Source organism: Mesorhizobium sp. M0119, assembly GCF_040322615.1.
Classification (GTDB): domain Bacteria; phylum Pseudomonadota; class Alphaproteobacteria; order Rhizobiales; family Rhizobiaceae; genus Mesorhizobium.
Window position 1 is genome coordinate 57,265 of record NZ_JAMYTU010000020.1, and the last position, 55,714, is coordinate 112,978.

The window sequence follows — 55,714 nt, forward strand, 5'->3', positions numbered from 1 at the left end:
TCTTCCGGTCGATAGAGCCGCGCCTCGGCCGTCTGGCGAGTTGCCAAGGCGGGCACCGGGATTTCCCGCCTCCAGGTGTCGCCCGGGGCGACGGCGATCGATCGGAAAACGGCGAACGGTTGCCCATCAAGGGTGATTTCCACGTCAAATCGCTGAGGTTGGATCTCGGCACTCCTGATGCCGATGGTGATCCGGCCGGACTCGCCACTGGCCGATGGCAACAACCAGAACGCGGTGTATTTGAATTCCCGGTAGGCCGCTTCGTCCCGAACGGCCAGCTCATAGGCTCCGGTCGCCACAAGCACCGCTAGCATGAGCGCGGCCCCCTGCCAGAGCCGGACCGGCGCCGGAGCCGGCCAGGCTGGCAGATCGGGAGTGTCGCGGCGGCCGGCGGCCACCAGTGCCGCGGCGGCTGTCACGGCCCAGAACCATATCGCCCAGCCGATCGGCGTTAGGAAGCCTGCGGCGTTCAGGGCAAAGCCCCCGGCGATGCCGGCGGCGAGGCTTGCTCCGACCGCGTAGACGAGGTGTTGCAAGGCGGAGTTGGTCCTGATGCCGATGGCCCGCAGCACCGTGTGACCCGAGACGAAGAACACCATAGGCGCGCCCAAGATGGCGCGAAGGAGCAAGCTGTCGCCGACCGCCACAGCAACCACCGTGGCGGTCGCCCACAGCCAGGCGGCCGGAAGGTCCCGGTTGCTAGGAATTCCCATGTAATCCCCTCACGTCGTAGATGATGATCCAACCATTGTCGTAGATGCGGGTGACGCCCTTGACCTCATTGAATTTGAGCAACTCGGCGCCCGAGAACGGCTTTGCCTGCTGCGCTTCCCATTGCTCGAAGTAGAAGCCGAGCACCGGCGGGGCTGTGGACAGGCGCAGGTCCACCAGCAGGAAATCGATATCGCTTCTCACCAAGGCCCAAAACTCGTCAGGCCCCAATGTCTCGTTCTCGAACACCCGTGAGGCAGGCACGCCTTCGACGATCTTTACCCTCACGTCCTGCCGCCCGTAGCTTGCGAGCAGCAGGCGATTGATGCGGTCGGATGTGAAGCGGTTGCCGGCCCCGAGCCATGCTTTGGTCCACAGCGCCGTTTCGATGCCCATGGGCTCGACAGATTGCGGGTCGGCCGCCACCCTGTAGGGTCCACGTATCGGTGCGAGCGACGCGGCCGTGATGCCGGCGGAGACGATAACCGCCAGAGCAAGGGCCGGTGCGATAAGCCGCCACCCGCGTGGTGCATGGCCCTGCCAGAAGTGGACGATGCTCACCGCCACGACCAGCCCGACGGCAATGAACACGAACGTTCCCATGCGGTTACCGATTTCCCATCCGCCGATGGTCAGCCGGAAAGCCACCGAGATCGGGAAGCCGAAGGCCAGCAGGGTGAGAAACACGATGCGGCTGTCGCGCCAGCGCCTCCCGAGAACATCCTGGATCGGACGCCAACCCGTCCGCGCGCCGCTCGGCGCCGCCATGGCCAGCGACCGAAAGAATCCTGTCGCCAGCCCAAGTGCCAACAGCAGGATTGCGAGCAGCGTGGTCAGCCGCATGGCGAGGGGCTGCGGTGGCGCGCCGAGCTGGTCCGGCTTTGGGGCGCCCGTGATCTTTCCGAGCAATGTCTTGAAGCCGGTTTCGACGACGGGGCCGAGATAACCCGCGAGATGGTTGCCCCGCGCCTCCATCCACAGGAGTGGCAGGGCGACGGCCAGCATCCCTGTGAAGCCCACTGCGATCCTCGCTTCGCTCCGCATGGAGGCGTCCCGGCGCAAAGCCTCGAGGAATGCCACCGCTCCGAGGTAGATGGCGGCGTAGAAGGCCGAGAGGTGGTGCGTGACCGCGAGGCTCGCCAACAGCAAGGCAATCAGCCCGAGCGCCTTCAGCCGCTCTCGCCCGACGAGGTCCTTGGATGCTGCCTCGACGGCGAAGATCAGCACACACAGCACGATGCCCAGGCTCTCGTAGGAAAACATCGCGTCGAACAGGACGAAGGTTGAGCAGCCCATATAGGTCAGACAGGCGATGGCCGAGATGCGCGGCGATCCGGTGATGCTTTCGAAGAACAGAAACAGGGCACCGATGAACGTGCCCCTGAGGACGGCCAACAATAGAGTCCCCGCCACAAACAATGGCAATCCCGTCAGATTGACGATCGCCGTCGTCAGGATTTCCAGGGCCGGATACGCTCGCCCGACCGGCAGAAGCGGGCTGGACAGAAATAGCCGGCGGCCCGTCAAGAGATCGTCGGCCGCGACCCAGTGCAAGAACTCGTCGTGATTGACGAAGCTCGTCGGGGAATAGACGACCTTGTAATAGAACATGGCTTCGGCAAGCAAGAACAGGAGGAAGAGGCGCTCACCTCGGGCGACCATCGGCCACGCGATGCGAAGGCTGGTCGGCACGACAAGCAAAACGACACCAGACCAGAACAATAGCGGCGCTACCGTATCGCCCCGGCGCCCGGCCCCGTGCCCGGCCACGACCAGGAGCAGAGCCGTGGCGACTGTCAGGCACAGAACCGCGATCCATCCGGAGTTGGCCCCTTGCGGCGGGGTCTCGGCGCTGCCGCCGCGAAGATCGGGACCGATAACGGCCGAGACGAACCTTATCCCGGCCCGGAGCGGGTTGATCCTAGCTCCCGCGGCGAAATGAGCTGGCATCATCAGGCTCATACCTCCGTCGCAGGAGGCCAAGACATCACGCCGGGGGGCAAGCGGACCCTGGATCGGCTGCTCAGGACATCACAATAAACGTCGCTCAGCGCTTGAGCACAGGCATCCCAGTCCGGTAGCGCCAAATCCGGGACCTCCCGATGGGCCTTCAGTTCCTCGGCCATGGCGGCGGCCAGCTCTTTCGGACCGGCGTTGGGCGGAATCGCCCTGCACAGGCCCTTGGCGGCCAGCTCCCGTAGCCCGGACGTGTCGCTGACAAGGACAGGGCGGCGCAGCGAAAGGGCTTCCACTACGGCGACCGGATGGGCTTCGTAGTCGCTGAACAGCACGAACAGCGCAGCCCTCGCCAGAAGGTCTGCCATTTTCTGCCGCTCGGATCCGGGGATGGCTTCGATAGTGACCCGCCTCTCGAGGCCGAGTGTCGCTACGAGGCGCCGCAATTCTCCCTCATACGGGCCTGTTCCGACGACGTGCAGTCGCGCGTCTGGCACCCGGCGGATCAGTTCGGGCAAGGCCGCAATCGCCCGGTGATGGCCCTTATAGCGCTCCAGCCTGCCGCCCGAGACGATCAGGTGCGGATCGACCTTGGTACCGGGGCTCGCGGCCGGCATCGCGGCGCCGTTCGGGATAACGACAAACCGTTCCCGTGGCACGCCCATCCTCCCGCTGAAGAAGCTGGCTTCGAATTCGGAGACGCCGATCAGCCGCGCGGCCTGGGCCACCAGCGGCCGGAGCAGCGCGTGCTGCGTGCCGCGCACGGCGTTGCGCAGCCGGGAGGAATGCCCGCCGCTATGGAAGGTCAGGATGAACGGCAGGTCCCCGCGGACGGCCGCGAGGAGCCCGATCGGCGCCACGAAGGTGTTGTAACCTTGGAAATGGATGAGATCCCAAGTCCCGCGCCGGATTGCGGTATAAATGCCGGGCGCAAAATAGAGGTCCAGCTCCCTCGGCCAGGCCGGCACGCGCCGCACGCGCATGCCGCGCACCTCCTCCTCAACCGGCAACTCCCCCGAGGGATCGGTGGTGAGCACGTCGACGGCGTGGCCACGCGTTACCAAGCGGGGGCCGACTTCCTGGATGTGAGTTTCGATGCCGCCTATGAGGGGGTAGCAGCGAGCGGCAACCATCAGGATTCGCATCAGGTCTGTCCACCGACAACATAGGCTGTCGCGCTCCGCCCGCGCTGTTGGTGTATCCTCTCGCGCAGGATGGTTTTCAGGACGCGCCAGCCGTCCGGCATGGCGCGCAGATGGCTCACACCGCTGATGCGCGGAGCCTCGAAACTCGCCACCTCGACGATATTGAGGTGGTTCTTCAAGGCCCGCACGTTGATGAGGGTCTCGATCTCGAACCCATCGCAATCGCAGTCAAGCGTGGCGACGTGCTTGGTCCAGAAGGCTATGTATCCGTAGCATAGATCGGAGAACCAACCGCCATAGAGCAGCCGCACGAACAGGGTCAGCCCCTTATTGCCGCACATCCGGAACAGCGACATGTCGTCGGTGCCGGCGCCCTGGATAAAGCGTGAACCCTTGACGAGATCCGCGCCGGCCATCAGCGCACTGACAAAGACGATCGCCTCCTCCGGCACCATGGAGCCGTCGGCGTCCAGCATGACGATGATTTCGCCTGTGGCGGCCAGGAATCCCGCTTGCAGTGCAGCACCCTTGCCCCGCCGCGGCTCCATGACAATCTTCACGTCCTCGCGCAGGCGGCGCGCGACCGCGACCGTGTCGTCGGTCGAACGACCATCCACGATAATGATCTCATGCGCCCAGTTGGGGATGCGCGGCAGAAGCCAAGGGAGGTTCTCGGCTTCATTGAGCGTCGGGACGACGAAGCTGACCCGGGGCAGAGTCAGCGATCGCCGCTGCGCGAAATTAATCGGGTCAGGCGGCGATACGGCACCGACAGGGGTGGGAATGCTGGCGAGACGGGCGTTCATGACAGCGCTTTGAGGTCGTACGATGGGACCCAGGAGGCGGACTGGAAGCGCGCAAGAACTGCCGCTAGGTGTCGGGCGAGATGATGGGCCGGGTGATAGGTCCCGTATACGAATCGACACACCGGGCCGAAGCTGTTCGCGGCGGCGGGACCGATGAAATGCAGGCCAGGCACCGAGGTCTCGTAATGGGCCGATAGCTGCGGCGCGCCCTCAACCAAGCGGATCTGGCGCAACAGCGTTGGGTCCAGGAAACCTAATCGCCCCACATCGATCTTGTACCCGGTCGCGAAGATGACGTGGTCGGCCCGCATAGAACACCGCGCGCCACTGGCGTCCATCACATCGAGTAGCACCTTGCCGTCGCTTGTCTCGATGCTCTGAAGGGTGCGACCGAGCCACACCGGCACTTTCCCGATAACCCGGTCTTTCATGAAAGCGCCGCCAAGGGGCCCCAGCGCCCTGATATTGGCAAGCCGGACTCGCAAATCCTTCGACAGAAGTCGGATCAATTGCGGATATTTGGCGCAGGTCGCCAAAGTCCAGCCGTGGCCGATGCCGCTCATCGGGGCGACAGTGCGCTCGAACAGGGTTCGGGGCCGAGGCTGGCCGGCGAAATCCAGCTGCCGCCGGCGCACAACGAGCGAAACCGAGACGCCGCGTTCGTAGAGTAGCGCCGCCAGATCGGACGCAGATGATCCGGATCCGACCACGATGATTTCCTTACCGTCCAGGGGCTCCAGAGAGCCGTACTCAGCGCTATGCGAGCATAGATCAGCAGGCAGATACGCCGCCTGGTGCGGCAGGCGTTTGAACGGATGTAGGCCGACCGCTACCACTACGCGGCGCGCATGGACTATCTCGCCGTCATCGAAGGTGGCACGAAAACAGCCAGCGCTGGGCTCCAGCGCCACCAGGGTCTTGCGCTCAACTGCGGGGACGTAACGCCGCTGAAAGGTTTCGCCGTACTCAATAAACCGGCTGAGCGAAAGCGGAACGAGTTCGTCATGATAGGCCAGAACCCGCTCGGCGCAGAACGTCTTCACTGTGAATTCGGACCACGGATCCGACAGACTCGACGCCCAGGGATAGGATTTGAGCAGCATGCCGAGGGGCATGTTGTGCTTCCATGACCCCATGAGCTCCCCGAAAATCCGGTGCTCCACGCCGCACGCACGCAAATGCGCGGCCAGCGACAAGCCGTAGGGGCCAGCTCCAATGATCGCCACATCCACGGATATGCTTGATCCAACCATATGCGGACTCCCGGCCATAAATAAAATTAAGCTTAGAGCAAATAAGACTGGTACGTCTGTGGCGATATAATCTTTGGTACGGGAGCATTGCCGATGCATATCTGAAATGGAAGAACGATAGATGGTTATAAAAAAACAATAGGTGAGTAACTCTTTTGAGGTATCCCTTTAGGTTATTTCGAGCCATACCAACCACCGCGGAAAGTACGGCAGCGGCACCGATCATCTTCAGCAGCTGTGTTGGCAGCGTTGCCAAACCCGTTTAGATCTCTGGGGCTACCTTCAACGCCAGCAAGGACATTCCCCGCGGCCGCCGCTAGAGCATCGGACTTTCACGCGAGTCCGTACTCTGCTGTGGCGCAGCAATTCGTGTATTCGGTTGGCGAGAAGAAGTTGCTGACATCGCCGATAGCTTGCCAGAGCGCACTGATGGTTCGGACGGCGAGCTTACGCGGTGGGCTCGCTCCTTTCACTCGGCCGTGATTTCGAGAGCTTATTCTGTCCCCGAGAAGGGTCGAGCGCACTCGGCCCTTCGCAGCCGGTGTACGTGCGCTTCACCAGTTGGCTGCAGGTAGCTAACCTGGACGCGAGACCGGCCAAGAGAGGGGCTGCCCACGCGGTCCTGACACCGGCGCCTCTGGTACAAGCAATCGATACGAGGTTGTAACCTCTCGCAACCCCCGAACATGTCCGAACAAGTCGATCACCTCCAGGCCGGACCGCCGGTTGTAGGTGTGGCACCCGAATCCTCCGGACCGAATGCGACCGAGGGGGGTCTGGACAAATTCCGACTCGCCGAGCGCATCGATCCGGCAGAACGTCACCGCGCCGCCATAGCCGAGGGCGCTGTCTTGGACCGGGCGTAGCGTCTGTCCGCCATGTCGGATGACGGCGCCTGCGGGGCGGCTGAGCGTGGCATCAATCAGGACGGGATTTGCCGCATGAGGCGTCCAAGAGCCAGTCAAGCTCTCGGCACGGTAGAGGCTGAGGAGATCCCAGGACGTGGACCTCCACACCCTGAGGCTGACGAAAAACCAGAAGCCTCCTTCATGGCGCAGCGGCGTGGTGTCATAGCCCTCGATGCCGTCGATCAGGCAGGCCTCCCGCGTCCACCGGTACGGGAATTCGACTGCCCTGTAGAGGCTGACATTCCTGGCCGCCCCCGATTCGGGGATCATCCAGACCTGCCCGTCCTGCTCGAATACAAACGGGTACGAGAGGTGGTGCGGCTCCTCCAGGACGATCTGGGGTGCGCCGGCGGTCCCGCTGCGGTCGGCTGTCACGACCGCAATGCACCCCCGGTTCTTTGAGTAGAGGTACTGTTCGACAAAAATGAAATCCTGCCCCTGATGCCGGAACGGGAACGGGTCGGCAAGATAGCTGCCGGCGTCCCCGGTGAGGACCTTGAAGGCTGCTCCGCCTTTGTCGAGCAGGCTCGCCGCCTGGTCGAAGCGCCAGCCAATCCCCCACGCCTTACCGCCTCTCGCCAAGATGTCTAAGAACTTGATTACCTTCGATGCGACCGTGCTAGTCTCCCATGCAATGGCCGAAAGCGCGCTTAACGAAGGCACGGTCGTCCGTGGGCCGGGGACACCGGACGCAGCTGACCTGGTTTCCTCGCGCATGGCTTTTAGGATCAGCGCCACAGCGCAGGAGAGCACGCTATCGAGACTCACTGCGACCACTGCACGGTCTGCACTGGCCGGCCGCGCCATCCACGGCTGCGACGGACGCGCCGTGTCGTGCAGTTCGACGAGAAGCTCCTGGTCGTTCGCCAAGGCCGCCATGACTCCAATCTCGCCCGGCACGCCGTTGAAGAGCGGCGTCAGCACGCGCCTTCCCGACGGGAGCGACTCCTCTCCGCTCAAATCGATCACCACGTCGACTTGCTCGGCCGGAGACGGCGGCAGGGACCGCAGCGCCGCCTCGACGGAGTCGGTCGCGCCCTGGACACTAAAGCCGTAGAGTAGTCGTTCGAGTTCGAGCAGCAGACGGAAGATTAACGGCAGCGGGTGGCAGCCGGCCGCGAAAGCGCAGGAGACATCGTTGCCGGGCACTTTAGCAAGCGCCTCTGCCAGCCACAGGTGCCAGCGTAGCGGCCGCGACGGATCGAGACTCAAGCAAATGCGCATGTTGTTCTCACGGGGGATTCCAAAAAGACCCCAGCTTTGACGAGAACCTCGAGCGATGCGCCTTGCCAGCTGTCCGCCGTGGGCCCGCGAGCCAGGGAGGCAGATAAAAAGCCACGGCGCGCGCCACATCACAGGGGTAATACACCAGGGCCGGCAGCGGATCGTCCCGGCGCCAGTAGCCATCCACCACGACCGAGCGAGGCGGGATCGGCTTCGCGCCAAAGCGGATCCGCTCGATCCATGACCCCTGCCAGACCACGCGGCCGTCAAGCGAGCCGGTCGGCAATGGCTGCAGGTCGAGTTCGTGCCGATAGGCTATCAGCGGGATATTGACCCCGACGAGCGTCGCCAACTCCTCCTGCCAGTCAGTGCGCCCGACCGTCGGCTCTATTATCAGAAAACGTCCGCTCCTGATATCCCGTTTGTACTCGACGCCGCCGAAACCGAAGTAGTTGACCTGATCGAGGAAGTTTTTCGTGATGCGTTCCAACTCCTCGTTTGCTGCGGCCGTACAGAACGCCGTGCTCCCGGTGCCCGGCGGCGTGCTAGCGAGTTTTTGCCCGGTGAACATGCCGAGCGTCTCGCCGTTGCGTCCCCGGTAGAACAGGCAGAAATAGACGTTGTCGTCCGGTCCCTCGACCGTCTCCTGTACCAGGATCTCGCCGGTCTGAGCCAGCAGCCTCTCGGCCGCCGAGACGGCGTCAGCGTAGCTCTCCGCGGTGATCAGGCGGGGAGCATGCCCCTCGTGGAAGTGGCGCTTGTCGGCGGGTTTCAGGATCATCGGCAGGCGGAGCGACGTGATCTCGCGAACCCCCGCAAGGTCCCGCACGACCACACCGTTGGGCACTGGCCAGCCATGCTCCCGGGCACTCTCATGAAACCTGGCTTTGTCGTGCAGCATACTAACGGTATCGTGAGTTGGGAGGCGGAAGTGGTAAAGCCCCTCCAGCTCTTTGCGGTACTCCGAGATTGTAAGAAGTGCCAGCTCATCGGTGATGATCAGGAAGGGCCGCTCTCCGATTCGCCTCCGAAGATCGCGGAGGAAGACCACGAAGCTATGGCCATGCAGAGCGTCTGCCAGGACGGGGTGCGCGTAGCGCGACCACAGCGCGGGGTTCGATCGCTTGCGGTCGACCACCCAAATGGGCATTCCGCCCAGGGCGAGGCTGCGGCACACCCCGAGTCCATTCAGCTCCCCGCCTATTACAACCGCGGGGACTCGCCAATGCGAAGAGCAAAACTCTTGGTTGGGAGCGATGTCTGACAGCACGGGTCCATACTCGAGCGACCGTAATCGGCCAAACACCACTATGCCCGATTGACGCTCGGCTGTGCGAGGCCAGAGGGGGTAATCCCTAGGGGACCATTGCTCTCGCTGCCCCGCGAGAGCCACATGGAAGTATGACAACAGTTAGGTGGCAACGGTCGAAATACAGGCTGCGCAATGCCGCATGGCGTGTGCTGGTCTTGGCACTGTTATGTGTTCCGGCAGCCGTGAGCGCCTCGGACAGCTTGGCGCCAGCGCCCTTCATCAAGACTTCTGGCACGGAGTTTACAGTCGACGGAAGGCCATTCTTTTTGACCGGCGTGAACAGCTTCTCTGTGACTTTCGGGTCGAAGGACGAGGTCATCCGCCTTTTTGATGACGCGGTGACCTTGGGGGCCAATGTGGTTCGCATTATCCTCCAGCCAGTGATCGGGTCACTCGACGGAAGCACTGCTACGATCTGGAACTGGCGGCTTGAGGCTGATGCGAGCGATCTCGCTGTGAGAGGAATGTACCTGCTCTCGTGGGACCCTCGTGAGAACAGGATGGCGATCAATGACGGCGCGAACGGCATGCAGAAGATTGATTTCCTCATCGCCGAAGCCGGCAAGCGACACCTCCGGCTCATCATAGCCTTCCTGGATTTCTGGGCCTACACGGGCGGCGTCCAGCAGATGCGGGCCTGGTATGGGAGCCTCGACGAGTCCACGTTTTTCTTCAGTGACCCACGCACGAAGCGGGACTACATGACTTGGGTCCGCCACGTCGTGCAGCGCGTCAACCCGCTCACCGGACTTGCCTACCGGGACGACCCGACCATCATGGCCTGGGAGCTGATGAACGAAGGCAATGCGCGCCCAGAGGCTTTGCGGCTGGCCTGGACTGCCGAAATGTCGGCCTACGTGAAGTCGCTCGATTCCAATCACCTTGTCAGCTCAGGGCACGCCAACGTTTCCGAGAAGCTGTCCGATTTGATGATCCCAACTCTCGATTTCGGGACCTGGCACGGCTACCCGCTCTACTACAATCTCTCGGTCCAGGAATTTAACGACCTGATCACCGAGTTCTGCCAATTGGCAGCCGGCGCCAATAAGCCGGCCCTTCTGGAGGAATTCGGTTATGCCCGCTCCAATCGGGACTTCGCCGATGCTTACGCCACATGGCTCGATACGCTTACCCGCGATCCCAAGTGCGCTGGCTGGATCGTGTGGCGGCTGGCCTCGCGCCAGGACAGCGGACGCTATCCCGTCGATGAATACGACCAGTTCGATATCCGCAACGACGGAAGCGCGATTTGGAACATCCTCAAAGCCGCGACGGCCCGGGCGGCGCAGACCCGCGAAGCCAGCCGGGCCTCAGAAACCATCCGGGAAGTGCCATGACCGAAGTCTCCGTCGTGACCTGCGCGAGCACGCTCGACCGCTGGGAAGAGTTGAAGCGTGCGGTCGGGTCCGGCCGCACCCAAACGCGGCGCCCGCGCGATATCGTCGTAATAGCCGTAACTCAACAGGCCCGCGATAGGAACCAGCAGCCATGATCGATGCGTCGGTTGTCATCTGCGCCTACACACTCGATCGCTGGGACGATTTGAACGCGGCCATCGCGTCGGTGCGCAACCAGACCAGGCCCGCTCGCGAGATCATTCTCGTCGTCGACAACAATGAGGCTCTTTTGAAGCGAGCCCGGCGCGAGATCGAGGGTGTCGTCGTCACACCTAACAATAACGTGCGTGGACTGTGCGGCGGTCGCGTCACGGGTGCCGGATTGGCGACCGCACCGGTCGTAGCATTTCTCGACGACGATGCGATGGCCGATGAGCGCTGGCTGGAAGAGTTGCTGGTGCCCTACACCGATCCGCGCGTGCTTGGCGTCGGCGGGCGTATTGAGCCTCTATGGCGCAAACCTCGGCCCTGGTGGTTCCCGCCTGAATTCGACTGGATCATCGGCTGCACCTATCGCGGAATGCGGGTAGGAAATGGTGGCGAAGTGCGCAATGTGATAGGCGCGAACATGTCAGTGCGCGCCGACGTGCTGCATGGCTGCGGCGGGTTTGCCGGTCAAATGGGACGCATCGGCGGCGGTAGGGGCTCAGCCAATACATGCGACGACACCGAGTTTTGCATCCGTGCCACAAAAAAAATTGGCGGCGTATGGATATACAAACCCGAGGCCAGCGTTCGCCATGTGGTTACAGCGGAACGCACGACCTGGAAGTATTTCCTGCATCGGTGCCGCATGGAGGGGACCTCCAAAGCGGTACTCGCAGGCTTAGCGGGGACTAAGGACGGGCTGGATTCCGAGCGGCTTTACGCTCTTACTCTGGGGCGCTCCGTGCTCGAATACGCAGCGACTGGCAAGATCGGTCAGGCGCTCGCCATCTTTGTCGGATTGGCGACTACTTCAATTGCTTACACGCACGCACGGGCACGGGCCGCCATCTCGCAGGGTCCAAAGATAACCTCGGAACAGAAGGGCATTACGTCCAGGACGTGACTAGCGCTGCTACTGGCACAGTGCAGCGTCAGTCTCATTTCGCGAGGAGGAGATTCACATGCCACGCATTTATGAGAGTCGCAAACGCGTTTTGGTCACCGGGGGAGCCGGCTTTCTCGGCTCCCACCTAGTAGATCGGCTGCTCTCCGATGGTCATGAGGTTCTCTGCGTGGATAATCTGTTCACGGGAACCAAGCACAACATTGAACATCTACATGCAAACCCGCGCTTTGAATTCCTGCGACATGATATCACGTTTCCGTTATACGTGGAAGTCGACGAAATTTACAACTTGGCCTGCCCCGCATCGCCAATCCAATACCAGCACGATCCGGTGCAGACGACAAAAACGTCGGTACAAGGCGCAATCAATATGCTGGGGCTCGCCAAGCGGCTCAAATGTCGAATCTTGCAAGCTTCGACAAGTGAGGTCTATGGCGACCCCACGATTCATCCTCAAACCGAGGACTATTGGGGCAATGTGAATCCCATAGGTCTTCGGTCCTGCTATGATGAGGGAAAGCGTTGCGCCGAAACGTTGTTCTTCGATTACCACCGACAGTGCGGCCTTGAAATCAAGGTTGCGCGGATCTTCAACACATACGGCCCGCGGATGCATCGGGCTGACGGCCGAGTTGTTTCCAATTTCATTATTCAGGCACTCAGCGGCGAGCCCATTACGCTTTACGGTGACGGCAACCAGACTCGTTCATTCTGCTACGTTTATGACTTGATAGATGGTCTTGTGCGCCTCATGGACAGTCGAGCTTCATTCACGGGACCAGTCAATTTGGGAAATGATGGAGAATTCACCATTCGAGAGCTTGCGGAACTGGTGCTCGCTGAAACCGGCTCGTCGTCAAAACTCGTCAATATGCCGCTACCCCGCGACGATCCAAGACAACGCCGACCCGATGTTTCCCTCGCCAAAGCCGAATTGGGCTGGCAACCGACGGTGGGACTGAAGGACGGGCTGAAGCCAACCGTTGCATTTTTTCGCCGCGACCAGGCAGGCCGATCTCGCTCGCAGGAGGCGCCACAGCTGATCGCTTTCGAAGAGCGGAAACAACGGTTCCATTCCATTGCTGGCGACTTCCTCCCAGCTGGATCGTAAGCTTCGGTCATTCCGACTATCGACGGAATCTCCGGCGCCCCGAAGCTGCTTGCGACAGTTATGCCTCTAAGTTTTGAACCGCTGAACCCGGTGAACTGTGCGCTCTCATTTCGCCCAATGATAGACAGCCATGAGCGCCGAACGGCCAAGGATGAGCTTCGTTTCGCGCCGTGTTGAGCGTGAGGTGATATAGATCGTGACGAAGATTCTGGTAACGGGCGGCGCTGGTTATATTGGCAGCCACACTTGCAAAGTATTGGCGCGCCGCGGCTTCGAGCCGGTTGTCTACGACAATCTTTCGCGTGGCAACCGTTGGGCCGCGAGATTCGGCCCGTTCGAATTGGGCGACGTCGGTGATCCCGCTCGGGTACGTTCGGTACTCGAAAAACACCGTCCGTCAGCTCTGATACATTTTGCCGCTTATGCTTACGTCGGGGAATCGGTCGTAAACCCTCTGCTTTATTATCGCAACAATATCGGCGAAACCATCTCCCTGCTTGAAACCTTGATCAGCTTCAGGCAAATGCCGGTGGTGTTCTCGTCAAGCTGCGCGACCTATGGCGTGCCTGATCGGCTTCCGATTTCGGAGGATCATCCACAACGACCGATCAATCCTTACGGCTACTCGAAGCTTGTTGTTGAGCAGATGCTTAAGGATCTCGACGCGGCTCATAATCTTCGTTCGGTTTCGCTCCGTTACTTCAATGCGGCGGGCGCTGACCCCGAAGCAGAAATCGGCGAAGCTCACGAGCCAGAAACCCATTTAATCCCGCTTGTCCTCGCCGCCGCCCGTGACGCCACAGCGATCAAGGTGTTCGGGAACGATTACGACACGGCCGACGGGACTTGTATCCGCGATTACGTCCATGTGCTTGATATCGCTGACGCGCATGTGGGGGCACTCATGTATCTTATCGACGGCGGAGCCACCTGCGCGGTCAATTTGGCAAATGACCGGGGTTACTCGGTATTGGAAGTAGTGGCCACGGCTGAGCGCGTTACGGGCAAATCAATCCGAATCGAGCTGGCGCCGAGACGGCTTGGCGATCCCGCAGTTTTGATTGGTGCTCTCCAACGAGCGCGAACCCTACTCGGCTGGAGACCGGAGCGATCTGAGTTGGAAATTCAGATCCGCGACGCATGGGAATGGATGACGCGACAATCGTGAGCGCTTGATTCTATGGCAGCGAATCGATTGCAGCACCAATTAGCCTGGACGAAGGTGAAGATGCTTGGAGCAGGCGGCCCGCCTCGAGCCGTTGTGGCAGGCGCCGCCGCCCTCCTGGTTTGCCGGCGAGTTCCACTGGGTCGTGGGCTGCACGCCGGCATGCACGTGCGGGACACGCATCCGCAACCTGATTGGGGCCAACATGTCGGTACGCGCCGACCCGCTGCGACGCGCCGGTGGCTTCGAGCCGGATCTCGGGCGCCGCAAGCTTGGATTCTCCGTCAGCGGCTGAGCACGGATCGGCGGCAAGGCTGAGAGCTGCAAGGAAACGGAATTCTCCATCTGGGCGCCGGCCTATTGCGATATGGAAAGTCTCCGGGATGGCCTTGTTTGACCGGCGGCTCCAGCTCCACGGGCTCGTCCGCCACGCAGCTCGGAAGACATCCCGGCCGTCTTTCTCGACGACCTCAAAATGCGAACGACCCGCTCGAACACGGGCGCCAAAACCAGCGCAACATTTGAGCCGACGAACACGGTTTTCGTAGGACGTCCGGAAGGCTGTTTCGGTGCGGTTGTTCGACGCACCCGACTATATTAGAATGTGTTAATAAGTTCTCGCCCAGCCTCATTCTCGCCGCAAACGGCAGTAACGTCGCTTGGCTTGCGTACATCGTTCACGAATGATCCAATTCACGTGGGTACAATGCGGTGTACGGATAAGTCAGGAAGCAGAAATGTCTGCGTTTTACTTGTGGCGTAGATGGAATGACAACAAAAAGCGCAAGGGAATAAGGATTTACCGTTGCTTTTACTAATGGCAAGCTCGGCGGTGCGCCCGCCGGAAGAGCTGCGCTCGACCTCAATCCGGCTGCGGCTCGAGCCGTTGAACACCTTGCGGGCGTCGGCGGCTAGACCGTCTATGGTTTCAAGGGGAGTGCCTGATGAGCATTCACGTCGACAAAACTCGATGGCGAGTTCCACGTTAGCTCGCTCGCCAGTAACATCTGGGGCGAGGACTTCTAAATCTCCGCTACCTTGAAATCCGTTCGCAGTGCCTGGCTGCGATCTCGCGATATGTCGCGCGCCTTGGCGATGCGCGGCAGTGGAATTCCCTGTTTTCAACGCCAAAGAAGGATCACGCAATGGCTCTTTCCGCACCCGCAGGCTTTGCCTCTGGCGACCTCGTCTTCGAGGAAAACTTCTCCGGTACGGCGCTCGACAGCGACTGGCACAACTACCTCACCAGCAATGCCGCCAACGGCTGGCCATGGAACAGCAATGGATCGGGCGGAAGTGGGATGGGCAACCAGTTTAATGCCGAATACGATATGCCGAGCCAAGATACGGTGAGCAACGGGCTGTTGAATCTCACGGCAATCAAACAGCCCGTCGACGGCGTGGCTCAGGGGTCGGCACAGACATTCCCTGTCACGTCCGGCGCCGTCAGCAGCTATGGCAACTTCGAATTCAATGGCGGCTATCTTCAGATCAGCATGAAGGCGCCGAGCGGCGACGGCGCATGGCCAGCCCTCTGGCTGATGCCCGGCAAAGGCGCAGGCAGCAGCGGCGATAATTTTGAGATCGATATGCACGAGGGTGGATTCACCGGTTCGGGACCGGCAAACCAGGCGTTCTCCTACCACCTCCACGGGCCGTCGGGGGTGGCCGGTGGCGTCGTCGACAGCGGCGTCGACCTCACGGCCGGCTTCCACACATACGGCATCAACTGGGTGCCCGGTCAATCGATCACCTGGTATCTCGACGGGAAACAGATGGCGCAAGTGACCAGCGCACAGGCCCCGATCCCGAATGAACCGATGGAATTGATCATGAGCAATCAGGTCGCGAATTCCAACGCGGCCGGATGGCATACGGCTCTCGATAGCTCGACCCCTTCGTCGATGCAGATGCAGGTCGATGGGGTTCAGCTCTATCAGAAGGCGGGCAGCGGCGACACCGTCACGGGTGCGAACGTCACTCCCCCAACCACTGGCTCGACCGGGACCGATACTGCGTCTGGGACCGGGACTGTCCCTGCTTCCGGCGGCACCAGCGATGGCACCTTGTACGGCACCAGCGGCGCCGATGTATTCCACGGAACCAGCGGCCACACGATGATCGGCTATGGCGGCAACGACACCTACTATGTCGATAATGCCAACGAGAAGGTGGTTGAGGCAGTGGGCGGCGGCAACGACAGTGTGATCGCCTCGGTGAGCTATGCGCTTTCGGCCGGCTCGGAGATCGAGCATCTCGCCACCAACAACCCGTCCGGCACGAATGCGATGAGCTTCACCGGCAACGAGTTCGCCCAGACCATCGAGGGCAATGCCGGCAACAATGTCATCAACGGCGGGCTCGGCGCCGACGTCTTGACCGGTTACGGAGGCCACGATGCCTTCTCGTTCAATACTGCTCTTGGAGCCGGCAATGTCGATAAGATCACCGACTTCAAGCGGTCCCAGGACACGTTCCATCTCAGCGATACCGTTTTTGCCGGGCTTCAGCCGGGAGGGCTTCCATCCAAAGCTTTCTTTGTTGGTGCAGCCGCGCATGACAGTTCCGATCATATCATCTACGACAGCGCAACCGGGGCGCTCTCTTTTGACAGTGACGGGGCCGGCGGCGCATCTCAAATACAGTTCGCCACCCTTTCCCCACATCTCTCGCTCGGCGCAGCCTCATTCTATGTGACCTGAAGGAACGCGGGGCTGCCGTAGCCAAACAAGGACTGGATAAACAGTACCTCAAAGCCATGATCCCGAACCGAAGTCAGCGTAGCAAAGGCGGGAGCCCGGTTTTCGGAAAAGATCTGCTCAAAAAAGAGACGGGGTTCCATCCCGATGCCATCGGGATGGGACAGGCTCTAGTTGTGAGCTTTCTGTAGGTTACCAAGCTTCGGCTCCGAATGAACATCCCAGACTGGCACACGCAGCATCATCAGCTACTTTCTCTCGCAACACTGCGAGAGCGGTAAGAAGCCGGTTTGCAGCCGACGAAAGTTCACCCTCCGGTTCCAACTCGAGAGCGCCGCAATCTTGTCGAGGCGATACGTCAAGACGGGAGGCGGTCGGCTCGAAGCTGGATGACCATAGCCGGTTGTGAAAGGTCGAACTGCAACAACTCGCTCGCGAGACAGGCCTCGCGCTCCACATTGCATCCCGACGGGCGCATCGACGTGGAGCAACATCGAACACCCCTGTTTTGCCGCATCACGCAAACCTGGCGCGGACGGCGCCCTCCTTGATCGCGTGGCGCTGATCGAGTTGATCGCAGTCACGACAACCAAGCGGGCCTGAAGTCGGGCGCGCGATCGATTCCGCGACCGACGAAAAAAGGGATCAAGTGAACGATGTCGAGATGGAGGCGCTCGCCATCTAAGGCCACGCATTCATCCGGAATGGAACTACACAATCCGCCCGAGATCAGTGGCAAATCGGAGCAGTTGACGGGTTCTAGCCCGAGCTCCCTTCCCTGTGCAATAAAGACCAATGCTTGCAGGTGACGCCGATTTGGGAAACTATTGACCCCACGAGGCCTCTCACGCGGTTGATGTGGTTCTGGCTGCCGCAGCTGAATTCGAGGCGATCTCTAAAACCGACCTAGTTCTGCTGGGAAATACAAGTGCTGACGTCGCGGCGCTCATTCCTGAAGCTCTTTGGCGCCGTGTCGCTCGCGGCATTCGGTCTGGCGAGTTATGCCATCGCGATTGAGCCTCGGTTTCGACTGAGTGTCACGCACTACAAGCTCCTTCCGCCGCGCTGGCCGACCACTGCCAAGCCCCTGCGCATCGTCGTGGTCGCTGACATCCACGCCTGCGAGCCTTGGATGCCGGTTTCCAGGATCGACGAGATCGTCGGTGTTTCGAATAGCCTGCAGCCCGATATCATCCTTCTCCTTGGCGACTACGTGATGGGCGTGCTGCCGCGCTACGCCACCGGAATCGTGCCCGACACTGTTTGGGGCAATTCTCTTTCGAAACTTTCCGCGCCACTCGGCTGCCACGCCATTCTCGGCAACCACGACTGGTGGCACGGTGTCGATAGCGTCCGCGCAGCCCTCGTCGACAATGGCATCCCGGTCCTCGAGAACACCGCCACGCTTATCCGTCAGCAGGATGGCCCAGCATTCTGGCTCGCGGGTCTTGGCGACCAGTGGGCCATGCAGTTTTCTCGCGGCGTGTACAAGGGCGTCGACGATCTGCCTGGAACAATGGCCGGAATACCCGACGACGGCAATCCGATATTGCTCCTTGCGCATGAACCGGACATCTTCATTACTGTCCCTGACCGTGTCAGCCTGACGTTATGCGGCCATACACATGGCGGACAGGTGCGCTTGCCATTCATTGGCCCCCCCATCATCAATTCAGCCTACGGACAGCGCTTCGCTTATGGGCACGTCGTCGAGGGTGGGAGGCACATGATCGTATCCGGGGGTTTGGGCGTATCGTGGCTGCCGGTGCGCTTCGGCGTGTCGCCGGAGATCATGGTCCTCGATATCGGCCCCCAAACGTCCTCTCGTCCTGTAGACGAACGACATCTGCTGTCCCAGAGGCCTGCCGTCCGCGGTTGACCGTTCGCGTGAGGGTATTGATGGTCGTGGGTCGGGATTTCGCCGTGTTCCCATCGCCTCCCAAGACGAATGCGGCACAGTCTATCATCCTTTCTCCGGAAGGGCGGAGTTCGGCGGATAGCTCTCGATTTCCACTAGAAATGTCTTCAAGAAGTCAAGAAGCTGAGCCAGGCGTCCCGAAACACCTTTCTTCGACATTCTCGGGGAAGGGAAAAACTGAATGCGATACGGCATCTTGCAGCCCATCCTTGTCCTTGGCGCCCGAGTAGAACGCATCTTGGAGCATGCAAATGGCCCTGGTTGCACGAGACCTCCTTTCGGCCATCGGCGGGCATACTCCTATTGGATGAGGCGGCGCGAACCAGCGTTTTAGGACTACTCGAAATCCTGAAGGGGCCTGCGCCCGGCAGCGTGCTAGGACTGTTGCGCGCAATAGCGGATCAAAACCGTGACCTTGGACATAGTCGGCCAAACCACGCCGAACACATTCCTCTTTGAAACCCAGCAGTCCGCGTGGGCTGTCATTCAGCCGAGCCGAGCCGCAAATGGCCGATGGCGTGTAGGCAAGCGAAGAACATACGGCAGGTCAATATCCCTGCATGGCATCGACCTCGATATAGAGAGGCGCTGCAATTCAGCCCCTGCTATAGACCGTTGCGGCCCGGATCAGACGGCCTCGCGGTTGAGATGAACCGCAATCGAATTGCGCTCCACCAAGCGGGCCGCCAGGACACGGTGCTCGAAAGGTAACGTGGCCTCCGCCAGCCTCTTCAACAGAAGCTCCGCTGCCGCCGCTCCGATCAGATGCGCCGGCTGCGCGATGGCTGTAATACCCTGGGCCACGAACTGCATCCAGTCGAGATCGTCGAAGCAGAGCAGCGAAACGTCTCCCGGAATCGCAAGCTTCAATGCGGAAATCGCCTCCAGAACCCCTGTCGACATCACACCATCGGCGGTAAACAGAGCGGACGGTGCATTGCGCATTGTCAGTAGATCGAGCGCCTCCTTGCGGGCTGCCTCGCTGGAATAGACCGCCACGCGGCGGATCAACTGCGGATCCGGCGAAATGCCCGCGGCGCGATGGGCTTCGAGATAACCCAACAACCGTTGCCAGCTTGGATGATGGTAGCGAACGTCGGAGCTGGAGAGATCAGCGTTTGCCACAAAGGAGCCAACATCGTCGCGTTGGTCCGGCCCGAGTTCCGCCAATATTCCGATGCGGCTGTGGCCGGCGGCGATGATCGCCGCGATGCTGTTACGCGTTACAGAAACGTTGTCGACCACGACCGAATCGGTTTGCATGCCCGCCACGATGCGGTCGAACTGCACGACGGGACAGCGGGCCGCGACTGCTTCACGAAGATGATCCGGCTCGTCCAAGAAGGTCGATGAGACGACTAAACCATCGACCTGCTTTTCCAGCAGCAGCTGCACCGCCTCTCGCTCGAGTTCGGCATTTTCGTCACTATTCGTAACGATAACCCCGAAGCCGCCACGGCGCGCGACGTCCCCTATTCCGCGCAGCACGCTGGAGTAGAATGGGCTTTCGATGTCGCCAACCACAACGCCGATAGTCTGCGTTTTGCCGGTGATCAGACCTTTGGCAAGGCGATTGGGGCGGTAGCCCAGCTCGGCTGCTGCGGCGCGCACCTTCTCCTGAACCTCGGGGCTGCTGTAGCCGTAGTCACCAAGAACACGCCCGGCCGTGGCGGAACTTACCCCGGCCCGGCGAGCGACCTCTATGATAGTTGCGTTTTTGGGTAATCTTTGAGTCACTCGGCAAACCTACCGCCCATGCGCGTTGTGCCGGCGACCTAGCGGCAGTTGAGCCCGCCCCGCAAGGCCGAACACCGCAACAGCCGCCGTTGCGCACACCATTGCAATCACAGCACCTCGGACAAAAAGCGCCCAAGACGCGGGCTTTGCGGATTATCGAATAGGTCCTCTGGTCGGCCTGCCTCGACAATCCGCCCCTCGTCCATGAATACGACCTGGTTCGCGACCTTGCGAGCGAAATTCATCTCGTGTGTTACGACCACCATCGTCATCCCGCCCCGACCGAGATCGGCCATCAAGTTCAGGACGCCTTTGACCAATTCCGGATCGAGGGCACTGGTGACTTCGTCGAACAGCATAATCTCGGGTTCGAGGGCCAGGGCGCGCGCGATGGCCACCCGCTGCTGTTGCCCGCCCGAGAGATTGGCCGGCCGATGGTCCTTACGCTCCAGCAGTCCGACTTCATTCAGCCTCGCCAAGGCCGCGCCCTCAGCCTCCTCGCGCGACATGCGTTTAACTTTGCGAAGCGCCAAGGTGATGTTGGCGAGCGCGCTGCGGTCGGGGAACAGATTGAACTGCTGGAAAACCATGCCGACGCGCCGCCGGAGTTGGTCAGGGGTCTGTTTGTAGATGCTTTCGCCATCGAGCAGAATGTCACCGGCTCGACACTCTACGAGGCGGTTGAGGCAACGCAGCAAGGTCGACTTGCCCGAGCCGGACGGACCGATGAGGCAGGTGACGGTCCCCGGCTCCACTTTCAGACTGACGTCATGGAGGACCTGGACGGCGCCATAGGCCATGTCGATATTCTTGACCTCAATACCGCCACCCTTGAAGCGTGTGGGCGCTGCTGCAGGCAACGTCGCTGTGCCCGGCACGACCGCTTCGGCAAGCTCGGCGACTTCCTTGAGGCCACTTTGCACAGCGGTGATACGTTTGCCGACGCGCATGCGCGTGTCGATGTAATTGACGAGATGGGTCAGCGGCACCGTGATCACGAGATAGAACACGCCGGCCAGCAACAGCGGTGACAAGTTGCCGGTCAGCACGGCCTGGTCCTGGCCGACGCGGAACAATTCGCGTTCCGAGGCGAGCAGACCAAGAAAATAGACCAGGCTGGAGTCTTTGACGTTGCCGATGAACTGGTTGACCAGTGCAGGCAGGACGCGGCGGATGCCTTGCGGGATCACCACCAGGCGCATGCCTTGGCCATATGTCATGCCGAGAGTGCGCGTGGCGTCGATCTGACCACGCTCGACGCTCTGAATGCCGGCGCGGAAAATCTCCCCGATATAGGCGCCGGCGATCAGGCTGAGCGCCAGAATGCCCAGCGGATAAGGCGATGGACCGAACAGATCTCGGCCCAGCCGCGCGAAGCCTTGGCCAATGATCAGGATTGTGACAATGGCAGGAAGCCCGCGGAAGATATCGGTGTAGACTCGGGCAAGGAGTTTCAGCGGCTGGTTCTCGGAAATCCCCATGACGGCGAGAACGATACCGATCAGCGTCCCGAAAAACGTCGAGGCAAGGGCCAGGATCAGGGTGTTCTTGAGGCCGACCATCACCATGTTTGGCAGAACTTCTGCCATCGCCTGGAAATCAAGAAAGCTGCGGGCGAAAGTGTCGAACCAGCTCATATCAAGTCCATCTATAACTCGGCCGGGCACCGTTGCTCACGGGCCCGGCCGGAAACGATAACGAATACGCGCAAATTTATTTCTTTGGCAGATATTGATCCGGCATAGGGGTACCCGGGAACCATTTCTCGTGAAGCCGTTTCCAGGTGCCATCGTCCATGGCCTCGCGCAGTGCCGTGTTGAGCGCTTCGCGGAAGGCGTGGTTGCCCTTCTTGACCACGAAGCCGGCTGGCGCATCGAAGGACGGCACGTTCATTGTTATCTTCAGGTTCTTATAGCGCTCCACGTACTGCTTGGCCGACTCATAGTCGGTGAAATGGCCGTCGATCGTCCCGTTGTTCAGCGCCGCCACGGCAGTGTTGTTGTCGGGGAATTTGACGATGTCGCCCTTCAGATTCTTCTCGGCATAGATTTCCTGCAACGTCCCCTGGATCACGCCGATGCGCTTTCCGGCGGTGCTCTCATTGCTCGTCAGAGCCGGATCAGCCGAAATGATCGACAGGTAGCCAGCGAGATAGCCGTCGCCAAAATCCACGGTCTTCTTGCGCTCCGCGGTCGTGCCAATGGCGGCGACAGCGACGTCGAAGCGGCCGTTGGCGACAGACGGCAGCAGCGCCGAGAATTCTTGGCCGGTGAAAACGACCTGCTCCTCCTTGAACCCGAGCCGGCGCGCCACGTCGCGGAAGAGTTCAGCGTCGAAGCCGGTGAAGTTGCCGTTGGCGTCGGTGAAGACATAGGGTTTCGCATCGCCCATGGTTCCGACGCTGATCATCGTCGGGTCGATGAGGCTGTAGGGGTTGTCGGCCGCTTTTGCCTGCGTTGAAGCGGCCAACGTGCCAAGTCCTGTCACCAGCGCGATCGTCAGCGCCAGACCGGATTTCACAAATTGGCGCCTTCTCGAATTCGTTTGCATGTCTTCTCCTCTTACGATTTGGCCGAAGTCGGCCTGCGGTCCCACTCGACGACTCATCCATCAAAACGCTCTTGAGCGGCGTTCAGTTAGATAAATGATAACGTTATCACTTCGTCTAGCATTGTCCGTTTCTCGCGTCAATTGGTCGGGAGAATTTCGCAGCTAGACTGGTTTCCTGTGCAGCTCCGCGGAGGATCTCCGCCGTAATCTTTCCAATATCGATTGCTGCCGCATGGCCGATCGCGCCGTGGTACTGACAGGTAGCAGCCGCCGCCTCTGCGGCATCGCGGAGAATATTCTGAGGCGCCTCTTCCTTAAGCAGGCCGAATAGCGTTCTGGCGATGAAGGTGTCGCCCGCGCCCAGGGTATCGACGGGTTCGACCAGCTGCGCCGGGGTGCGGTAGGAGACGGTGTCGCTGTGAAGCACGGCGCCGGCTCGACCACGAGTCACCAAAACCCACCTTGAACCACATGCAAGAAGTTCGGATGCGATTGCAGCCAATTCATTGTCGTCGAGACCGTCACCCGAGACGGAGGCCAGATAGCAATGAGGCCCAATCTCGAGTCGATGTCCCGGGTCCCGCCGCGTTGAAAAATCGTAAGATAACAGTGCTTTACTCGATAGCGCAGCAACCCATGGGTCTAACCCGCTGGATTGGCCAATGTGAACGGCCTCAAAGGCCGAGAGAAAAAGCAGATCTTCTTGCGTCGGCGTGAACATCGAGACGCCGAGGTCGAAGTCCAGGAAGATCCGATCGGCGTTTCGGTGACCTATGAGGCAATAGGCGGTCGGCCCTTCAAGGCGCCGCAATCGGGTGACATCCACGCGCTCGGACTTGAGTGCGGCGTGGATCAAGTCCCCTGCCCGGTCTTTGCCGATCGCCCCAACATACGCCGACTGCCCGCCGAAGCGGCTGACATAGACCGAGACATTGAGGCAATTTCCGCCAGGATACATCTCGCCGCGAGCGAGATAACAATCGACCACGTTGTCGCCCATCGCGGCAATCTTGACCATCGCAGGACTTTCAGTTTAAAGGACATGAGAACGTTCGCACAATGGCCTGCCATTTGTCAATTGTGCGCCGGCCCAAGCTCTGTCACCGAGAAGAGAAACCTCATGATTTCCGCCCTTCCCGCCGACGTAGAACGCACCCTGACCGCTACGGCGGGCAAGCAGTTTTCGCACCTGTTTCTCGTGGCGTGCGGCGGCTCGCTCTCGATCATGATGGCAGGCAAATACTTCGTCGACCGTCGCAGCGGCACATTCGCCTGCGACATCTACAACGCGGATGAGTTCGTCTGCCGAGACCCGCGACGGTTGGGACCTGACACGCTCGTTGTCCTTTGCTCGCAGACCGGAACCACCAAGGAGACCGTCCGAGCGGCCAATCACGCAAGAAATCGAGGCGCAACGACAATCGGCATGACCCTTGACCAGGTATCGCCCCTCGCGCGCGCCGTCGACCACCCTGTGGCATACCAGGCCTCCTACACGACAGGCAAACCGATCGATGCAGCCCGCAGCAATTACGGCGTGCTCTACACGTTGCTGGCCGGCCTGATCGATGCTCGGGAGAATGCTGGGCTGACCACCGATCTGCTGATGAGCCTGAACCATCTTCAGCCAGCGATCGAACGTGCGCACCGGACCTATGCCGACCGGTTTCGGGCCTTCGCACCCCGTTTCGCGCCGCGCAAAGCGATCTACACACTGGCCGGCGGTGCCAGCTATGGTGCGGCCTATTCGTACGCCATCTGCGTGTTGATGGAGATGCAGTGGTTCGACTCGCAAGCCATACACGCCAACGAATTCTTTCACGGCCCATTTGAGGTGGTGGACCGGGACGCTTGCTTCGTGGTCTTGGTGGGTTTGGACGAAACGCGGAGCCTTTCTGAACGCGCCCGCGATTTCCTTTTCAAGTACGGCAGCCGGGAAAACATCCTGGTGCTCGATGGAGCGGAACTCGACCTCAGCGGTATGTCCGAACACATCAAACCCTATCTCGTGCCCTTGGTTTTCTTCGACAGTCTATGGTGTTTTGCCTACGAGCTGGCCAGTCTGCGCGGCCGGCCAATGCTTGAGGGCCGGCGCTACATGAAGAAGCTCACCGACTACTAGTTCCGCCGCGCTCTGCAGCCATCCAACAACTCCCAGCCCGGCTTCTGCGTAGAAGGATTTTCCTATGACTGCATCCCCAAAACCGCGCCAAGTCGTCGTCATCGGCGCTGGCATCTTCGGCATCTCTTCCGCGCTGCACCTCGCTCGTCTTGGCGTTGATGTAACCATTGTCAACGACGGCGCGCCGGCCAACGGTGCATCCGGCCGTTCACTTTCCTGGCTGAACTCAGCGCGACGTGCTGACACCGCTTACCACCGCTTGAGGCTTGCAGGCATCGACCGTTATCGGACCCTGGCCGCCACAAGGCCGGAGACGGCGTCGTGGCTTCGCTTTGACGGCGGCCTCACCTGGGATCGGGATGATGAGGCGAACCAGATCGCGTCCATCTGCCAGCTGGAGCAGGATATTGGCTATGACGCGCTTCTGCTCGGCCCTGCCGAAGTCGGTGCAGCGACGCCCGGCGTCAACGCCAGCGCAATCACCCCGCAGGGTGCCATCTTCAATCCTGGCGAAGGATGGGTTGACCTGCCCTGCCTTATCGATCTGCTGCTCAATGAATTCCGCTCTCACGGCGGCAAGCTTGTTCGGGACGCTGGGCGCGTGCGGATAAATGCAACAGGTGGTCGCGCGCGTGGCGTCGTCACTGCCGATGGTGTGCCGGTGAAGGCGGATGCAGTGATCCTTGCCGTTGGGCCAGCGACGCCGGTTATGCTTGCTGAGATCGGAGTCCATATCCCCGACGCCACGCCGATCTCACTCCTCTTGAAGACCAAGCCGATCAAGACCGAGCTCCGTGCCGTGCTGAATACGCCGCGCGTGGCGGTGCGTCCGACGCCGGATGGCGCACTTGTTTTGGATTCGGCGTGGTCGGAGGAAGAAGTCGTGGTCAACTCTGACGGAACCTACACCGTCCACGACAAAACCGTCGAAGGACTGCTCGACGAGGCTAGTGCGGTGCTCGAGGGCAATCCGCGGCTCCAACTCGCGACCTATGCAGTTGGCCCGAAGCCCATCCCCGGCGACGGCGAGCCAGTGCTTGGCTCCGTCGAAACCGTCGCCGGGCTTCACGTCGCCTTTAGCCACAGCGGCGCAACGCTCGGATTGATCGTCGGCGAATTGCTTGCCAAAGAAATCGCCTCCGGCAATCAGCATCCCATGCTTGCAACTTTCCGCCCTAGTCGTTTCAGCTGAAAGGGCAATTGGGGCAAGGCCGAACCGTCCAGATGGGCCGCGGGCCTGGGGAATCTTGCCCTTACCGAGAGAGGGGTGACAGGATCGGGTGATCAGGTTGTTGTCTTACGGCAACAGAGACGGCGAGGAATGTCGGCGCTGCGCGCCCAAGCGCGAACGCCCAAAGATGAATGCCCCCGCAAACTATGGTCAGATAGCCACTCGCGATCCCTGGAGTGCGCTGACCGCGACAAGTTGCGCAAGCCCCCGCATCTGCGAAAACCAGATACTGCGCACGATCGGAAACCCCGTTCCACCAGAACGAAACAATTTCACCTTGTTGAGAGACGGCCCGCCTTGACCAAGCTTTGACCAAGAGTCAGCATTGCGCCTATTGTCGCGCAGAACAGCGATTGTCGCCACACTCAGCTCAACGGCAATGAACACGGCTCGCCACGATTGCCCCGACACGTACAAGGACAGGAAATGACCATCACGGTAAAAGTTGGCGAGGCCAAGACGCATCTCTCGGAACTGCTTTCAAGGGTCGAAGCAGGCGAGGAGGTGATTATTTCGCGCGGCAACGATCCCATCGCTAAACTGTCGCGGATTCAACGGCGCAACGATGTCGAGGCCGTCATCGAAGAGATCAGCGCCGCCCGCGCCCGTGCCAAGCCCGTGACGCAGGACGAAATTCGGGCCTGGCGCGATGAAGGACGCCGCGCTTGATGGCGATCATCGTCTGATGCCTTTCGTCGTTGAGCTTTCCATGGCGGCTGCCTGGATTCTTCCTGATGGAGACAGCGAGGCGGCGGCCGCCCTGATGCGACGATTGCCGGGAACAACGGCGCCTGTACCATCCCTGTTCTGGCACGAGGCGCGGAACGTCGTACTGATGGCCGAGCGGCATGGCCGCATCGCGGCGGGCGAAGCTGCCACCACCACGGCACGGCTGCGCCGATTGCCGCTGGAGGACGCCGGCAGCGGATCGGACGGCGCGGTGCTGACGCTAGCGGCTTCGCACGGGCTAAGCGCCTATGACGCCGCCTATCTTGCGCTGGCAATCGAAACCGAGTTGCCGCTGGCCACCCTCGATCGCAAGCTCGCACTTGCCGCGCGCCGACAGGGAGTCCGAATTCTCGGGCCGCTCGCGAATGGCAACTGACCTCTTCGCTCGACCCACCTGCCTATGTCGTTCGACGTGCCGAAGCCTTCGACCCTCTCAATTCCCTGCTGCCCTTGGACCGCCGCGAGTTTCTGGCCGACTTTGACCGACAACGACCTGGCAACCTGCGCCATCTGGCCAGGAAGGCATTTTGTGCCCAGAGGGGCTTGACCCGCCGGTCGGTCCGGCAACACGGGTAAAATCCTGTTTGCGCAAAAAACGGGCACAAACGGCCTTGGCAGTTCGACAACGCGCCGGTATGCGGGACAAGGGTGGCTGCAATGCTGGGGGGCAGATGCTCCTGGCATGCCGCCTCATCCCTTCGACGAGGCCGGCGTGGTAAAGCCGACCCATTGAACCATCGGCGACAACGCAGTCGCGCGGCAGACACAAGCCGCGTCGGGATGATCCACACGTATCCAACTGTCAGCGAGCGCAGCATCGAAAGGGCCGGCGCCGGAAAAGCGGCCGGAACAGAAAGAACCGCGAGCCGGCCAACGACGCTGAGGCGACCTTGGATCGTGCCCGCGGTGTAGAATCCGAGCCGGGCTTTCTGGGGCCCAGGTAACAACCGCTTTCGATGAGAGGCGGTATATCGAGACAATCGTGGCCTTCGACCAACGGTCGCGCGTTTGCGCCTGAGCGCAACGGCCTGATGGTGCTGCGCGGCTACGCCCTCTCAAACTGCGGGAACAGACCAAAGAGCCCGGTGGTCTACCTTGTGGGAATCAGGTGCAGTGCAGACTTCCCGCCCTTCACGGCCGCCGCCGACAGCTTGCGGTCAAAACTTGCAAGCTGGCCGCCACGCGCCTTGGCGAGCGCGAGAAGATAGGTATCGGTGACCTGTGCCGAGGTCAGGATTTTCGCTGCATCGATGTCGCCAGAGCCAACCAGGCTCACATCGTCGGGCCAGAAGCTGTGCCCATGCAGGGCCCGCAACTTGGTAACGATTTGCGCAACGACGGCGGGCGAGCCGGGACAATTGGGATATCTTTGGTTGCCGACGATGCGCAGGACGCCGTTTTCGGTGATGGGACACGTAGCCCATGCGGCGTTACCGGTCACTTCGAACCAGCCATGGGCGTCGTCATGGTTGACATGGCCAGGATCTATCAGTGCGATCAGCACATTGACATCGAGCAGGAACGTCACGGCAGTTCGTCTCGCAAGGCGTTGACCGTCTCAAGCGTGACAGGAGGTGCATCCGGCCGAGGCGACAGCAGAGGAATCCCGTTGCGCTCGCCGCCGGCTTGAGGCCGGCGCAGCGAGCGCCGGGCGAGATCGGTGATGACCTCGCCGAGGCTGCGATCCTGCTGCCGGGCCATGGCCCTGGCCGCGACCAAGACGTCGTCATCGATTGCCAAAGTGGTTCTCATATCGCCTCCTTGGTGCGCATCAATCATCACGCATCACATAGAGCAGCGACGCCGGATACTCAAGCGGTGCGAATACCCGATGGACTTTGCATGGAACACGTTTTGTGCCGGAAGGATCGTCGCTCCACGGCTTCAACCTTTGTATGCGACGAGAACTGCGCCCGCTGCAATCAGTGAAACGCCAAGCCAGTTCGGCAGGGACAATTGTCACTGAGGAAAACCACGGCGAATACCGCGTCAAGCGCGACGCTTAGCCTGGCGTCACCGAGCCACTCCCCCCTCCCATAATGCAGCACCAGGGCTCGATGACATATCTTGATTGTGTTGCTGACGTCAGCCAGATCCCGCTACGTCGAAATGGCCTTGATCAGACCAGACTTCCGCTTCGCCCAGATTGCGATGTCGCGTGGGCTGTCGCGCAGGGTGGTGCGGTGGGTGACGAGCTGGTCGATTGGTATTTTTCCATCGCGGATCGAGGCAATGATGTGCTGGAAATCCCCACGCGTCGCGTTGCGACTGCCGATCAGCATCATTTCGCGCTGGTGGAACTCTGGATCTGAGAAGGTTATGTCGTCCGGCACGACGCTTACCATCACCATGACGCCGCCATGGGCAACATAGGCAAAGGCAGACTGCATCGAAAGGCTGTTTCCCGTTGCGTCGAAGACGACGTCGAAACCTGTTCCCGCAGTTCGTGATGCAGGTGCTTTATGATCCGAAGCCGAATTGGCGGTGACAAGTTTCCTCCGCAGCAAGGGAACCGACGCACCCTTTTGGATGCGCCGGAGCAAAGGTCTACGAGTGGCGGATTTCCGTTCCCAGCACCTTCAGGCATTCGCGGATGAACGCAGCAAGCGCCGTCCAGCCTTTTGCCGAAACCATCGTCCCATCCACATATGCCTCCGTTGGAGACAGGTCGATATAGGTGCCACCCGCAAGCGTCACCTCGGGCTCGCATGCCGCCAGTGCGCCGACCTTCTTGCCACGCACGACACCGTCTACCGCAATCAGGATCTGCACGCCGTGGCAGATCGTGAAAATCGGCTTCTTGGTTTCGTGGAAGTGGCGCACCATCGCCTGCACGCGCTTGTCGGTGCGGATGTATTCGGGCCCGCGACCGCCAGCGCAGTAAACGGCGTGGTATTGCGCTAGCTGCTTCTCAGCGTCGGAGAAGGTCTTGTTGATCAGCGCATAGTGGCCGAGCTTTTCGGTGTAGGTCTGATCGCCCTCGAAATCGTGCAGCGACGTTTTGATCAGGTCTCCGGCGCTTTTGTCTGGGCACACGACGTGAACGGTGTGGCCCACCGCTTCCATCGCCTGCTGGTAGACGAAGATTTCGTATTCCTCGGTGAATTCACCGGTCAGCATCAGGATCTTTTTGCCTGGCATGGTACTTCCTTTCCTGTGACAACGACCGGGCGAGACCTGTACTCGCCAGGTGGGCTTGAGTTCCTAGAAGGGTGAATCGGGGACGTAGTTCTGGTTGGCACAGGCCTGCGGGATAATCGTCGACGACGGGTACGGGCACATCGGGACAGTCTCAGTCGAACGCCAGCAACAAACGGTCGCGGGAATGCTCGATATGGCGACGCATCGCCTGCTCGGCAGCGGCAGGATCGGCCGCAGCCAAAGCGGCCAGAATGGCCTCATGCTCGTCAAGCGCCTCCTCGGTGACGCGCGAATGGAACATCAGGCGAAATATGTGGAAGTGGGTATGCTGGTGCGCCAGTGTCTCACGCACGAGTTCGTTGTTGGCGAATTCCATGACCTTGTCATGGAAAATGGCATCCTGGCGGGCGAAGTTGGAATACCGCAGGCGCTCGTCCTTGCCTTCACGGCGCGCCATGACGCCGGCCGATGTCTGAAGTTGCGCGAGCTTTACCTCGTCCATGAGCGCGGCTGCCTTGGCTGCGCCATGAGGTTCGAGCAGCAGGCGAAGCTCGTAGAGTTCGTCAAACCGCCGTTTCGTGATCTGCGGCGCGGCGCGGTAACCGATCAGATGCGTCTTCAGCACGAGGCCTTCGCCTTCGAGCCGGCCGAGCGCCTCGCGGATCGGCGTGTGGGAGACGTTGAATTCCTTGACCAGGCTGTCGACCGTGATGCGCGAGCCCGGCGCAATCTTAAGCGACATGAGTTGCGCAAAAATCGCTTCGTAGACTTCCTCAACCAAGCTGCTGGAGCGCTGGATACGTCCGCCGGCGAGGTTCGTATCGTCCGCATTGAGTAAGTTCATGGCCTGCATGTTTTGCCTCTTGACACATAGAATTGCTAACACGATGCTCCGATTAATGCAATCCTATATCCTATACGATTTTATAGAGGATATAATTTGAGGCCGTTTCGAGACAAAGCAATGGCACTTGCGGTGGCCCTGCTGGAACAGCGTGCCGCCCCCGCGGCCTTTCCAGACATCATCACAGGATGCAGATCATGAGCCTTTTCGCTGCCATAAGGCTGCCGCGCGAAATCCTGTTCGGGAAGGGCCAACGCCACGTCATCCCGGTTGTCGCAGCCAGGCTCGGGCGTCGCGCACTCGTCTGCACCGATGAACGTTTTGCCGCAACGGGCCCGTTCGCAGAGATTGTCGCGGCGCTGCGAGCCGCCTCGATAGACGTCCTGGTGCATGACCGTGTGCTACCCGAAGTCCCCCGGGACACCGTTGCCGTCTGCGTCGAGGAAGCACGGAAGTTCGCGCCCGACATGGTGATCGGCATTGGCGGCGGCAGTTGTCTCGACATGGCCAAATGCGCCGCGTTGCTCATCAGTCACGGCGGTCAGCTCCAGGATTACTACGGCGAGTTCAAGGTGCCCGGCCCGACGCTGCCGCTGATCGCGGTGCCGACGACAGCCGGCACCGGCTCTGAAGTGACCCCGGTTGCCGTGATCTCGGATCCGGATCGCACGCTGAAGGTCGGCATCTCCAGCCCGTATCTGATCGCGGCCGCGGCTATCTGCGACCCTGAGCTGACGATGACATGCCCACCGGGATTGACGGCGATCGCAGGCGCCGATGCACTGACGCATGCAATCGAGGCCTTCACCGCCGCCAGGCGCGGGACCGATCCCGGCCTTCCGCAACAACATGTCTTTATCGGCAAAACCGCCTTGACCGATCACTTCGCCCTGCTGGCGATCAAGCTGCTTGGCCGAAGCCTTGAAACGGCATACCGCCGGCCCTCCGACGAGGACGCCCGGGCCGACGTCATGATGGGCGCACTTGCAGCCGGCTGCGCGTTCGGAACGGCCGGCACGGCGGCAGCGCACGCCGTGCAATACCCGGTTGGCGCGATAACCCACACCGCTCACGGATTGGGTGTCGCCACCATGCTGCCATACGTCATGAAGTACAACAGAACAGCCGCAGCGACCGAGATGGCCGAGATCGCCAACGCGCTCTGCCTCGATGGAAAAGGCCGGACGCCCGAAGAGTTGGCCGACGCGACCATTGGCGAGGTCAGTCGGCTGTTTGGCGCAATCGGGATCACCCCCTCGTTGGCCGAGCTAGGGCTGCCTGCCGACAAGCTCGATTGGACGGCGGAACAAGCGATCGGTATCGAGCGCCTCATCAAGAACAATCCGCGGCCATTCGATTTGAGGTCCATGCGACGCCTGGTCCAGGCCGCCTTTGATGGCGACCTCGCCAGCTGCGTCATGTAAACAATCGGGAATATCGAGATGAACACGTTTTCACAGGTTCTGTCGGATGATCAGGGCGTCAGCGACTTCCACACAATTTCGCAAGGGCTGTATATTGACGGCCAATGGCGGCAGTCCGCGGATGGCAGGGTAATTCCGGTCATCGATCCTTCGACGGAAGCCATCATCGCCGCCGTACCCGATGCGACCTTGGAGGACGCGGCCGCCGCCGTTGACGCAGCTGCCAAGGCGGCCCATGGCTGGCGGACAACGTCGCCGCGAAAGCGTTCCGAGATCCTCAGACGCTGCTTTGAGTTGATGACGGAACGATCGGAGGCACTGGCTACTCTCATCGCATTGGAAAACGGCAAGGCCCTGCGGGATGCCCGAGGCGAGATCGCTTACGCCGCGGAATTTTTCCGCTGGAATGCCGAGGAGGCCGTTCGCATTACCGGTGAATTCGGTACTGCGCCTTCCGGCACCAATCGCATCGTTGTCGACTACGAACCAATCGGCATCTGCGTCCTGATCACGCCCTGGAATTTTCCTGCCGCGATGGCGACGCGCAAGATCGCGCCGGCACTTGCCGCTGGATGCACCGTGATCCTGAAACCGGCCAGTGAGACCCCGCTTACCGCCTACGCGCTGGCCGCGCTCTACCAGGACGCAGGCGTTCCAGCGGGGGTGGTCAACGTCCTGACGACCTCCAGTCCCGGCCCTGTGACGGCAGCCATGCTGGCCGATCCGCGAGTGCGCAAACTCTCCTTCACCGGTTCGACCGGCGTGGGCCGCGCTCTGCTGGAAGAGGCTGCCAGGCACGTGGTCTCGTGTTCGATGGAACTGGGCGGCAACGCACCGTTCATTGTGTTCGACGACGCCGATCTCGAAGCGGCGCTCGATGGCGCGATGGTGGCCAAGATGCGCAACGCCGGCGAGGCCTGCACGGCCGCGAACCGCCTCTACGTGCAATCTGGCATCTACGAAGCCTTCTCCGAGGGCCTCGAGAAGCGGATGTCGTCGCTCAAGGTCGGCGCCGGCACCGACCCGGACACGGAATGCGGGCCCATGATCACGAAAAAGGCGGTCGAGAAGATAGACCGCCTTGTCGTCGACGCGGTCACACGCGGCGCGCGGGTCTTGTGCGGCGGCTCAGTCCTGCCCGGACGTGGTTTCTTCTACCCTCCGACAGTGCTTCGCGACGTGCCGGGCGATGCAAAGATGGCGCATGAGGAGATATTCGGGCCGGTGGCGCCAATCTCGAGCTTCGAAACGGAGGCCGAGGTCATCGCACGCGCCAATGACACCGAATATGGGCTTGCTGCCTACATCTACACGCGCGATCTGGCGCGCGGCATGCGGGTGGCTTCCCGGATCGAGGCCGGGATGATCGCTCTCAACCGCGGGCTGATGTCCGATCCGGCAGCTCCGTTCGGCGGCGTCAAGCAGAGCGGGCTTGGCCGCGAGGGAGGGCAGCATCACGGCATTGCCGAATTCATGGAGGCGAAATACCTCGCCGTCAGCATGTGAGCTGAAGAATGCAAGGCGATCCCTTTCGCATCCGCGACCACGTTGCTGACTTTGACCAAATCGTGCAGGACATTGTTGACCGCAGCGAGGCCGCCCGCGCCGCCATTGCGATGGCCGCAGACGTGGCCTACGGACCGGATCCGACCGAGATCATGGACCTGTTCTTTCCCGCGGGCAAAAGAACGGCGCTTCCGGTGCACATCTTTGTCCATGGCGGCTACTGGAGAATGTTCTCCAAGCGCGACTATTCATATGTCGCGACGACGATTACCCAGGCCGGGGCCATTGCCGTCATCGTTGATTATGCTCTGATGCCCAAGGTCAGAATGGCGACGATCGTCGACCAGGTGCGCCGCGCCAAGCAGTGGATCCTGGCCAACATCGCCGATCATGGCGGAAACCCGGCGGCCCTGACTGTCAGTGGTCATTCGGTGGGAGCACATCTTGCAACGTTCCTGTTCGATGGGGCGCATACCCCCTCGAATGTGAGGGCAGCCCTTCTGTTGAGCGGGCTCTACGATTTGAAGCCGCTCCAGGATTCCTTTCTCGCCAACGAGATTGGAATAACCGACGAGGAAGTCGCCATGTTCACACCTCTCGCCTGTTGGCATGATCCTCAAACCAAGACGGCGGTTCTGGTCGGAGCCAATGAGACGCCACCCTTCCATCAGCAAGCCGATCGATTCAAAGCAAGCTTGCTGCGGCAGGGATCGTTGGTAACGTCGCATGTGCTCCCGAACCGCAACCACATGGACAGCGTCAGAGATCTCGGCGTGCCGGGGACTGAGGCTGCCGATTGCCTGGCAGAACTGATCGCCAAGGCCCGCTGACTAACTCGGGTTCTCCAGGCGATTTGTTTTGCGCCACTCCTCGTACTCTCCGCGGGCATCGTCATGCAGCGGATAGTAGCGTTGCAACGGGCCGCCCTCCATGAGCTTCACTCGCGAAAACTCCTCCCAATCGTGATGCTTCTGTGATTCTTCGATCACCTTCGGGGCCATCACGACGGGAAGCACCACCACGCCGTCGTCGTCGGCGACAATGATGTCGCCGGGGATCACCGTGACACCGCCGCAGGCAATCGGAACGTTGACGGCATTGGGATAGATGCTGGTCTGCACATGATAGTTTGGCGTCCAGCCGCGCAGCCATAGGGGCAGGTCGAGCTTTTCGACATTGGGCCGGTCGCGCATGCACCCGTCGATGACGATACCCGCCCCGCCCCTGCCCTTGAAATACGTCGACATCATATCGCCGAAGACGCCCGAGCTCATGTCGCCGCGCGCGTCGACCACGACCACATCGCCCTCCTGCGCGTGGTAGAGCACGTGCCGGTGAAGTTGGGTCTCCGGATCGGCATATTCTCCCTCGGTGAACAGGTCCGGCCGCTGCGGCAGAAACTGCAGCGTCAGCGCCGGCCCGACGATCGACTTCCCGTGGTTTTGCGCCACCGGACCAACCATGTGCGGATTGCGGAAGCCCATGTGGCCAAGCGTGCCGGCAACCGTCGCGGCGCCGATCTCCCTTAGCGCGTCGATCAGGTCTTTAGGCGGCCGCGTAATGTCGGACGTATGCGTCATTGTGGACTCCGATTGAATGGAACTACCAGTTCGTAACAGAACCGTCGCGGCGCCTAAGGTGAGGCGCTTCCCAGAAACGCAAACTCTCCGCCTGGACCGCCACTTCGTTGACTTCGACGCCGAGCCCCGGCAGATCGCCGACCGGGTAATCGGTCCCGTCGAGCCGTGGTTGCACGGGGAAGAAGTCGGAATTGTCGAAGCCCAGCTTCGTTTCGGGTGCCCTGGTCTCGAGCCACGCGAAGTTGGGTACCGCAGCGGCGAGATGCACGGTCGCGGCCGTGCACACGGGACCAAGGGGATTGTGCGGCATCAGGTCGACATAATGCGCCTCGCTCCAGCCAGCGATTTTCATCGCCTCGGTGAGCCCGCCGACATTGCAAACATCGATCCGGTTGAACTGATGGATGCCGCGCTCGATGTAGGGCAGGAACTGCCATTTGCTGGCAAATTCCTCGCCTATGGCAAAGGGGATTTCGGTCATCGTGCGCAGCGCTTCGTAGGCCTCCGGCGTTTCGGCCCGTATCGGCTCCTCGAGGAAATCAAGCACGCTGCGGCCGAGCTTGTTGCAGAAGCTCGCCGCCTCTGCCACCGAGAGCCGATGATGATAGTCGAGGCCGAGAACCACGTCGTCGCCCAGCGCCTCGCGCGCCTTGTTCAGCATACTCGCGGTAGCGCCGATGGACTCGCGCGGCTCGAATATATCCTTGCTGTTTTGCCCGAAGGGGAAGAAGCGGATCGCCTGCCACCCCTGTGCGCGAAGTTCGCGGGCCCGTTCGATGGCAACATCGCCCTCGGCCTCATCGCCGGTCGAGGCGAAGGTGGGAATGCGGTCGCGCTGCTTGCCGCCTAGCAGCTCATAGACCGGCACCCCCAGCGCCTTGCCCTTGATGTCGTGAAGGGCGATGTCGATGGCGGAAATCGCCGCCTGAAGGACTCGCCCGCCTTCGAAGTACTGGCTGCGATAAACCTCCTGCCAGATCCGCCCGATCTGCATCGCGTCGCGGCCGATGAGAAACTCGCGATAGTGCTCGACCGCGCCGGCCACGGCCCTCTCGCGACCGCTCAAGCCGCTCTCGCCCCAGCCGAAGATGCCCTGGTCGGTCTCGACCTTGACGAGCATCTGGTTGCGCGTTCCTACCCAAACCGGATAGGGCTTGATCGCGGTGATCTTAAGCTTCTCAGTCATCCACGCCCACGTCCCACGCATCCGCGCTATCTCAGTTGGCCTTGAGGGCCATTTCAGTTTCGCCGTCGAACAGATGCATCCGCTCCTGGTCGAACTCGAGCCAGATCTGCTCGTCGGGCGCGACGGCAATGTTTGGCGGCACGCTGACGTTGACGATGGCGCCGGACAGGAACGCCTGCACGAAGGTGACGTCTCCGGTCGGTTCCACCGTGTAGGCCTTGGCCGGAATGGAACCGGGGACCGCGCTCTTGTGCAGCTTGATCGTCGAGTGACGTGCGCCGAGCACGACTTTCCTGGTCGTTGCTCTAGCCACCTTCTGGGCATTGCGCGGCGAGAGCTCAAGGCGCCAGCCCTCGGCGCCGGTCAACACCGTGTTGCCGTTTGCCGTCGAGGCCTGCAGCGGAATAAGGCTCATCGCCGGGCTGCCGATGAAGCTGGCCACGAACATGTTCACTGGATGGGCAAAGACCTGCGCCGGTGAATCGTATTGCTGCAGGTAGCCGCCATTCATCACCGCCATCTTGTCGGCCATGGTCACCGCTTCGAGCTGGTCGTGCGTCACATAGATGATCGTCGCCTTGAGGTCCTGGTGGAAACGCTTGATCTCCGACCGCATCTGCACGCGCAGTTTGGCATCGAGGTTAGACAGTGGCTCGTCCATGAGGAACACCGCAGGGTCGCGAACGAGGGCACGGCCAAGGGCCACACGCTGCTGCTGCCCGCCCGAAAGTTCGCGCGGCTTGCGCTCGAGCAGATGCGTCATGTCGAGCACTCGCGCCGCTTCCTTGACCTTCTTGTCGATCTCGTCCCTGGGGAGTTTGCGCATCTGAAGCGGGAACGCCAGGTTCTTGTAGACCGATTTCTGCGGGTAGAGCGCGTAGTTCTGGAACACCATTGCGATGTCCCGGTCCTTGGGGTCGAGGTCGTTGACCACCCGCTCCCCGATGATGATGTCGCCCGATGTGATCGGGGTCAGCCCGGCGACGAGATTGAGCGTGGTTGTCTTGCCGCAGCCTGAAGGGCCGACGAGCGCAACGAACTCGCCGTCATTGACCGTCAGCGAGACGTGGTTGACAGCTTTGAAGCCGCCATAGCTCTTGACGAGATCTTGGAGGACCACGTGGGCCATCGGCAACTCCCTAGTGCTTGACCGCGCCTTCTGTAAGGGCGCGTACAAAGTATCGTTGCAGGACCAGGAACAGCACCACGACGGGCACGCTCATCATGAAGCTGGCCGCCATCAGGCCCGGAAAGTCCGTCGTATTTTCCGAGAAGAAGCGTTGGATGCCGACCGGCAGGGTCAACTGCTCGTTCTTGGAGAGGAAGGTGTACGCGTAGATGTACTCGTTCCACGCGCCGATGAAGGAATAGATTGCGGTGGCGATGATCCCCGGCGTCGAGAGCGGCATCACGATCATGATGAAGGCCTGGAACCGTGTTGCGCCATCGATGCGCGCCGCCTGCTCAAGCTGCACCGGGATGTTGTCGTAAAAGCCCTTGAGCAGCCAGATCGCCAGCGGCAGGCCGAACGTGAGATAGGTGAGTATCAGCGAGCCATGCGTGTTTATCAGACCGATCGCGCGCATCAGGATGAAGAGTGGCACGAGAAAGATCACCGCCGGGAACATGTTGCGCAGCAGCACGGCAAAGAACAGGAAATTCCGGCCGGGGAAACTGAAGCGCGAAAACGCGTAGGCCGCAGGGACAGCCACGATCACCGAAAGGATTGTCGTGACGGTCGACACGAAAAGGCTGTTCCAGAAGAAGCGGAGGAAGTCCTGGCCGACGCTGTTCTGCGGATCGAGCAGCTTTTGGTAGCTGGCGAGGGTAGGCTCGTCCGGCCACCATTGCGGCGGGAATTGCGTCGCCGCGAATCCGGACTTGATCGAAGTGATCAGCATCCAGATCATCGGCAACGCAGTATAAAGCAGCATGAACACGAGGAATATGCGCCCGGCCCACCGCCATCCGTCGACGCGCATGCGGCGACGGGTCTGGGCTCGAGGTGCTGTCTCGGCAATCGTGCTCATGCGCTCCCCTCTTTCCGCTCGTTGCCGCTTAACGCACGGACGTAGAAGTAGCCCAGCGTCATCAGTGTGAGGAACAGGAGCACCGAATAGGCCGATGCCACGCCCCAGCGCTGCCGTCCGAAGGCGAGCTCATAAATGTGGGTTATCCAGATATGCGATGCGTTCGACGGCCCGCCGCCGGTCATGATCCAGGGGATGATGAAGGAATTGAAGTTGGCCACCGCGAGCAGCAGCATCGTCACCACCGAGACGTTGCGCAAGTGCGGGAAGGTGACGTGCCAAAAGCGCTGCCATGCATTGGCACCGTCGACTTTTGCGGCGCGCAGCAATTGGTCCGGGACTGTCTGCAGGCCGGCCATCATCATGATCATGGCAAACGGAAACTCGCGCCAGATATTGACGACGATCAGGGAGGGCAGCACCGTGCTGACATTGTCGATGAAATTCGGCGGCGGGTCGGCCAAGCCGAGGCCGACCACCACCGCGCCGATGATCCCGAAGTCCGAATGGTAGATCCACTTCCAGATATAGGAGGCGGCGACGGCGCTGATGACCCAAGGGATAATCAGGATAGCGCGCAAGACACCACGGCCGATGAAGTCGCGGTGGAGTGCCAGCGCTGTGGCAAACCCCAGGACAAAGGAGATGAGAGTTGAGCCCAGTGTCCAGATCAGTGTGTTCCAGGTGACTTTCCAGAACACCTGACTGGTGAGGATGGTCGTGTAGTTGTCGAAGCCGATGAAGCTCTTGTCGCGGAGCTGTAGACCGGGCGGTGTCTTAAAAAACGACAGCTCGATCGTGTAGTAGATCGGATAGGCGATGACGATGAGCATCACGGCGATCGCTGGGAGCACGTACGCGTAGTCCGCGCGATGCTCCCAGATCTTCCGCAGCGTGCCGGATGTACCGGGTTGCAATCTTCGGCGAGCCTCGGCCTTGCCGGTCACGATCGTCACTTGTGGCGTGCCCTTATTCTTCGGAACGAGGCGGCTGCGCCAGCGGCGCAGCCGGTCAGGTCGTAGGTCAGGCCTGGACTAGAGTCCGCCCATCAGGTCTTTTACCTTCTTGGCCGCGTCGTCCGCTGCCTCGTCGACGGTCATCGCTCCGGTCAGGGCATTCTGCAGCATGTCCGGGATGATGATGTTCATGATCTCGGGGGCCTGCGGCAGCGCTGGGAACGGGATGCCGTATGGCAGCATCGAGGTGGTGACGTCGAGGAACTTGATGTTGTCCAGACGTTCCTTCATCCACTTGGTCTTGAAGCCGTTGAGGTTGCCCGGGTTTGATCCGGCGTAGGCCATCTTCAGCGACCATTCAGGGCTCGTCCACATGCAGATGATAGCTTTCGCAGCCGGCTCGTCTACCTTGCCGCCCTCGACATATTCGGGCTTCAGGATGTGAATGTTCGAGCCGCCGAACACGACGGCGCGCTTGCCGTCGGGACCAGTCGGGATCAGGCCGTAGCGCATGTTGTCGATGACAGTCTGCGCCTTGTCCTTGTCGGTGCCCGTCGCCTTTTTCTGCAGGTCGAGCATGACGTTGTAATCGGACGGGTGCGAGATCATCATGCCGAGCTGGCCGGCGACGAACAGGGGCTGGTTATCGGCCTGCTGGTTGGTGAGTGCCGAAACCGGAACCGACTTGTCGCGAACATACATGTCGTAGGAGGCTTGCAGCGCCGCCTTGCTCTGCGGGCTATCGAGCTGGACCTGCTCATAGGTCGGATTCGCGGTGGCTTCGTCGAAGACGCCGCCGCCATAGGCCCACAGCTGTGGCATGAAACGGTACGGCGTATTGCCGGCATTCTTGCGCGCCACGAGGCCGTAGCCGGCAATGCCGAGCTTGTCGTGGATCTGCTTGGAATATTTGACGACATCTTCCCAGGTTGCCGGAGCCTTGTCCGGATCGAGGCCCGCACGCTTGAAGATGTCGGCGTTCCAGATGAACGCCATCGTCTCGTTGTTGGTCGGAATGCCGTAGGTCACGCCCTCCCAGGTCACGGCCTTCATGGCGCCGGGCCAGAAATCCTCGGTCGAATACCCCACATCCTCGGGCTTGAGCGGCTGCAGATAGCCCTTTGAGGCGAACTCGGTACCACCCAGGATTTGCAGGCGGACCGCCATCGGCGCGGCATTGCCCAGGAGCGCCGTGCGGAACTTGTCGAGAAGGTCGTTATAGGTGAGGGCTTGTTCCTCGAGCTGGATGTTCGGATAGGTTTTGCGGAAGGTCTCGAAGAAATCCTTGTAGTACTGGCGCAGGAGGTCGGGGTCGCCCTCGAACACGCCCTGATACCAGAAAGTCAGTCGCCCCTTGTAGTCGAGCGGGGTAACCTTGGCGCAATCGGCAGCCGTGTCAAAGTCCTGTGTGCCGGCGATGGAGCGCACATATTCCGGCGACCACTTGCTCAGGTCGACCGGTGGCGCACCCAGCGCCGATGTAGACGTCAGGGATGCCATCAAAGCAGTGGCGACAGTGCCGCGCAGGACGGCACTGCCGAGCGCAATTCTCGTCATAGGTATCCTCCCTGGTTCTCCCATGCCGCCCTGCGCCAAGGCAAAGCGGTCCTTGCTCGTTTCGATCGCGAGGATGCTTCTTTCAGCTCAGTGTATCCTCTCGATCGCTTGGTACGTTTTCAGATCATGGATTGCCTGTCAACGCGCTGGATCGTACATTGTTTACGAAAGCCGTGTGTGATATCGGGCAAGGTATGTATTAAGTTGGGGAGCCGGCCTTGGCCGAAATAAGCGATTTCAAAGCTATGCCACCGGTGGGGACCGATCCCATCGGGGCCTCCAGCGAGGGTGCCTCGCTTTATGAATTGATCAGGGAAGACATCATCGAGGGACGGCTGGCCGCCAACGAACGGCTTGTGGTCACCGATCTCGCCCGGCGTCACGGCACCTCGACCAATCCTGTGCGCGAGGCCCTGCAGCTGCTGCGCGGCGAAGGGTTTGTCACCTTTGTCGCCAACCGCGGCGCGCGCGTCCGACCCATAGATCAGGATTTTGTCCGGGATATCTACGAGATCGGTGTTCTGATCGAGCCAGCCCTGACACGATGGTTTGTGAATATGGCTACCGGCGAGGACATCGCCGAACTCGAACGTCTCCAAGGCCTGATTGAAGAGAACAACTTCGCCGACACATTCAGGCACAGTGAGCTGGATACCGCTTTCCACACCGTGATGTACCAGCGGCACTATAACCGCCACGCCGCCGAGCTTTGGTGGAAGCATCGCGAAGTGCTGCGAGCCGTGAGCCGTCGTTTCAATTTCACGCTGGCGCGACGTGCCGCGATCATGCGCGAGCACCGCGAACTCATCGCGCTTGTGAAGGCGGGAGAGGCCGACAAGGCGGCCGAACTCGTTTCCCGCCATGTCGAGGGTTCGGGCAGGCATATTCTCGAACAGATGCGAGCGCGCAACGCCGCTCGGGCCGGATAGAATATCCAGTCCAGAACACCGTTAGCTGACCATTTTCAGGCAAAGGTAGTTGAGATGAAAATCACGAGCATTCGGCCGTGGCTGATCAAGTCCGATGCTTCTTACTGGGGAGAGTTCCTGTTCGTCGAAGTGACGACCGACGAGGGAGTGAGTGGCTGGGGAGAGATCACCACCACGACAAGGCTCGCCAACCGCGCTTTCTGCACGATCCTGCGGCAGATCGGCGTCGCCGTGACAGGCGAGGATCCGGCGCGTATCGAGCATCTCTGGCACAAGATCTTCCGCAGCTTCACCTACATGGGAAGCCGCGGCGCCGCCGTCGAATGCGTGAGCGCCATCGATATTGCCCTCTGGGACATCCGGGGCAAAGTCCTCGGCAAGCCGATTTACGAGCTGCTTGGCGGGCCGGTACGCGATGAAATCGCGCTCTACACCCATCCCAACCAGGCCAAATTCACCAGCAAGGAGGCTGTGGTCCGCGAAATTCTAGACATTGTCGAGTCCGGACACACTGCGCTCAAGTTCGATCCCTACCCCCACCAGGGCCGCAGCGCCGATGGCCTGCCCCGCGAACAGCGAGACGGCTACCTCGATGGCAGCATGACCCGCAAGGACGAGCGCGAAGCCGCCGAACTCACGGCTCTGATCCGCGAAACGGCAGGACCCGATGTCGACATTCTCATCGATGCGCACGGCCGCTTCGACGTCCCCACCGCCATTCGCCTCTGTCGGAGCCTCGAGGAGGCCGGCCAGATCGACTGGTTTGAGGAGCCCTGCCCGCCCGAGAGCCTTAACGCCCTCAAGCAGGTGCGTGAGAAGGTCAATACCGCCATCTCGTGGGGCGAGCGCGGCCACACGAAGTGGGATTTCGTGCCGGTACTCGAGAACAGGCTCGCCGACTACATCATGCCCGACGTTACCTGGACCGGCGGCATTACCGAACTCAAGAAGATTTCTGCGCTGTGCGAAGCCTACTACGTCCCGGTCTCGCCACATGACGCCGCGGGACCAATCAACGTGGTTGCGGGAGCGCAGGTGATGATGACCGTTCCCAATTTCTACAAACTCGAAACATCGGAGTGGAACCTGGGCAAATACGATCACCTGATCGACAGACCACTCGACATTTCGAACGGCAGCCTCAAGCTGATGTCGAAACCTGGTCTCGGTATTGAGATGGACCGCGACTACCTGCAGGCCCACGAGATTGAGCTGGGCTAGCAACACGCTGAGCCGGCCCAGGGTGCGGGACGACAAGCCGAAAACGAGGATAAGTCATGGCAAAGACAGGTGGCGCCGACGAAGCGCTCAATCGGGTGAACGCGAACTCCAAGCCATCCCAGCTTCGCATCACCGACATGCGGGTAGCCGAAATCGTCGGCGCGCCGTTCACCTCAACCCTGCTCAAGATTTACACCAACCAGGGCATCGTCGGGCTTGGCGAGGTGCGCGACGGCGCCAGTGCCACCTACGCGCTGATGCTGAAGAGCCGGCTGCTTGGCGAGAACCCTTGCGACATCGACCGCCTGTTTCGCCGGATCAAGCAGTTCGGTGGCCACGGCCGGCAAGGCGGCGGCGTCTCGGCGGTCGAGATCGCGTTGTGGGATCTCGCCGGCAAGGCCTATGGCGTTCCCATCTACCAGATGCTCGGCGGCCGGTTTCGGGAGAAGGTGCGCGTCTATTGCGACACCGACGCTACCGTGCCGAGCGGCACCGAGACCGGCAAGCGCCTCAAGCAGCGCATGGCGCTCGGCTTCACCTTCCTCAAGATGGATCTGGGGCTGATGCAGATCGCGGATGTACCCGGTGCGGTCGTCTCCCCTGCCGGTTCACTTGAAGGGTACCGCATCCATCCCGGCCGCGGCCCGGTCAAGACCATGGAGGAGCGACGCGCCCGCAACGCCGCGTACGATTTGCACAACATTGCCCACCCGTTTACCGGCCTCCACTTTTCCGACAAGGGCCTCGATCTGCTTGAACAGTACATTGCCGAGGTTCGCGAAATTATCGGCATGGATATTCCACTCGCCATTGACCATGTCGGCCACATCTCGCTGCAGAACGGTATTCGGCTCGCCAGGCGGATTGAAAAATACGTGCCGGCCTGGCTCGAGGATGTGATCCCATGGCAGTACACCGAGCAGTACCGGCAACTGCAGGCCGCCACCACGGTGCCGATCTGCACCGGCGAGGACATCTACCTTAAGGAAGGCTTCGAGCCTCTGCTCAAGAGCGGCGGCCTCTCCATTATCCACCCGGACCTGCTCACCAGCGGGGGCATCCTCGAGACCAAGAAGATCGGCGACATGGCGCAGGACCACGGCGTCGCCATGGCCATCCATATGGCCGAAAGTCCAATCGCCGCGATGGCCGCGGCACATGTCGCGACGGCGACCGAAAACTTCATGGCGCTCGAATACCACTCTGCCGACGTCGACTGGTGGGACGATATCGTCACCGGCGTTCCCAAGCCGCTCGTGAAGGACGGCTTTATCACTGTTCCGGACAAACCTGGTCTGGGGATTGACGACGTCGTCGACGAGGTGATCTCGCAGCATCTGCAGCCGGGTGTCACCGGCATCTGGCAGCCCACGGATCACTGGGACGACGAGTATTCCTGGGACCGCACCTGGAGCTGAGGCGAAAAGAACCGAGATGAAGATCACCGATCTCCGCTGCGCCGTCATCGGCAAACATCCCATCGTCCGCATCGTTACTGACGAGGGCCTCTATGGCCTTGGCGAAGTCGAGTTCACCAAGACTTATCTCAAGCCTTGGGTGCTGCATTTCCGTGAGGCGCTGATCGGCGAGGACCCTACCGACGTCGAGCGGGTGATGCTGAAGATCCGCCAACGCGGCTCTTTCAAGCCCTATGGCGCGGCGGTAAGCGCTATCGAGCATGCGCTGTGGGACATAGCCGGCAAGGCCGCAGGCGTGCCGGCCTACAAACTGCTCGGCGGCAAGGTGCGCGACAAGGTGCGCGTCTATAACGGCTCGATCCGGCAGAAGCGAACGGGGGACCGGCCGGAGGATTACGCCGCTGACGTGAAATGGATGATGGAGCAGCCGCAGAATTTCTTCATGATCAAGCAAGGGATCTCGTTCCACTCCAACATGAAGGACACCATCGAGGACTTCCATTACGGCGTGAAGCAGAATAAGGCTGGCTACCACGGTGCCATGGATCAGGGCGTCATCAGCGAGCGCGGTTTCAACCACATGCTCGACTGCGTGATCGCGATGAAGGAAGTGCTGGGCGACAAGGTGAGCCTGGCGCTCGACTGCGGCCCGGGCTGGATGCTGCCCGATGCGATCAAGTTCGCTCGCGCGGTCGAGAAGTACAATTTGATGTGGCTCGAGGACATGCTGACCGGCGACTATGTGCCGTGGGTCAATCCGCAGGCCTATCGGGAGCTGACCACCGCCACCTCGACGCCAATTCATACGGGCGAGCAGATATACCTGCGGCACAATTTCAAGGAGCTGATCGAAACGCAGGCGGTGCGCGTCATCGGCCCGGATCCGGCCGATATTGGCGGCATTGCCGAGCTCAAATGGGTCGCCGAGCACGCCTATATGCACTCGATCCTGATGGCACCGCACGGCACCGCGAACGGCCTTCTAGGCCTCGGCGCGCTGATCAATGTCTGCGCCACGCTGCCCGCCAACTACATTGCGTTCGAATACCCGAGCGCCTCCGACCCCTGGTGGGAGGACCTCGTAATCGGCCTGCCGTCGCAGATCGTGAAGGACAGCATGGTGGACCTGCTGGAAGCGCCAGGGCTGGGCCTCGATATCGACGCCGAAGCAGCCAGGAAGTATCTCGGGGAAGAGGATGCAGGCTTCTTCGACTGAACCATGCTTCTTGCGCCACCCCGCACCGCGCGGACCGATCCTCGCAAATTGGCATCCAGAATGACCGTTTCGGGGCCGAAAGGGGCCTATCCGCTATCGGAACGAAGTTACCAACAAGCGGCCGTTCCCTTACGACCCTTGCTGTCATTGGTGTCGGACACGACAAACGGCTCGATTGAGCCCTTTGCCGACATCTGGGCAGACCCCACCATTCCGACAGGTTCTGCAGGCGAAGCGGGAGACCTGCGGCTCCAGCATGCGGCAAGAGCCATCGCATCGGCGCCTGCGGCCTGGCGGCCGCTTCCCGGGTTCCTCGGAGCCATCGCGCCGCGAACCCAGGATTTTTGTGACCTTCAACCGCGCGACCTTGGCTGGCGCTTCATAGTCAGAAGCTCCGTCACATCATGCAGATCATCTGCCGATGAAATGGCAATCGTCAACCATTTTCCGTCGATGTATGTTTTGGCTTCGGCGTAGAGCTTGACCAATTGCGGACGCCAGACATAACGCCGCTCCTCAAACTTCTCTCGTTCTGCTCCACCCATGACCACCACAGCTGAAAGCCGCCGGTATTCCGGCAACAAGGTACAGAGCGCCTTGGTCTTCTTGTAGCGCAAGGACCAACCGCGGTTCTTGCCACTGTAGAGCCAGTCCGGCGTAAAAACTCCAGGGTAGGATTCATCGATCCAGTTCCGCAGATCAACCCAACGCTCGAACGCCTCTGGTCCGATCCATTCGCCAACGGCGCCGTCATCGGGTGGTGCTGATTTGTCGGTGATCCTTTCGCCGATCTGGGGAAGCGTATTAATAGGTAAAATCATCAGAAAGACCTCGTGTTCACGGTCCGGCGGAGGCCGGAGGGTTACGATGCGGGCGTCCCAAAAGCTTGCGGCGCGTCCTCAGGATGCTCCCAGCGCGACGCTTCCCAGAACAGGGTGCGCATCGCAATGCGGTCTACCGGTGCCTGAGAGCACTGCAGGTCGACCATCGACGCATCGAAACTCTCGCGCGACCGTCAGATCGATCGCCGCCAAGGCCTTCTCCCTAGCCAATGCGGCTCGCTCCCGGTCCATGAACGCGGTGGCCTGTACCGGGAGAAATTGCAGAGTTTTTAGCCCAATGGAGCCAAATGCCAGCGACAGATATGGCGTGAGAAAATCGGGCTGATTTGCTCGCTCGCCGGAAAAGACGGCACCGGAAGCGACGCCGATAAACACCGGACGGTCCCGAAGCATTCCCACCTTCCCGGCGGGCGTCGACTTCATCGTGCGACCGACGCGCAAGATCTGGTCGATCCACGCTTTAAGGACCGAGGGAATGGTGAAGTTGTGCATGGGCGTTCCGATGACGATCACGTCGGCCGCTTCGACTTCCTGGATAAGCGCCTCGGAACGATCCAGGGCGCCCTTCGGCGGGGCCGCCAACGTGGCAGGCGACGACAGCGCAAGTGCGTAGTCAGCCGCGGCGTGAGGCAAGGGGTCAGCCCCCAAATCACGCCGACTGACGCTCGCCCCGGGCGCGACCTTGAGGAGCCTTTCGACGATCGCCGCCGAAAGCTGGCGGCTATGCGATTCTTGTCGCGGACTGACATCAATATGGAGAATGTTCATGCGGTTGTTCCAATGCTTCGCGAGGTTCCGACAGGACCGAGCTCAGATCGAACCGGCCGGGGTAACGGCGGGAAAGTCCTTCTCGTGATCGAACACGTTGTTGAAGAAGTTCGTCAGCGAGTACATGGCCACAAGTGCGACGATCTCGATGATGTTCGCATCGGTGTGGCCGGCATCGCGGACAGCTTTCAGATCAGCGTCGTTGACGTGGCCGCGGGTCTCAATGACCTTGCGTGCGAACTGGACGGCGGCGTCGCGTTTCGCGTCATTGGCATGACCCTTTCGGGCCAGAATGATGTCATCGGCCGGTAGCTTGGCCATGTGTTCGGCCGTGAAGCTGTGAACCGTCAGGCAGTAATTGCAGCCGTTCACTTCGGAAACGGCGAGGCCGATGCTGTCTCTCGTCTTTAGGTCGAGTGCTTTGCTCAGGGAGCCGAGCAGAGTGGCCCACGCGTTGAACGCGATCGGGCTCTGCGCGAAGGCTGCCATCATATTTGGGGTGAACCCGATGTTCCTGGTGAACGTATCGAGAATCGGTTTCGATTCAGCCGGCACCTGTTCCGGCTTCAGAGCGGCAGTTCTTGCCATCATTGTCTCCATAAGATCTTGAGTTGATTAGTGATTATGCAAAGTCCAGGACATCAGCCACCGGCATGCGGGGCTTCTGCGGCCAGTTGCCAGCTCGCTCCGGCCCAACGGTCAACAGCATGACCGGCACTTCGTCGTCGGCCAGGCCGAACTCGCGGTGCACCGCCTCGGAGTCGAAACCGATCATCGGCGTCGAACCCAGGCCCAGCGAGCGGGCCGCGTAGATGATCGCCGCGGCGCCAAAGGTCGCGGAGCGCACGGCTTCGTCGCGCTGGCGCTGCGGCTGATCGTCATACAGACCGCGAGCGGGGATTTCCCACTCCGGCACCAGGTGCGCCGGCATGATGCCGGCTTCCACCACGGGCGCCAGACGGTCGGGGACGGTGCTGGCATCGGCCAGCCTACCGACGATGATGAAGGTCACCGCCGCGTCGCTGATCGCGGGCTGATTCCAGGCGATCGGACGCAGCCGTGCCTTGGCTTCTGGCGAGCGTACGGCGATGAAGCGCCAGTTCTGCAGGTGGAAGGAGGTTGGCGCGGACGTGCCGATACGCACCAGGTCGCGGATCTGGTCGTCGCTCAGGGTGGCAGTAGTGTCGTAGTACTTGGCGGCACTGCGGCTCAGGATCGTTTCGATGACGGCGTTCGTCGCGAAAGCATTTTCGCTCTTCCCGGTCTCCCCGAAGATTTCGGCGGCTACGCGGGTTGCGGGTCGGGTGGTGGCGAGGCTGATGCAGTTCATTGGATGGCTCCCTTATCAAGTGATTACGGAGCCTAATTTACCGGGAGGAGTGATTATTTCGAGACTGAATTAGCTCACTGTGATGCGCGAAAGGATCAAACTGCGCCTTCCCGATCCCAGACCGTGCGCGTTACTCGCCCTTGTGCGCCAGTCGCCGCCACTCCCCCGGCGTCATCCCCATCCTTTCGGCGAAGACATGCCGGAATGCCGAAACGGATTGATACCCGACGGTCTCGGCCACGGCCTCAGTGCTCATCGCTGGCTTCTTCAACTCGTTGGCGGCCAGACTCATGCGGAGATCGGTCAAAAAATCGAGGGCGGAGCGACCCAGCTTGTCCTGAAACTGGCGCATGAACGTAGCGCGCGACATCCCGCACAAATCGGCCAGATCAGGCAGTTTCCAAGGCCGTGCCGCATCGGCGAACATCGCAGAAATGGCCGGGGCAAGTCGTGGATTACCGGCCAACGCCAACAAACCTTCAGGGGCTTTCCCGGATTGGCTCGCCGCGCGCAGTACCAGTGTGAACAGGGCCGAAGAAAGCGCGTTGAGAATGGCGCGGCCTCCGGCTCTGTCACCGGCGGACTCCATTCGCATCAGCCTCACCAGACTGGCCAGTTGGTTGGAGGCGGAGGCGATGCCGTTTTCTTCATGGCCGTCCATAGACCGCGCCACCAGATTGGCAGGCAGGTAGTTGCGGATCAGCCGATCATGGGGCGGCGCGATAAAAAATCGCCCACACAGCAGATCCAGTTGCTCGCCCTGGCCATCATTCTCACTCAGCATCCATCCGGCTGACCCCCAGCGTTGCTGGGTAGGGATTGGTGTTTGCCCGCTACCGTCGTGCAGTACATGCGCCGCGCCGTGAGGCAGCAGCACAATATCTCCGCTCACCAGCTCCCTTGCCGCTCTCGTCTCCGGATCCTCGAGAATGGCCCGGCCCTTAACAATGACGTGGTAGGGAATTTCGTTCGCGGCAGCCTTGCTCCAGGCAACGCGCCACGGTGCACCGTAGGCGCAGCGGACCTCGAGCTGGCCGGTCACGGTGATGATTTGCAAGAGATGGCTTAACCAGTCGACTTGGGACATAACACCTCGAGATATTAAATCGCTAACCCACCATATCGCACTGCGCCGCGCGCGCCCGGTGGAAGCAAGTCAAGATAGAAGCTTTCGATATTGGACGAAACGCGAGCGCTCAGCGACGCGGTCATGGAGGTAGATGGCGTTCTGGTTGGATTCGTGCGACGACCAATAAACTTGGGAGGCGCCCTGACGCATGGCGTCCGCTGTTACATGCTCGATGAGTGCGCGACCGAGCCCGCTCCCACGGGCATCGTCGGCGACGAACAAGTCCTGGAGATAGCAATAATCGTCAGTCGTCCAGGTGGATCGATGATAGACCAATGCACCAGGCTGAACGCATGCCCGTCCACCATCGCGATCGCCGCACGGACCGGCGCGCTCGAGTCGAGAAAGCGCGCGCAGGTCATCGCTGTCGCGCCTCCTCGGATATCGACCGCGTAGAACCACTGGCAGCCGTTCCAAAGCGGCAGCCATCCATCGAAATCGCTGTGATCGGCGGTGCCGATCTCGACTGATGCCATACGATGCTCCCGAACCTTATGCGGTTCCCTGTGGTTTGCAGAGCCCCGAGGTCACTGCGTATTTCTGACGATATGTGTCGCTGATTTCCTCCTGGCTCCGAGGCGGGTCGGCAAAGACATGAGCGGGCGAAAGAAGCGGTGAAATTGAAGTGGGCTCAATTCTGACGACATGATCGACAGGATATTCCGAGCCGTTCGTCGCGCGGACCCAGTCGGCGATCATGGAAAACTCGTCATTTCCCGGCGGCAAAACCACGGCACGACCCGTGAACCGGTATCCGCGCCGCTGGAATACGTCGACCACATTGATTTCGACGGCCGGATTGCGCTTCAGGTTCAGGATCGTCCGAGGCGAAGCGATATCGGCGAAGTAAAGTGCGCCATCGCGCACCGTCAGCGATGCCTTCGGCGAAAGACTTGGCGTTCCGTCCTCATTGACCGTGGCGACGAAGGACAGCATCGCCTGCTTGATGATTGCCTCCATATCGGTGGTGATTTCAGTCATGATAACTCGCTTGAAATGGTTTGATCCGGCCGGTACGTCGCTCGCTAGTACAGGGAGGATCGGAGCGGCCGCCGTGGCAAACGAGGCCACCAGGGACACCATGGCGGATATGAAAGCCAGCTGGCGCATTTCGCCCCGGCGAGCCTCGTTGATCACTGGTGGCACGTTTCGCGTCGAGCCGTGCATTTCTGGTTCACGCAATTGAGCAACATCCGTTCCAGGTTACGCTGAGCGTCACTCGATAAGATCTGCGGCAGCGATAACCATCGATCGCGGCGAGGAACGAAATCTTCCAACAGCCGGTGCGTATAGTTTTTATAGCGGCGAAGAATAGCGCTGCGACAATCGTCGCCCTCAAGCCGCCGTATGCCTGTCCGATGCCAAATGCGTCGCGGCTGGTTCCTCTGGCGCGTTAAAGACCGAGGTCGTGAGTAGGACAGCGGCAGCGAGGACCCAGTAGTACCAGGCATCGAGCCCAGCGAACTTGAAGGCAAACGGTGCGATGACAAACACCACGCCAACGGCCCGGTCGACCCAAAGATGCAGCCAGTAGGGAATGATACGAAAGAGCCCGGTGGGATGGTCAGTCAGGGCGGCCAAGAGTAGCGCCGCGGCACCGACAACAACCGAAAGCCACAGTGCGATCGGTCCGCTCTGGCCTAGCTTCAGCACGAACGGTGCTGCGATCAAGACGACAGCGACAGGATAATCGATGAGGTAGGCATGCATAGACTTGGTGATGAATCGAAACGACATTGGTGACTCCTATGTGCTTGTTTGCTTGATCGAATATTTCGCCTGGATGCGTGCCAAGACAATCGCCACGGTCCAAAAGGGCAATGATGATCCACGGGGGGGCAGAACCGCTCGCCCTCCCCAAGCGCTTACGGCCGAACGCGGATGACCGTCTTTCCCGCGCGTCGCTCGGTCGAGTTGAAGGCGGCAACGGCATCGTCGAGCGTCGAGACCTTACCGATGTTCGTCCGCAGCCGTCCGTCCCGCACCCGCTGGACGATCTCACTGAGTTGGGCGAGATCCGCCTCAACGACGAAGTCCACGGCCAGACCATCGGCGGGTCGAGCCTCGGCCGGTCCAACGACGGTCACTAGAGTACCTCCGGCTCGAATGAGGGCTGCAGACTGCTTCTGAATGTCGCCGCCGATGACATCGAACACCAGATCGACGCCACCGACGTCTTTCAGAGCGTCGTTCTCGAGGTCGACAAATTCATTTGCACCGAAGTCGAGCGCCTTCTGACGGTCGGCGGCACGTCCGGTGCCAATGACATAGGCGCCGGCCTCTCGTGCGAGCTGCGTCACCATCGAACCGACCGCGCCAGCGGCGCCATGCGCTAGCACGCTCTGGCCCGCCTGAAGGCGGCCGTGCTGGAACAGTCCCTGCCATGCGGTCAGGCCAGAGATCGGCAGGCTCGCGCCCACCGTGAAGTCGACGTCGCCGGGCAATGGCGCGAGATTGCGCGCCTCCATGGCAATATATTCCGCGAGCGTGCCATCGCGATACCAGTCGGCGAGGCCGAACACGCGCTGCCCCACCGACAGTCCGGTCGTGCCATAGCCGAGGGCGGTGATCACTCCGGCCAACTCGTGCCCGAGGATCGACGGTGTCCGATCAAGGCCGCGGCGATCGGCCCAGGTCGAAGGCCAGTCCAATTCGGTCGGGACGAATCCTGACGCATGAATCTGAACGACGACGTCGTTTATTGCTGCCTGTGGTTCGGGCCGCTCCACCAGCTTCATCCCAGCGGTTCCCGCCGCCTGCTCCGTCACAACGATTGCTTTCATCGTCCAACTCCCTGTGTGTGATATTTCGTCATCTTGCGGAATTCCTTCGGACAGAGCTCAGATCGTGCCGGCCTGCGGAACGGCGGGAAAGTCTTTCTCGGGATCGAACACGTTGTTGAAGAAGTTCGTCAGAGAGTACATGGCCACCAGCGTGACGATCTCGATGATGTTCGCATCCGTGTAGCCGGCGTCGCGGACGGCCTTTACATCAACGTCACCGACCTGCCCTCGGGCCTCGATGACTTTGCGTGCAAATTGGACGGCGGCGTCCCGCTTCGGGTCGTTGGCATGACCCCTGCGGGCGAAAATGATTTCATCGGCCGACATCTTCGCGTGCCCGGCGCCAAAGGTATGAACCGCCAGGCAGTAGTTGCAGCCATTCACTTCGGAGACAGCAAGGCTGATGCTTTCACGCGTCTTCAGGTCGAGCGCCTTGCTCAAGGAGGTGCGCAGGGTAGCCCACGCGTTGAACGCGATCGGGCTGGCCGCAAAGGTCGCCATCATATTTGGAGTGAACCCGAGATTCTTGGTGAAGGCATCGAGTGCCAGTTTCGAATCGGCCGGCACTTCGGCGGGCTTCAGAGCTGCAATTCTCGGCATATTAGTCTCTCCTGCAAAGCGATTGTGGTCTTCATCATCGACTGAGATGGTATTAATTTCGAGCCTAGATAAGCTCAACATGATGCTCAAAAGGATCAAAATGCGGATGATCCATCCTTATGCCCGTGCGCGGCAGAACCAACACCTCAGACTGGAACAGACGCCACGCCTATGCACCGCTTTGCGCCAAATGCGGTCATGTCGAGGGATAGGACTACCAAATACTGCGCAGCGTCATCTCTGCGCCAAGCAGCGCAAGGGCAATCAGAAAGCAGCGTTTGAATATGGCGGGGCTGACCGCCCGTCGGATGTACTGTCCTGCCCACATCCCGACCAACGAAGGAAAGATGGCGAGAGCCGAAAGCGATAGTCTGTCGATCTGGAATGCCCCTCGTGATGCGAGCCCAAAGGCAAGTGCTATGGTAGAAACCGAAAAGGAAAGGCCGAGTGCCTGGACGAGATCATCCCTTTCGAAACTGAGCGCCTGAACATAGGGCACGGCCGGAATGGTGAACACGCCTGTTGCACCCGCAATGAGGCCGGTGATCAACCCGATCGCAGGCGAGAGCCAGCATTCGTGCCGTGGGTTGATGTGGTAGGGCTTTGCGAGCAAGGTGTAGACCGCGTACACGGTCAGCGCGAGGCCGAGCATGAAGGTGCTCAAGCTGGTATCATCGCCTGTCAACATAGACGCACTGGCCAGTGTCCCGGCGAAGATCCCTACCATCATGGTCCAAAGCCGCCGCAGCATGCCCCCGAAGCTCGGGCCAGCAAGCAGTTGCCAGACGTTCGTCACGAACGACGGAATGATGAGCAACGATGTTGCCGCAAGCGGTGACAGCAGCAGCCCGCCGAGAATACCCATCGCGACGGTCGGGAGGCCCATGCCGGTCACACCTTTAACGGTGCCGGCGGCAAAGAATGTAGCTGCGACAGTGACTAGCAGAAAAATTGAGAGGTCGTTCATGACCTTCTCATACGCTCTACGACATCGTCCACAATGCGGCACTCCCGTATTCAGCCTTCGCCTAGACCGAAGGCTGAATCAGTTGTAACTTCCGAAGATGCGCTTCGATTTCACTGACCTGCGTCTTTTCCTCGCCGTCGCTGACGCTGGCAGTATCACCCACGGCGCGGCTGACGTCGGACTCTCTCTCACTGCGGCCAGTGATCGACTGCGGGAGATGGAGGCAACCGGCCAGGTTCGACTACTGGAAAGGGGGCGCCGGGGTGTGGCTCTGACGGAGGCGGGTGAGGCACTTTCCCATCATGCCCGCGAAATTCTTCATCAAGTCGCTCTCATGCGGGGAGAACTAGGGCGCCACGCGAAGGGGATACGGGCGAGCATCCGTGTTGTTGCCAACACAGCGGCCATCGTGGAAGTTCTTCCAACACGACTGTCGCCGTGGCTTGCCGCCCATCCGCAAGTCGATGTTGATCTTCGGGAGCGCCAAAGTCATGAGATCGCCCGAAGCGTAGCTGCCGGGTTTGCCGAGATCGGCATATTGTCGGACGCAGCCGCCAACGAGGAACTGCTTCTTAAACCCTTCGCGGTGAGCAAGCTCGTCGTAGTGTCGGCTCAGACGCATGCGCTCGCGACTCAAAGAGAAGTCCGGTTTTCCGGCCTCGCCGAAGAATATTTCGTGGGATTGGAAGGTGGCGCATTACAGGACCATATCGACGCTCAAGCTGACAGGCTCGGCGTAAAACTCCGATACCGGATCAGGCTGCGTACGTTCGAATCGATATGTTTGGCGGCAAGTGATGGTGTTGGCGTCGCGATTGTTCCAGAGACGGTAGCCAGAAGGCGCAAGCGAACGTTTTCAATTTCGACTACGCCGCTACTGGACGCCTGGGCTCGCCGACATCTCTCAGTGTGCGTCGCCGCTAACCTTGATATATCCCCGATCGCTCAAGACCTTTTCAACCACCTGACAAGCCATGACCTGACGCCTGCTTAGGGCCGACAGCGGAATGGCGGCTTTTGGCGTCCGAAGAAAGATAGCAGACGTTCCGCCCGGCGGAACCAAGCTCTGAAGCTGACCCGATGCATACCTTGCGTCGATCACTAGGTCCGGCCGCGCGGCAAACTCGAAGTGGCTATTCACAACAGCGCAAACAGTCTCCCTGACAGCGAGGTGCTGGCGGGACGTTTGGCGTAGTAAGTTTTGCGCTCGCAACCTGCGCAAATTGGGCGTACGTTGGCATATCGTCGGTTGCTAATTC

General features: G+C 60.7%; 53 protein-coding genes and 2 pseudogenes (1 of these 55 cut by a window edge). 19 read left to right on the forward strand and 36 right to left on the reverse strand.

The genetic code is table 11. From position 1 onward, the window contains the following. The 7 genes from NKJ40_RS19365 to NKJ40_RS19395 form a co-directional block, all read right to left on the reverse strand. Positions 1 to 713, reverse strand: the 5' portion of a protein-coding gene (locus NKJ40_RS19365; RefSeq protein ID WP_352467400.1) for a hypothetical protein. 46 nt of this gene lie to the left of the window's left edge; only the first 713 of its 759 coding nucleotides appear in the window; it begins with the start codon at positions 711 to 713; its stop codon lies off the left edge, out of view. Further along, positions 700 to 2,664 (reverse strand): putative glycosyltransferase family protein, encoded by a 1,965-nt coding sequence (locus tag NKJ40_RS19370; RefSeq protein ID WP_352467401.1) that lies wholly within the window; start codon positions 2,662 to 2,664, stop codon positions 700 to 702. The genes NKJ40_RS19365 and NKJ40_RS19370 overlap by 14 nt, the downstream gene beginning before the upstream one ends. A 5-nt stretch (positions 2,665 to 2,669) precedes the next feature. After that, a complete protein-coding gene (locus tag NKJ40_RS19375; protein WP_352467402.1) occupies positions 2,670 to 3,812 on the reverse strand; it encodes a glycosyltransferase family 4 protein in 1,143 nt (380 codons plus the stop codon). After that, positions 3,812 to 4,618 (reverse strand): glycosyltransferase family 2 protein, encoded by an 807-nt coding sequence (locus NKJ40_RS19380; protein WP_352467403.1) that lies wholly within the window; start codon positions 4,616 to 4,618, stop codon positions 3,812 to 3,814. Before NKJ40_RS19380 ends, NKJ40_RS19375 begins: the two co-directional genes overlap by 1 nt. Further along, positions 4,615 to 5,850 (reverse strand): NAD(P)-binding domain-containing protein, encoded by a 1,236-nt coding sequence (locus NKJ40_RS19385; RefSeq protein WP_352467404.1) that lies wholly within the window; start codon positions 5,848 to 5,850, stop codon positions 4,615 to 4,617. Before NKJ40_RS19385 ends, NKJ40_RS19380 begins: the two co-directional genes overlap by 4 nt. A gap of 596 nt (positions 5,851 to 6,446) precedes the next feature. Further along, a complete protein-coding gene (locus tag NKJ40_RS19390; RefSeq protein WP_352467405.1) occupies positions 6,447 to 7,991 on the reverse strand; it encodes a glucosamine inositolphosphorylceramide transferase family protein in 1,545 nt (514 codons plus the stop codon). Positions 7,992 to 8,010: 19 nt separating this feature from the next. Beyond that, positions 8,011 to 9,141 (reverse strand): carboxylate--amine ligase, encoded by a 1,131-nt coding sequence (locus tag NKJ40_RS19395; RefSeq protein WP_352467406.1) that lies wholly within the window; start codon positions 9,139 to 9,141, stop codon positions 8,011 to 8,013. Positions 9,142 to 9,404: 263 nt separating this feature from the next. On the opposite strand from NKJ40_RS19395, the gene NKJ40_RS19400 reads away from it, so the two are divergent. The 5 genes from NKJ40_RS19400 (at position 9,405) to NKJ40_RS19420 (ending at position 14,337) form a co-directional block, all read left to right on the forward strand. Beyond that, on the forward strand, positions 9,405 to 10,652 hold the full coding sequence (locus NKJ40_RS19400) for a glycoside hydrolase 5 family protein (RefSeq protein ID WP_502903732.1): 1,248 nt from the start codon (positions 9,405 to 9,407) through the stop codon (positions 10,650 to 10,652). A gap of 151 nt (positions 10,653 to 10,803) precedes the next feature. Then, the gene (locus tag NKJ40_RS19405; RefSeq protein WP_352467410.1) at positions 10,804 to 11,763 is read left to right on the forward strand and encodes a glycosyltransferase family 2 protein; all 960 of its coding nucleotides are present in this window, start codon (positions 10,804 to 10,806) and stop codon (positions 11,761 to 11,763) included. 58 nt (positions 11,764 to 11,821) lie between these two features. Next, positions 11,822 to 12,877, forward strand: a complete 1,056-nt coding sequence (locus tag NKJ40_RS19410) for a UDP-glucuronic acid decarboxylase family protein (protein ID WP_352467411.1) — start codon at positions 11,822 to 11,824, stop codon at positions 12,875 to 12,877. A 196-nt stretch (positions 12,878 to 13,073) separates the two neighbouring features. Then, complete coding sequence (gene galE / locus NKJ40_RS19415) at positions 13,074 to 14,045, forward strand: UDP-glucose 4-epimerase GalE (RefSeq protein ID WP_352467412.1); 972 nt, start codon at positions 13,074 to 13,076, stop codon at positions 14,043 to 14,045. Positions 14,046 to 14,109: 64 nt separating this feature from the next. After that, positions 14,110 to 14,337 carry a hypothetical protein gene (locus tag NKJ40_RS19420; protein ID WP_352467413.1) on the forward strand — a complete coding sequence of 76 codons (228 nt, stop codon included), beginning with the start codon at positions 14,110 to 14,112 and terminating at the stop codon, positions 14,335 to 14,337. A 398-nt stretch (positions 14,338 to 14,735) separates the two neighbouring features. Here NKJ40_RS19420 and NKJ40_RS19425 read toward each other — a convergent pair whose 3' ends face one another. Next, a complete protein-coding gene (locus NKJ40_RS19425) occupies positions 14,736 to 15,188 on the reverse strand; it encodes a hypothetical protein (RefSeq protein WP_352467414.1) in 453 nt (150 codons plus the stop codon). Between NKJ40_RS19425 and NKJ40_RS19430 the strand changes: the two genes are divergently transcribed. Together NKJ40_RS19430 and NKJ40_RS19435 are read left to right on the forward strand one after the other, a co-directional pair. Further along, a complete protein-coding gene (locus tag NKJ40_RS19430; RefSeq protein WP_352467415.1) occupies positions 15,188 to 16,744 on the forward strand; it encodes a family 16 glycosylhydrolase in 1,557 nt (518 codons plus the stop codon). The two genes, NKJ40_RS19425 and NKJ40_RS19430, sit on opposite strands and share 1 nt — an antisense overlap. Before the next feature lie 928 nt (positions 16,745 to 17,672). Continuing rightward, positions 17,673 to 18,620 carry a metallophosphoesterase gene (locus tag NKJ40_RS19435; protein WP_502903733.1) on the forward strand — a complete coding sequence of 316 codons (948 nt, stop codon included), beginning with the start codon at positions 17,673 to 17,675 and terminating at the stop codon, positions 18,618 to 18,620. 666 nt (positions 18,621 to 19,286) lie between these two features. Here NKJ40_RS19435 and NKJ40_RS19440 read toward each other — a convergent pair. The 4 genes from NKJ40_RS19440 to NKJ40_RS19455 all read right to left on the reverse strand — a co-directional run bounded on the left by NKJ40_RS19440 (position 19,287) and on the right by NKJ40_RS19455 (position 23,964). Then, positions 19,287 to 20,396 carry a LacI family DNA-binding transcriptional regulator gene (locus tag NKJ40_RS19440; RefSeq protein WP_352467417.1) on the reverse strand — a complete coding sequence of 370 codons (1,110 nt, stop codon included), beginning with the start codon at positions 20,394 to 20,396 and terminating at the stop codon, positions 19,287 to 19,289. Between the two features lie 107 nt (positions 20,397 to 20,503). Further along, a complete protein-coding gene (locus NKJ40_RS19445; protein ID WP_352467418.1) occupies positions 20,504 to 22,033 on the reverse strand; it encodes an amino acid ABC transporter permease/ATP-binding protein in 1,530 nt (509 codons plus the stop codon). Between the two features lie 76 nt (positions 22,034 to 22,109). After that, positions 22,110 to 22,946 carry an ABC transporter substrate-binding protein gene (locus tag NKJ40_RS19450; RefSeq protein WP_352467419.1) on the reverse strand — a complete coding sequence of 279 codons (837 nt, stop codon included), beginning with the start codon at positions 22,944 to 22,946 and terminating at the stop codon, positions 22,110 to 22,112. A gap of 115 nt (positions 22,947 to 23,061) precedes the next feature. Then, positions 23,062 to 23,964: a PfkB family carbohydrate kinase gene (locus NKJ40_RS19455; protein WP_352467420.1), complete on the reverse strand. Its 903-nt coding sequence runs from the start codon at positions 23,962 to 23,964 to the stop codon at positions 23,062 to 23,064. Between the two features lie 102 nt (positions 23,965 to 24,066). Here NKJ40_RS19455 and NKJ40_RS19460 point away from each other — a divergent pair, with 102 nt between their 5' ends. From NKJ40_RS19460 to NKJ40_RS19475, 4 genes are all read left to right on the forward strand, one after another. Next, the gene (locus NKJ40_RS19460; protein ID WP_352467421.1) at positions 24,067 to 25,068 is read left to right on the forward strand and encodes an SIS domain-containing protein; all 1,002 of its coding nucleotides are present in this window, start codon (positions 24,067 to 24,069) and stop codon (positions 25,066 to 25,068) included. Between the two features lie 64 nt (positions 25,069 to 25,132). Continuing rightward, positions 25,133 to 26,260 (forward strand): NAD(P)/FAD-dependent oxidoreductase, encoded by a 1,128-nt coding sequence (locus NKJ40_RS19465; RefSeq protein ID WP_352467422.1) that lies wholly within the window; start codon positions 25,133 to 25,135, stop codon positions 26,258 to 26,260. A gap of 465 nt (positions 26,261 to 26,725) precedes the next feature. Then, positions 26,726 to 26,968 (forward strand): type II toxin-antitoxin system Phd/YefM family antitoxin, encoded by a 243-nt coding sequence (locus NKJ40_RS19470; protein WP_352467423.1) that lies wholly within the window; start codon positions 26,726 to 26,728, stop codon positions 26,966 to 26,968. Continuing rightward, entirely contained in the window at positions 26,949 to 27,404 is a 456-nt protein-coding gene (locus NKJ40_RS19475; RefSeq protein ID WP_352467424.1) for a type II toxin-antitoxin system VapC family toxin, read from the forward strand. The genes NKJ40_RS19470 and NKJ40_RS19475 overlap by 20 nt, the downstream gene beginning before the upstream one ends. Positions 27,405 to 28,118: 714 nt before the next feature. Here the strand turns inward: NKJ40_RS19475 and NKJ40_RS19480 are convergent. From NKJ40_RS19480 to NKJ40_RS19505, 6 genes and pseudogenes are all read right to left on the reverse strand, one after another. Further along, a complete protein-coding gene (locus NKJ40_RS19480; RefSeq protein WP_352467425.1) occupies positions 28,119 to 28,556 on the reverse strand; it encodes a TA system VapC family ribonuclease toxin in 438 nt (145 codons plus the stop codon). Beyond that, positions 28,553 to 28,780 (reverse strand): CopG family transcriptional regulator, encoded by a 228-nt coding sequence (locus tag NKJ40_RS19485; protein WP_352467426.1) that lies wholly within the window; start codon positions 28,778 to 28,780, stop codon positions 28,553 to 28,555. Before NKJ40_RS19485 ends, NKJ40_RS19480 begins: the two co-directional genes overlap by 4 nt. Positions 28,781 to 28,912: 132 nt before the next feature. Further along, positions 28,913 to 29,037 (reverse strand): annotated as a pseudogene (locus NKJ40_RS19490) (EamA family transporter); the annotation flags it as partial. A 90-nt stretch (positions 29,038 to 29,127) separates the two neighbouring features. Further along, positions 29,128 to 29,472, reverse strand: a pseudogene (locus NKJ40_RS19495) (zinc-binding dehydrogenase); the annotation flags it as partial. 103 nt (positions 29,473 to 29,575) lie between these two features. Beyond that, complete coding sequence (locus tag NKJ40_RS19500; protein WP_352467427.1) at positions 29,576 to 30,169, reverse strand: DJ-1/PfpI family protein; 594 nt, start codon at positions 30,167 to 30,169, stop codon at positions 29,576 to 29,578. A gap of 151 nt (positions 30,170 to 30,320) precedes the next feature. Then, positions 30,321 to 31,013, reverse strand: coding sequence for a GntR family transcriptional regulator (locus NKJ40_RS19505; RefSeq protein ID WP_352467452.1), 693 nt, complete (start codon positions 31,011 to 31,013; stop codon positions 30,321 to 30,323). 197 nt (positions 31,014 to 31,210) lie between these two features. On the opposite strand from NKJ40_RS19505, the gene NKJ40_RS19510 reads away from it, so the two are divergent. The 3 genes from NKJ40_RS19510 to NKJ40_RS19520 are packed head-to-tail and all read left to right on the forward strand — an operon-like array spanning position 31,211 to position 34,773. Further along, entirely contained in the window at positions 31,211 to 32,437 is a 1,227-nt protein-coding gene (locus NKJ40_RS19510) for an iron-containing alcohol dehydrogenase (RefSeq protein WP_352467428.1), read from the forward strand. Between the two features lie 18 nt (positions 32,438 to 32,455). Then, entirely contained in the window at positions 32,456 to 33,943 is a 1,488-nt protein-coding gene (locus tag NKJ40_RS19515) for an NAD-dependent succinate-semialdehyde dehydrogenase (protein WP_352467429.1), read from the forward strand. An 8-nt stretch (positions 33,944 to 33,951) separates the two neighbouring features. Continuing rightward, the gene (locus tag NKJ40_RS19520) at positions 33,952 to 34,773 is read left to right on the forward strand and encodes an alpha/beta hydrolase (protein WP_352467430.1); all 822 of its coding nucleotides are present in this window, start codon (positions 33,952 to 33,954) and stop codon (positions 34,771 to 34,773) included. Here NKJ40_RS19520 and NKJ40_RS19525 read toward each other — a convergent pair whose 3' ends face one another. From NKJ40_RS19525 to NKJ40_RS19550, 6 genes are all read right to left on the reverse strand, one after another. Next, positions 34,774 to 35,523 (reverse strand): ribonuclease activity regulator RraA, encoded by a 750-nt coding sequence (locus NKJ40_RS19525; protein WP_352467432.1) that lies wholly within the window; start codon positions 35,521 to 35,523, stop codon positions 34,774 to 34,776. It abuts the gene before it with no gap. A gap of 22 nt (positions 35,524 to 35,545) precedes the next feature. Beyond that, complete coding sequence (locus tag NKJ40_RS19530; RefSeq protein ID WP_352467433.1) at positions 35,546 to 36,709, reverse strand: mandelate racemase/muconate lactonizing enzyme family protein; 1,164 nt, start codon at positions 36,707 to 36,709, stop codon at positions 35,546 to 35,548. A gap of 31 nt (positions 36,710 to 36,740) precedes the next feature. Continuing rightward, positions 36,741 to 37,838 carry an ABC transporter ATP-binding protein gene (locus tag NKJ40_RS19535; RefSeq protein WP_352467434.1) on the reverse strand — a complete coding sequence of 366 codons (1,098 nt, stop codon included), beginning with the start codon at positions 37,836 to 37,838 and terminating at the stop codon, positions 36,741 to 36,743. A gap of 10 nt (positions 37,839 to 37,848) precedes the next feature. Further along, on the reverse strand, positions 37,849 to 38,739 hold the full coding sequence (locus NKJ40_RS19540) for a carbohydrate ABC transporter permease (RefSeq protein ID WP_023679256.1): 891 nt from the start codon (positions 38,737 to 38,739) through the stop codon (positions 37,849 to 37,851). Then, positions 38,736 to 39,695: a carbohydrate ABC transporter permease gene (locus NKJ40_RS19545; RefSeq protein WP_352467435.1), complete on the reverse strand. Its 960-nt coding sequence runs from the start codon at positions 39,693 to 39,695 to the stop codon at positions 38,736 to 38,738. Before NKJ40_RS19545 ends, NKJ40_RS19540 begins: the two co-directional genes overlap by 4 nt. A 78-nt stretch (positions 39,696 to 39,773) precedes the next feature. Next, entirely contained in the window at positions 39,774 to 41,252 is a 1,479-nt protein-coding gene (locus tag NKJ40_RS19550) for an ABC transporter substrate-binding protein (RefSeq protein WP_352467436.1), read from the reverse strand. A 218-nt stretch (positions 41,253 to 41,470) separates the two neighbouring features. On the opposite strand from NKJ40_RS19550, the gene NKJ40_RS19555 reads away from it, so the two are divergent. The 4 genes from NKJ40_RS19555 to NKJ40_RS19570 are packed head-to-tail and all read left to right on the forward strand — an operon-like array spanning position 41,471 to position 46,036. Beyond that, entirely contained in the window at positions 41,471 to 42,181 is a 711-nt protein-coding gene (locus NKJ40_RS19555; protein WP_023679253.1) for a GntR family transcriptional regulator, read from the forward strand. A gap of 54 nt (positions 42,182 to 42,235) precedes the next feature. Next, positions 42,236 to 43,402, forward strand: coding sequence for a mandelate racemase/muconate lactonizing enzyme family protein (locus NKJ40_RS19560; RefSeq protein ID WP_352467437.1), 1,167 nt, complete (start codon positions 42,236 to 42,238; stop codon positions 43,400 to 43,402). A gap of 56 nt (positions 43,403 to 43,458) precedes the next feature. Continuing rightward, positions 43,459 to 44,820, forward strand: a complete 1,362-nt coding sequence (locus tag NKJ40_RS19565) for a mandelate racemase/muconate lactonizing enzyme family protein (protein ID WP_352467438.1) — start codon at positions 43,459 to 43,461, stop codon at positions 44,818 to 44,820. 16 nt (positions 44,821 to 44,836) lie between these two features. Next, complete coding sequence (locus NKJ40_RS19570) at positions 44,837 to 46,036, forward strand: mandelate racemase/muconate lactonizing enzyme family protein (protein ID WP_352467439.1); 1,200 nt, start codon at positions 44,837 to 44,839, stop codon at positions 46,034 to 46,036. 353 nt (positions 46,037 to 46,389) lie between these two features. On the opposite strand, the gene NKJ40_RS19575 is transcribed toward NKJ40_RS19570, so the two are convergent. The 12 genes from NKJ40_RS19575 to NKJ40_RS19630 all read right to left on the reverse strand — a co-directional run bounded on the left by NKJ40_RS19575 (position 46,390) and on the right by NKJ40_RS19630 (position 54,455). Beyond that, a complete protein-coding gene (locus tag NKJ40_RS19575) occupies positions 46,390 to 46,857 on the reverse strand; it encodes a DUF3788 domain-containing protein (RefSeq protein ID WP_352467440.1) in 468 nt (155 codons plus the stop codon). 78 nt (positions 46,858 to 46,935) lie between these two features. After that, positions 46,936 to 47,646: an FMN-dependent NADH-azoreductase gene (locus tag NKJ40_RS19580; RefSeq protein WP_352467441.1), complete on the reverse strand. Its 711-nt coding sequence runs from the start codon at positions 47,644 to 47,646 to the stop codon at positions 46,936 to 46,938. 42 nt (positions 47,647 to 47,688) lie between these two features. Continuing rightward, a complete protein-coding gene (locus tag NKJ40_RS19585; RefSeq protein WP_352467442.1) occupies positions 47,689 to 48,234 on the reverse strand; it encodes a carboxymuconolactone decarboxylase family protein in 546 nt (181 codons plus the stop codon). 34 nt (positions 48,235 to 48,268) lie between these two features. Beyond that, positions 48,269 to 48,976, reverse strand: coding sequence for a nitroreductase family protein (locus NKJ40_RS19590; protein ID WP_352467443.1), 708 nt, complete (start codon positions 48,974 to 48,976; stop codon positions 48,269 to 48,271). Positions 48,977 to 49,106: 130 nt separating this feature from the next. Next, positions 49,107 to 50,063 carry an AraC family transcriptional regulator gene (locus tag NKJ40_RS19595; protein WP_352467444.1) on the reverse strand — a complete coding sequence of 319 codons (957 nt, stop codon included), beginning with the start codon at positions 50,061 to 50,063 and terminating at the stop codon, positions 49,107 to 49,109. A 69-nt stretch (positions 50,064 to 50,132) separates the two neighbouring features. Next, complete coding sequence (locus NKJ40_RS19600) at positions 50,133 to 50,381, reverse strand: GNAT family N-acetyltransferase (protein WP_352467454.1); 249 nt, start codon at positions 50,379 to 50,381, stop codon at positions 50,133 to 50,135. Beyond that, positions 50,267 to 50,581 carry a hypothetical protein gene (locus tag NKJ40_RS19605; RefSeq protein ID WP_352467455.1) on the reverse strand — a complete coding sequence of 105 codons (315 nt, stop codon included), beginning with the start codon at positions 50,579 to 50,581 and terminating at the stop codon, positions 50,267 to 50,269. Before NKJ40_RS19605 ends, NKJ40_RS19600 begins: the two co-directional genes overlap by 115 nt. Before the next feature lie 16 nt (positions 50,582 to 50,597). Continuing rightward, entirely contained in the window at positions 50,598 to 51,287 is a 690-nt protein-coding gene (locus tag NKJ40_RS19610) for a pyridoxamine 5'-phosphate oxidase family protein (protein WP_352467445.1), read from the reverse strand. A 153-nt stretch (positions 51,288 to 51,440) separates the two neighbouring features. After that, on the reverse strand, positions 51,441 to 51,842 hold the full coding sequence (locus tag NKJ40_RS19615) for an SPW repeat domain-containing protein (protein ID WP_352467446.1): 402 nt from the start codon (positions 51,840 to 51,842) through the stop codon (positions 51,441 to 51,443). A 128-nt stretch (positions 51,843 to 51,970) separates the two neighbouring features. Beyond that, positions 51,971 to 52,888: an NADP-dependent oxidoreductase gene (locus NKJ40_RS19620; protein WP_352467447.1), complete on the reverse strand. Its 918-nt coding sequence runs from the start codon at positions 52,886 to 52,888 to the stop codon at positions 51,971 to 51,973. Between the two features lie 57 nt (positions 52,889 to 52,945). Further along, positions 52,946 to 53,488, reverse strand: coding sequence for a carboxymuconolactone decarboxylase family protein (locus NKJ40_RS19625; RefSeq protein ID WP_352467448.1), 543 nt, complete (start codon positions 53,486 to 53,488; stop codon positions 52,946 to 52,948). A 214-nt stretch (positions 53,489 to 53,702) separates the two neighbouring features. Continuing rightward, a complete protein-coding gene (locus tag NKJ40_RS19630; protein WP_352467449.1) occupies positions 53,703 to 54,455 on the reverse strand; it encodes a sulfite exporter TauE/SafE family protein in 753 nt (250 codons plus the stop codon). A gap of 97 nt (positions 54,456 to 54,552) precedes the next feature. Here NKJ40_RS19630 and NKJ40_RS19635 point away from each other — a divergent pair, with 97 nt between their 5' ends. Then, the gene (locus NKJ40_RS19635; RefSeq protein WP_352467450.1) at positions 54,553 to 55,449 is read left to right on the forward strand and encodes a LysR family transcriptional regulator; all 897 of its coding nucleotides are present in this window, start codon (positions 54,553 to 54,555) and stop codon (positions 55,447 to 55,449) included. Positions 55,450 to 55,714: the final 265 nt, after the last annotated feature.

Excerpts from the sequence above, each read along its gene's own strand:
- NKJ40_RS19380 (WP_352467403.1), bottom strand. The coding sequence starts at position 4,618 with ATGAACGCCCGTCTCGCCAGCATTCCCACCCCTGTCGGTGCCGTATCG.
- NKJ40_RS19635 (WP_352467450.1), top strand. The coding sequence starts at position 54,553 with ATGCGCTTCGATTTCACTGACCTGCGTCTTTTCCTCGCCGTCGCTGAC.
- NKJ40_RS19575 (WP_352467440.1), bottom strand. The coding sequence starts at position 46,857 with ATGATTTTACCTATTAATACGCTTCCCCAGATCGGCGAAAGGATCACC.
- NKJ40_RS19565 (WP_352467438.1), top strand. The coding sequence starts at position 43,459 with ATGGCAAAGACAGGTGGCGCCGACGAAGCGCTCAATCGGGTGAACGCG.
- NKJ40_RS19550 (WP_352467436.1), bottom strand. The coding sequence starts at position 41,252 with ATGACGAGAATTGCGCTCGGCAGTGCCGTCCTGCGCGGCACTGTCGCC.
- NKJ40_RS19615 (WP_352467446.1), bottom strand. The coding sequence starts at position 51,842 with ATGTCGTTTCGATTCATCACCAAGTCTATGCATGCCTACCTCATCGAT.
- NKJ40_RS19485 (WP_352467426.1), bottom strand. The coding sequence starts at position 28,780 with ATGAGAACCACTTTGGCAATCGATGACGACGTCTTGGTCGCGGCCAGG.
- NKJ40_RS19605 (WP_352467455.1), bottom strand. The coding sequence starts at position 50,581 with ATGGCATCAGTCGAGATCGGCACCGCCGATCACAGCGATTTCGATGGA.
- NKJ40_RS19475 (WP_352467424.1), top strand. The coding sequence starts at position 26,949 with ATGAAGGACGCCGCGCTTGATGGCGATCATCGTCTGATGCCTTTCGTC.
- NKJ40_RS19410 (WP_352467411.1), top strand. The coding sequence starts at position 11,822 with ATGCCACGCATTTATGAGAGTCGCAAACGCGTTTTGGTCACCGGGGGA.
- NKJ40_RS19585 (WP_352467442.1), bottom strand. The coding sequence starts at position 48,234 with ATGGCAAGAACTGCCGCTCTGAAGCCGGAACAGGTGCCGGCTGAATCG.
- NKJ40_RS19450 (WP_352467419.1), bottom strand. The coding sequence starts at position 22,946 with ATGCAAACGAATTCGAGAAGGCGCCAATTTGTGAAATCCGGTCTGGCG.
- NKJ40_RS19595 (WP_352467444.1), bottom strand. The coding sequence starts at position 50,063 with ATGTCCCAAGTCGACTGGTTAAGCCATCTCTTGCAAATCATCACCGTG.
- NKJ40_RS19455 (WP_352467420.1), bottom strand. The coding sequence starts at position 23,964 with ATGGTCAAGATTGCCGCGATGGGCGACAACGTGGTCGATTGTTATCTC.
- NKJ40_RS19470 (WP_352467423.1), top strand. The coding sequence starts at position 26,726 with ATGACCATCACGGTAAAAGTTGGCGAGGCCAAGACGCATCTCTCGGAA.
- NKJ40_RS19540 (WP_023679256.1), bottom strand. The coding sequence starts at position 38,739 with ATGAGCACGATTGCCGAGACAGCACCTCGAGCCCAGACCCGTCGCCGC.
- NKJ40_RS19580 (WP_352467441.1), bottom strand. The coding sequence starts at position 47,646 with ATGAACATTCTCCATATTGATGTCAGTCCGCGACAAGAATCGCATAGC.
- NKJ40_RS19445 (WP_352467418.1), bottom strand. The coding sequence starts at position 22,033 with ATGAGCTGGTTCGACACTTTCGCCCGCAGCTTTCTTGATTTCCAGGCG.
- NKJ40_RS19405 (WP_352467410.1), top strand. The coding sequence starts at position 10,804 with ATGATCGATGCGTCGGTTGTCATCTGCGCCTACACACTCGATCGCTGG.
- NKJ40_RS19525 (WP_352467432.1), bottom strand. The coding sequence starts at position 35,523 with ATGACGCATACGTCCGACATTACGCGGCCGCCTAAAGACCTGATCGAC.
- NKJ40_RS19520 (WP_352467430.1), top strand. The coding sequence starts at position 33,952 with ATGCAAGGCGATCCCTTTCGCATCCGCGACCACGTTGCTGACTTTGAC.
- NKJ40_RS19505 (WP_352467452.1), bottom strand. The coding sequence starts at position 31,013 with ATGAACTTACTCAATGCGGACGATACGAACCTCGCCGGCGGACGTATC.
- NKJ40_RS19375 (WP_352467402.1), bottom strand. The coding sequence starts at position 3,812 with ATGCGAATCCTGATGGTTGCCGCTCGCTGCTACCCCCTCATAGGCGGC.
- NKJ40_RS19570 (WP_352467439.1), top strand. The coding sequence starts at position 44,837 with ATGAAGATCACCGATCTCCGCTGCGCCGTCATCGGCAAACATCCCATC.
- NKJ40_RS19515 (WP_352467429.1), top strand. The coding sequence starts at position 32,456 with ATGAACACGTTTTCACAGGTTCTGTCGGATGATCAGGGCGTCAGCGAC.
- NKJ40_RS19500 (WP_352467427.1), bottom strand. The coding sequence starts at position 30,169 with ATGCCAGGCAAAAAGATCCTGATGCTGACCGGTGAATTCACCGAGGAA.
- NKJ40_RS19625 (WP_352467448.1), bottom strand. The coding sequence starts at position 53,488 with ATGCCGAGAATTGCAGCTCTGAAGCCCGCCGAAGTGCCGGCCGATTCG.
- NKJ40_RS19370 (WP_352467401.1), bottom strand. The coding sequence starts at position 2,664 with ATGATGCCAGCTCATTTCGCCGCGGGAGCTAGGATCAACCCGCTCCGG.
- NKJ40_RS19460 (WP_352467421.1), top strand. The coding sequence starts at position 24,067 with ATGATTTCCGCCCTTCCCGCCGACGTAGAACGCACCCTGACCGCTACG.
- NKJ40_RS19590 (WP_352467443.1), bottom strand. The coding sequence starts at position 48,976 with ATGAACTGCATCAGCCTCGCCACCACCCGACCCGCAACCCGCGTAGCC.
- NKJ40_RS19465 (WP_352467422.1), top strand. The coding sequence starts at position 25,133 with ATGACTGCATCCCCAAAACCGCGCCAAGTCGTCGTCATCGGCGCTGGC.
- NKJ40_RS19535 (WP_352467434.1), bottom strand. The coding sequence starts at position 37,838 with ATGGCCCACGTGGTCCTCCAAGATCTCGTCAAGAGCTATGGCGGCTTC.
- NKJ40_RS19620 (WP_352467447.1), bottom strand. The coding sequence starts at position 52,888 with ATGAAAGCAATCGTTGTGACGGAGCAGGCGGCGGGAACCGCTGGGATG.
- NKJ40_RS19630 (WP_352467449.1), bottom strand. The coding sequence starts at position 54,455 with ATGAACGACCTCTCAATTTTTCTGCTAGTCACTGTCGCAGCTACATTC.
- NKJ40_RS19560 (WP_352467437.1), top strand. The coding sequence starts at position 42,236 with ATGAAAATCACGAGCATTCGGCCGTGGCTGATCAAGTCCGATGCTTCT.
- NKJ40_RS19430 (WP_352467415.1), top strand. The coding sequence starts at position 15,188 with ATGGCTCTTTCCGCACCCGCAGGCTTTGCCTCTGGCGACCTCGTCTTC.
- NKJ40_RS19530 (WP_352467433.1), bottom strand. The coding sequence starts at position 36,709 with ATGACTGAGAAGCTTAAGATCACCGCGATCAAGCCCTATCCGGTTTGG.
- NKJ40_RS19510 (WP_352467428.1), top strand. The coding sequence starts at position 31,211 with ATGAGCCTTTTCGCTGCCATAAGGCTGCCGCGCGAAATCCTGTTCGGG.
- NKJ40_RS19400 (WP_502903732.1), top strand. The coding sequence starts at position 9,405 with ATGACAACAGTTAGGTGGCAACGGTCGAAATACAGGCTGCGCAATGCC.